The organism is Streptomyces sp. NPDC048659 (genome assembly GCF_040650575.1).
In the GTDB taxonomy this organism is placed as follows: domain Bacteria; phylum Actinomycetota; class Actinomycetes; order Streptomycetales; family Streptomycetaceae; genus Streptomyces.
Genome location: NZ_JBEZHM010000014.1, coordinates 1 through 57,671 on the forward strand (window position 1 = coordinate 1; position 57,671 = coordinate 57,671).

The 57,671-nt window shown below is 75.4% G+C and carries 33 protein-coding genes and 1 pseudogene (1 of these 34 running past the window's edge); 14 read left to right on the forward strand and 20 right to left on the reverse strand.

The window, feature by feature from the left end; translation table 11 throughout:
• From AB0C99_RS13475 to AB0C99_RS13530, 12 genes are all read right to left on the reverse strand, one after another.
• A partial coding sequence (locus AB0C99_RS13475; protein WP_362473970.1) for a glutamate synthase-related protein occupies positions 1-1,371 on the reverse strand: 1,371 nt, incomplete at its 3' end.
• The gene (locus AB0C99_RS13480) at positions 1,368-2,378 is read right to left on the reverse strand and encodes an asparagine synthetase A (RefSeq protein WP_362473973.1); all 1,011 of its coding nucleotides are present in this window, start codon (positions 2,376-2,378) and stop codon (positions 1,368-1,370) included. The genes AB0C99_RS13475 and AB0C99_RS13480, both read right to left, overlap by 4 nt.
• A gap of 185 nt (positions 2,379-2,563) precedes the next feature.
• On the reverse strand, positions 2,564-3,910 hold the full coding sequence (locus AB0C99_RS13485) for a methylaspartate mutase (protein ID WP_362473976.1): 1,347 nt from the start codon (positions 3,908-3,910) through the stop codon (positions 2,564-2,566).
• Positions 3,907-4,317, reverse strand: a complete 411-nt coding sequence (locus AB0C99_RS13490) for a cobalamin-dependent protein (RefSeq protein WP_362473978.1) — start codon at positions 4,315-4,317, stop codon at positions 3,907-3,909. The genes AB0C99_RS13485 and AB0C99_RS13490 overlap by 4 nt, the downstream gene beginning before the upstream one ends.
• A gap of 164 nt (positions 4,318-4,481) precedes the next feature.
• On the reverse strand, positions 4,482-4,697 hold the full coding sequence (locus AB0C99_RS13495) for an MbtH family protein (protein WP_362473981.1): 216 nt from the start codon (positions 4,695-4,697) through the stop codon (positions 4,482-4,484).
• On the reverse strand, positions 4,694-11,926 hold the full coding sequence (locus tag AB0C99_RS13500) for an amino acid adenylation domain-containing protein (RefSeq protein WP_362473984.1): 7,233 nt from the start codon (positions 11,924-11,926) through the stop codon (positions 4,694-4,696). Before AB0C99_RS13500 ends, AB0C99_RS13495 begins: the two co-directional genes overlap by 4 nt.
• Positions 11,927-12,121: 195 nt before the next feature.
• Positions 12,122-17,734 (reverse strand): condensation domain-containing protein, encoded by a 5,613-nt coding sequence (locus AB0C99_RS13505; protein ID WP_362473987.1) that lies wholly within the window; start codon positions 17,732-17,734, stop codon positions 12,122-12,124.
• A gap of 55 nt (positions 17,735-17,789) precedes the next feature.
• The gene (locus AB0C99_RS13510) at positions 17,790-19,643 is read right to left on the reverse strand and encodes an amino acid adenylation domain-containing protein (RefSeq protein WP_362473990.1); all 1,854 of its coding nucleotides are present in this window, start codon (positions 19,641-19,643) and stop codon (positions 17,790-17,792) included.
• 8 nt (positions 19,644-19,651) lie between these two features.
• Positions 19,652-20,707: a TauD/TfdA family dioxygenase gene (locus AB0C99_RS13515; protein WP_362473993.1), complete on the reverse strand. Its 1,056-nt coding sequence runs from the start codon at positions 20,705-20,707 to the stop codon at positions 19,652-19,654.
• A 130-nt stretch (positions 20,708-20,837) separates the two neighbouring features.
• Positions 20,838-21,635: an alpha/beta fold hydrolase gene (locus AB0C99_RS13520; protein ID WP_362473996.1), complete on the reverse strand. Its 798-nt coding sequence runs from the start codon at positions 21,633-21,635 to the stop codon at positions 20,838-20,840.
• Entirely contained in the window at positions 21,632-31,228 is a 9,597-nt protein-coding gene (locus AB0C99_RS13525) for an amino acid adenylation domain-containing protein (RefSeq protein ID WP_362473998.1), read from the reverse strand. The genes AB0C99_RS13520 and AB0C99_RS13525 overlap by 4 nt, the downstream gene beginning before the upstream one ends.
• A 214-nt stretch (positions 31,229-31,442) precedes the next feature.
• Positions 31,443-33,026 (reverse strand): helix-turn-helix transcriptional regulator, encoded by a 1,584-nt coding sequence (locus AB0C99_RS13530; RefSeq protein WP_362474001.1) that lies wholly within the window; start codon positions 33,024-33,026, stop codon positions 31,443-31,445.
• A gap of 336 nt (positions 33,027-33,362) precedes the next feature.
• Here AB0C99_RS13530 and AB0C99_RS13535 point away from each other — a divergent pair, with 336 nt between their 5' ends.
• On the forward strand, positions 33,363-33,605 hold the full coding sequence (locus tag AB0C99_RS13535) for a hypothetical protein (RefSeq protein WP_362474003.1): 243 nt from the start codon (positions 33,363-33,365) through the stop codon (positions 33,603-33,605).
• 61 nt (positions 33,606-33,666) lie between these two features.
• On the opposite strand, the gene AB0C99_RS13540 is transcribed toward AB0C99_RS13535, so the two are convergent.
• The gene (locus tag AB0C99_RS13540) at positions 33,667-36,729 is read right to left on the reverse strand and encodes a BTAD domain-containing putative transcriptional regulator (protein ID WP_362474274.1); all 3,063 of its coding nucleotides are present in this window, start codon (positions 36,727-36,729) and stop codon (positions 33,667-33,669) included.
• Positions 36,730-37,090: 361 nt separating this feature from the next.
• Between AB0C99_RS13540 and AB0C99_RS13545 the strand changes: the two genes are divergently transcribed.
• From AB0C99_RS13545 to AB0C99_RS13575, 7 genes are all read left to right on the forward strand, one after another.
• Positions 37,091-37,510, forward strand: coding sequence for a nuclear transport factor 2 family protein (locus AB0C99_RS13545; protein WP_362474006.1), 420 nt, complete (start codon positions 37,091-37,093; stop codon positions 37,508-37,510).
• Positions 37,511-37,793: 283 nt separating this feature from the next.
• The gene (locus AB0C99_RS13550) at positions 37,794-39,422 is read left to right on the forward strand and encodes an ATP-binding protein (protein ID WP_362474008.1); all 1,629 of its coding nucleotides are present in this window, start codon (positions 37,794-37,796) and stop codon (positions 39,420-39,422) included.
• Positions 39,419-39,820, forward strand: coding sequence for a roadblock/LC7 domain-containing protein (locus AB0C99_RS13555; RefSeq protein WP_362474011.1), 402 nt, complete (start codon positions 39,419-39,421; stop codon positions 39,818-39,820). Before AB0C99_RS13550 ends, AB0C99_RS13555 begins: the two co-directional genes overlap by 4 nt.
• On the forward strand, positions 39,817-40,173 hold the full coding sequence (locus AB0C99_RS13560; protein WP_362474014.1) for a DUF742 domain-containing protein: 357 nt from the start codon (positions 39,817-39,819) through the stop codon (positions 40,171-40,173). The genes AB0C99_RS13555 and AB0C99_RS13560 overlap by 4 nt, the downstream gene beginning before the upstream one ends.
• Entirely contained in the window at positions 40,154-40,822 is a 669-nt protein-coding gene (locus AB0C99_RS13565) for an ATP/GTP-binding protein (protein WP_362474017.1), read from the forward strand. The genes AB0C99_RS13560 and AB0C99_RS13565 overlap by 20 nt, the downstream gene beginning before the upstream one ends.
• A complete protein-coding gene (locus AB0C99_RS13570; RefSeq protein WP_362474020.1) occupies positions 40,819-42,051 on the forward strand; it encodes a cytochrome P450 in 1,233 nt (410 codons plus the stop codon). Before AB0C99_RS13565 ends, AB0C99_RS13570 begins: the two co-directional genes overlap by 4 nt.
• Positions 42,048-43,292, forward strand: coding sequence for a cytochrome P450 (locus AB0C99_RS13575; RefSeq protein ID WP_362474023.1), 1,245 nt, complete (start codon positions 42,048-42,050; stop codon positions 43,290-43,292). Before AB0C99_RS13570 ends, AB0C99_RS13575 begins: the two co-directional genes overlap by 4 nt.
• Positions 43,293-43,407: 115 nt before the next feature.
• On the opposite strand, the gene gap is transcribed toward AB0C99_RS13575, so the two are convergent.
• From gap to AB0C99_RS13590, 3 genes and pseudogenes are all read right to left on the reverse strand, one after another.
• Positions 43,408-44,406 carry a type I glyceraldehyde-3-phosphate dehydrogenase gene (gene gap, locus AB0C99_RS13580; protein ID WP_362474026.1) on the reverse strand — a complete coding sequence of 333 codons (999 nt, stop codon included), beginning with the start codon at positions 44,404-44,406 and terminating at the stop codon, positions 43,408-43,410.
• A 119-nt stretch (positions 44,407-44,525) separates the two neighbouring features.
• Positions 44,526-45,482 (reverse strand): helix-turn-helix domain-containing protein, encoded by a 957-nt coding sequence (locus AB0C99_RS13585; RefSeq protein ID WP_362474028.1) that lies wholly within the window; start codon positions 45,480-45,482, stop codon positions 44,526-44,528.
• Positions 45,483-45,518: 36 nt separating this feature from the next.
• Positions 45,519-46,483, reverse strand: a pseudogene (locus AB0C99_RS13590) (pirin family protein).
• Between the two features lie 143 nt (positions 46,484-46,626).
• Here AB0C99_RS13590 and AB0C99_RS13595 point away from each other — a divergent pair.
• Complete coding sequence (locus AB0C99_RS13595) at positions 46,627-46,974, forward strand: tetratricopeptide repeat protein (RefSeq protein ID WP_362474031.1); 348 nt, start codon at positions 46,627-46,629, stop codon at positions 46,972-46,974.
• 24 nt (positions 46,975-46,998) lie between these two features.
• Here AB0C99_RS13595 and AB0C99_RS13600 read toward each other — a convergent pair whose 3' ends face one another.
• Both AB0C99_RS13600 and AB0C99_RS13605 read right to left on the reverse strand, forming a co-directional pair.
• Positions 46,999-49,065 carry a hypothetical protein gene (locus tag AB0C99_RS13600; RefSeq protein WP_362474034.1) on the reverse strand — a complete coding sequence of 689 codons (2,067 nt, stop codon included), beginning with the start codon at positions 49,063-49,065 and terminating at the stop codon, positions 46,999-47,001.
• 13 nt (positions 49,066-49,078) lie between these two features.
• Positions 49,079-51,781, reverse strand: a complete 2,703-nt coding sequence (locus tag AB0C99_RS13605) for a hypothetical protein (RefSeq protein ID WP_362474037.1) — start codon at positions 51,779-51,781, stop codon at positions 49,079-49,081.
• Positions 51,782-51,972: 191 nt separating this feature from the next.
• Here AB0C99_RS13605 and AB0C99_RS13610 point away from each other — a divergent pair, with 191 nt between their 5' ends.
• From AB0C99_RS13610 to AB0C99_RS13620, 3 genes are all read left to right on the forward strand, one after another.
• Positions 51,973-52,596: a hypothetical protein gene (locus AB0C99_RS13610; RefSeq protein WP_362474040.1), complete on the forward strand. Its 624-nt coding sequence runs from the start codon at positions 51,973-51,975 to the stop codon at positions 52,594-52,596.
• Positions 52,597-52,700: 104 nt separating this feature from the next.
• A complete protein-coding gene (locus AB0C99_RS13615) occupies positions 52,701-53,366 on the forward strand; it encodes a DUF305 domain-containing protein (RefSeq protein ID WP_362474042.1) in 666 nt (221 codons plus the stop codon).
• Between the two features lie 100 nt (positions 53,367-53,466).
• Positions 53,467-54,345 carry a F510_1955 family glycosylhydrolase gene (locus tag AB0C99_RS13620; protein WP_362474045.1) on the forward strand — a complete coding sequence of 293 codons (879 nt, stop codon included), beginning with the start codon at positions 53,467-53,469 and terminating at the stop codon, positions 54,343-54,345.
• 63 nt (positions 54,346-54,408) lie between these two features.
• On the opposite strand, the gene AB0C99_RS13625 is transcribed toward AB0C99_RS13620, so the two are convergent.
• Positions 54,409-54,966: a cupin domain-containing protein gene (locus tag AB0C99_RS13625; RefSeq protein ID WP_362474048.1), complete on the reverse strand. Its 558-nt coding sequence runs from the start codon at positions 54,964-54,966 to the stop codon at positions 54,409-54,411.
• Between the two features lie 208 nt (positions 54,967-55,174).
• Here AB0C99_RS13625 and AB0C99_RS13630 point away from each other — a divergent pair, with 208 nt between their 5' ends.
• Together AB0C99_RS13630 and AB0C99_RS13635 are read left to right on the forward strand one after the other, a co-directional pair.
• Positions 55,175-55,582, forward strand: a complete 408-nt coding sequence (locus AB0C99_RS13630) for a YciI family protein (RefSeq protein WP_362474276.1) — start codon at positions 55,175-55,177, stop codon at positions 55,580-55,582.
• 8 nt (positions 55,583-55,590) lie between these two features.
• Complete coding sequence (locus AB0C99_RS13635) at positions 55,591-56,769, forward strand: DUF6596 domain-containing protein (RefSeq protein ID WP_362474278.1); 1,179 nt, start codon at positions 55,591-55,593, stop codon at positions 56,767-56,769.
• Here AB0C99_RS13635 and AB0C99_RS13640 read toward each other — a convergent pair.
• Positions 56,766-57,671, reverse strand: the 3' portion of a protein-coding gene (locus AB0C99_RS13640) for an amidohydrolase (protein ID WP_362474051.1). The gene runs 750 nt beyond the window's last position; 906 of the gene's 1,656 nt are visible here — the last part of the coding sequence; its start codon lies off the right edge, out of view; the stop codon is at positions 56,766-56,768. The genes AB0C99_RS13635 and AB0C99_RS13640 overlap by 4 nt on opposite strands.

A 57,671-nucleotide genomic window follows, 5' to 3' on the forward strand; every position in this document is an offset into this window, starting at 1 on the left:
GTCCGGGGCCAGGGCGGCGGGCGCGTACTTGCCGAGGGCGCTGATCAGCAGCCGCAGTTCGAGGGCGAGGGCCTCGGCGAGGCGCTCCAGGCCGTGCTCGGGGTCCTCGTCGACGGCGACGAGGGCGGCGCGGCCGAGCCCGACGGCGCCGGCCCCGAGGGCGAGGGCGCGGACGGCCCGGCCGCCCTCCCAGACGCCGCCGCTGGCGAGCAGGCAGCCCTCGGGGCGCCCGATCCTGCGCAGGCACTCGGCGAGCGGCAGCCCGACCTGGTCCATGAAGACCCCGGGCGCCCAGCCGGTGCCGCCCTCGGCGCCGTCGACGGTGACGGCGTCGGCGCCGGCCGCCCAGGCGGTGCGGGCGGCGTGCGCGACGTCCCGGCCGGGGTGGAACTTCACCCAGGTGCGGGCCTTGGGGAAGTTGTTGCGCATGAAGCGGAGCTGCTGGCGGAGGATCTCCTCGGTGAAGGTGCCGGGGGTCGCGCAGCGGAGCACCTTCGGCGCGTCGGCGCCGAAGACCTCGCGGACGGTGAAGCGGCGGGCGAGCTGCTCGCCCTCGGCGCGGCCGACGACGGTCATGCCGCCGAGGCCGGGCTTGGCGCCCTGACCGGTCTTCAGTTCGAAGGCGAGCCGCCCGGTCTCCAGGAGGGGGCGGAACGCGGGGTCGCTGTAGAGGAGGTTCCACACCTCGGAGTCGGCGTCCTCGGTGGACTGCTGGACGACGATGCCGCCGACGCCGTCGGGCGCGGCCTCCAGGTACGCCTCGACGCGGGCGCGCAGCGCGGACCGGGTGGCCTCGCCGGCCTTGCGGTAGCCGTGGACCGGGACCATGTTCTCGCCGATGACCATGGGGATGCCGAGGCGGGCGGCCTGGCGGCTGGCGTGCACGGCGAGGTCGCCGCTGCCGGCCCGGGTGGAGCCGAAGGCGGAGAGGTAGAGCGGCAGCCGGGCGGTGAAGCCGCCGACCCGGGAGGTGAGGTCGACGTCGCCGAACTCGGGCTCGCGGGCCAGGTCGATCAGCTTTTCGAGCCGCTCGGGCATGAAGACGGGCGGGACGATCCGGGTGCGGTCCAGGGCGTCCCCGCCGGGGGCGGCGGGCGCCGGGCCGAAGAGCCGGGCGCCGTAGGCGGCGGGGTCCGGGAAGACGGCGGCGGTGCCGGTCCTGGCCCGGGCCCGTACCTGCTCCTCGGGGAAGCCGGGGGCGGCGAGGGCGCCGGATCCGACGGGTCCGGCGGCTCCGGCGGGGCCCGCGGGCGCCGCCGGGGCGGTCGCGGGGGCCGGGACCGGGAGCTGCGGGGTGCGCGGGGCGGGGGCCGGGGCGAAGGGGTCGGCCGGCGCCACGGCGGCGAGCACGTCGGGGATCATCGTGGTCACGGGGTCACCACCCCGGGGAGCTTCGGGTAGGCGCTGACCTGCCACAGGGCGTCGAAGCCGGTGAGGAAGCGGACCAGCCGCTGGAGGCCCATGCCGAAGCCGGCGCTGGCCGGGATGCCCTCGCGGGCCTCCTTCAGGTACCAGGCGTACTTGGCGGGGTTCTCGCCGCTCTCGCGCATCCGGGTGACGAGGGTGGCGTAGTCGGCCTCGCGCTCGCTGCCAGAGACCAGCTCGCCGTAGCCGTGCGGGGCGATCAGGTCGAAGTTGCGGAGCACGCCGGGGCGTTCGGGGTCCTCGCGGTCGTAGAAGCCGCGCGAGCCCTTGGGGTAGTCGTCGACGAAGAAGGGGCGGTCGCTCTCCAGGGAGAGGATGCGCTCGCCGGTCCAGTCGATCTCGCCGTCGGGGTTCTGCGGGTGCCCGAGGGACAGCAGCCGGGAGACGGCCTCGTCGTGGGTGCGCACGTCGTACTTCCCGGCGCGGATGTCGGCGAAGTCGGCCTCCATGCGGCCGAGTCCGGTGAGGACGTCGGGGATCGTGGTCCAGACGTGCTCGGTGACGTGGCTGAGCAGCCCGGCGGCGATCTCCTGCGCCTGCTCGCGGCTCGCGTCGGCGATCTCGACGTCGATCTGGTGGAACTCGACCAGGTGCCGGCCGGTGGTGGCGGTCTCCTCGGGCTCCACGCGGACGTTGGGAGCGATGTAGAAGAGCCGGGGGAAGCCGCGCAGGGACGCCTGCTTGTAGAGGATGGCGCTGGTCATCAGCTTGTACGGGTGCCCGTAGTAGTCGACGTCGAGCGCCTTGGCGCCCCGGCCGCCCGGGTCGGTGACGGGGCCGACGAGCGGCGGCAGCAGCTCGGTGAAGCCCTGGCCGCGCAGGTAGTCGCGGGCGCCCTGGAGGGCCTCCTGCTGGACGGTCATGGCGGCCCGCAGCCCGGACGAGCGCAGGTGCTCGCCGAGCGGGGGCGGGGTGGCCGGGGCGGCGGCGGTGGAGGGTGCGGGCAGATCCATGGCGGGGCTCCTGGTCTCGTGACGACGGCAGAGTGCGGGTGGGCGGGCTGAGCGGGCTGAGCGGGGCTTCGTGACGTACGGGGAGTTCGAGGTCGGCGGGGCGTACGGGTGGATCGGGGTGTACGGGGAGGTCGGGGCGTACGGGGAGGTCGGGGCGTACGGGACGGGGTGCGGGCTTCGGGGCGTCAGACCGGCAGCGGGCGGGCCTCCTCCCGGCCGGGTCCGGCCGTGTCGGTGCCCGTGTCGGTGCCGGCTTCGGCGCCGAGGGCGTCGCCCGGGGGCCGGTCGTAGCGGTCGGCGACGTACCGGAGGGCGGTCAGCAGGCCCGCCGAGGTGAGCGGGCTCGCGTCGGCGGCGCGGTCGGGGCGCAGCGGCATGGCGCCGGTGTGCGACCAGCCGAGGCGTCCGGAGGGGTCGATGAAGCCGCGCGAGCCGCCCGCGTTGTCGGGGTGGAGGCAGAAGGGGACGTCGAGCAGTCCGCGGGCGAAGGCGGCGGGCAGGGCGCGGGCGAGGTCGGTGTCGAGGTCGAGGACGGTCTCGATCAGGGTGCGGGCCTCCCGGTAGACCTCGCCGTCCCCGGGGGCCGCGTCGGGGTCGGGGGCGCCCGCGAGCGCGGCGGCGGCCGCGGCGGTCTCCAGGGCGCGCACGTTCTCGTCGACGGTGGGGATCCGGTGGGCCTCGGCGGCGGTCTTGACGATGAGGCGGCCTGCGCCGGAGCGGACGGCGAGGCGGGCGGAGGCTTCCAGGAGCCGCAGGGCGCCGCTCTCGGTGCGGGGGTAGACGCCCATGTACGTGTAGAGGACGACGTGGCGTTCGACGTCGGCGGGCAGGAGTTCGGCGGCGAGCCGGCGCAGGGCGCGCAGGGCCTCCTCGTCCTGGGCGGGGTCGGTCTGCTGGGCGTAGCTGAGCGAGACGCTGCGCAGGCCGTGCTGGGCGAAGAAGAGGCATTCGAGGACGCTCATCGCGACGAGCAGCGAGGGCGGGCAGAGCTGCCCGAGCAGGCAGCCGCCGAAGCTCTCCAGGTGGGTGGCCGGGCCGTTCTCGGCGAGGAGTTCGCAGGCGCGGACCCAGGCGTCGACGGAGTCGCGCAGCGGGGTGCGTCCGTAGGGCAGGCAGTAGGAGACGGGGCCGCCCTCGGTGGCGTCGAGTCCGGCGGCGGTGAGGGCGCGGATGATGGCCTCGGGGCGGGCGGAGCCGTGCCGGACCTGGACGGGGAAGCCGGGGCCGCGCAGCCCGGCGAGGACGGCGCGGGTGGTGCCCGCGGAGTGGGCGGCGATCGGGTAGCCGTTGAGGCGGGCGCCGCCGTCGGCGACGGCCGCGCGGGCGGCGGCGAGGGCGCCGACCCGGGTGTAGCTGTCGACGGTGAGGGTGCCGGCGGTGTGGGCGGTGGCGGCGTGGACGCGGGAGAGTCCGGAGCGCATCAGCGCCGGGTCGCCGAAGCCCATGCGGGGCTGGACGACGAGCCGTCCGGCGGCGGAGGCGGCGGCGACGAAGGCCCCGAATCCGGCCGCGGCGGGGGCGGGGGCGGTCACGCCGCGACCTCCTTGCGGGCGTCGGCGGTGAGGAAGACCCGCAGGGCGTCGAGGTCGTCGCCGAGGACGGCGTCGCAGCCGGCGTCCAGCAGGCGGCGGACCTCCTCGTCCTGGCGGCGGCCGACCACGCCCAGCTTGCCGCCGAGTGCCACCGGCAGGGCGGCGAGGGCGGGTTCGGCGCGGAGCGCGCGGACGGCGTCCAGGCCGTCGCGGTAGCCGTGCCCGTTGACGCTGCTGAGCACGACCGCGTCGGGGGTGTGCCGCAGACAGGCGTCGGCGAGCAGCTCGGGGTCGACGCAGGGGCCGAGTCCGACGACCTCGTGGCCGTGCTCCTCCAGGAAGAGCCGGAGGTACACGAGATTCCAGGTGTGGGAATCCGAGGCGGTTCCGCTCAGGAGAATCTTCATGTCTGAAGAATAGATTTTCGGGGGTTCCGGAAGGGGAAGTCCGAGCGGCAGCAACGACCGGCACTTTCCTTTGCGGAGGGGTTGTGGAAAAGGGCGCGGAAAAGGCGCCGCGCCCCGCTGTGGATGCGGGGCGCGGCGCCTTCGGAGGGCGGGCGGTCTCAGGGTCAGGCGTACTGCGCGACGAGGCTGCGCGGGCGGATGTCGGTCCAGTTCACCGTGATGAACTCCAGGGCTTCGCCCCGCTCGCCGGGGCCCCACTGGCTGGTCCAGCCGGCCGGGACGGCGGCGAAGGACGGCCACAGGGAGTGCTGGCCCTCGTCGTTGACGACGACGTGGAAGGTGCCCTCGGCGTTGTCGAACGGGTTGACGGAATCGCTCATGACTGGGTCCTCAATTCCTTCTTCTGAAGTGCGGAGAGCTTCTCCGCGAGAATGTTTCCGATGTGTGCGAGAGGTTCCGGTTCGGCCATCTGGAGATGTCCGCATTCGATGGTGTGGTTTTCGATGATTCCCTCGGTGAAGGGAATCCAGGTGGCGGCGAGGGCGCCTTCCGGCTCGCCGTCCCTGCGGGCGGTGAAGAACAGCAGGTCGGTGTCGGCGACGCCGGGGACGTGCCGGGACATGAGCCCGGCGTGGGTCTCCGAGGCGCGGAGCACGGCCCGCAGTTCGGTGGCGGTGAAGCCGGCGAGGACGGGGTCCTCGCGGCGGACGCGCTCCATCGCCTCGGCGAGGTCGGCGGGCGGTTGCTCGGCGGCGAGCTCCTCGGGCGGCAGCACGGAGACGCTGCCGGGCCCGGTCTGGTGGACGTCCATGAGGGCGAGGAGCTCGACCCGCTCCCCCGCCTCCCGCAGGCGTACGGCGACGGTGTGGGCGACGATGCCGCCGAAGGACCAGCCGAGCAGCCGGTAGGGGCCCCAGGGCTGGATCTCGCGGATCCGCTCCAGGTAGGCGTCGGCCATCTCCCCGACGTCGGCGGGCCGGTGGCCGGGGTCGCTGAGCGAGCGGGCCTGGAGGGCGTAGAGCGGCTGGTCGTCGCCGAGGTGCCGGGCGAGGCCCGCGTAGGCCCAGCCGACGCCGGTGCCGGGGTGGACGCAGAACAGCGGGCGGCGGGTGCCGCGGGTGGAGAGCGGGAGCAGCACCCCGAGCGCGGAGGCGTCGCCGCCGCCCTCGCCGTCCTCGGCCGAGCCGAGGAGCCCGGCGGGGGTGGGCGTGCGGAACAGGTCGCGGACGGTGCGTTCGACGCCGAGGACGCCGCGCATCCGGTTGACCAGGCGGACGCCGAGCAGGGAGTGGCCGCCGAGGGTGAAGAAGTTGTCGTCGATGCCGACCTCGGCGACGCCGAGGATCTCGGCGAACAGGGCGCACAGGACCTGCTCGCGGGCGTTGCGCGGGGCGCGGCCCGCGGGGTCGGCGACCGGCCGGTGCGGGGCGGGCAGGGCGGCCCGGTCGGGCTTGCCGTTCACGGTGAGCGGCAGGGCGTCGAGGACGAGGACCGCCGAGGGCACCAGGTGCTCGGGGAGCTGGGCGCGGGCCTCGGCGAGGAGTTCGGCGCCGGTGACCGTGTCGCCGGCGCGGGGGACGACGTAGCCGACGAGGGTCTTGTCGCCGGGCCGGTCCTCGCGGACGACGGCGAGGGCCTGGCCGACCGCCGGGTGGGCGGCGAGCACCCGCTCGACCTCGCCGGGCTCGATGCGCACGCCCCGGAGCTTGAGCTGCCCGTCGGCCCGGCCGAGGAAGCGGAGTTCCCCGGCGGGGGTCCACAGCACGCGGTCGCCGGTGCGGTACATGCGGCTGCCGTCGCCCTCGAAGGGGTCGGGGACGAAGCGCTCGGCGGTCAGGCCGGGGCGGCCCACGTAGCCGCGGGCGACGTGGCCGCCGGCGATGTACAGCTCGCCGGGGACGCCGGGCGGGACGGGCCGCAGCCGCTCGTCGAGGACGTGGCTGCGGGTGTTGTCCATGGGGCGCCCGAGGTGGAGTCCGCCGCCGCCGAGGGCGCGCGGCCGGCCGGGCGTGGTGGTGAACCACTGGTTGTGGGAGGCGAAGGTGGTCTCGGTGGGGCCGTAGGAGTGCACGAGGACGGTGTCGGGGCAGTGCGCGAGGACCCGCTGGACGGCGGCCGGGGAGGCCACGTCGCCGCCGGTCCACACCTCGCGCAGCAGGCGCAGCGTGTCGAGTCCCTCGTCGGCCATGACGTGGAAGAGGCCGACGGTGAAGTAGGCGGTGGTGACCGCGTGGCGACGGACGGCGCGGGCGGTCTCCTCCAGGTCGGTGCCGTCCCCGGCGAGCAGGACGAGGCTGCCGCCGCCGAGGAGCGGGGCCCAGATCTCGAAGACGGAGGCGTCGAAGCCGGTCGCGGAGTGGACGAGCATCCGCCGGTCGGCGCCGAGGGAGAGGTCGCGGTCGGCGGCGAGTTCGACGACGTTGCGGTGGGTGACGCCGACGCCCTTCGGGCGGCCGGTGGAGCCCGAGGTGAACATCACGTACATCAGGTCGCTGTCGGTGGCCCCGGACTCCGGGGCGTCGGCGGCGCCCGCGCGGCCCTCCGTGTCCGCCGTGTCCGGCACGTCGACGCGCAGGACGGGCGTGCCCTCCGGCGGGGTGTGGGTGCCGTCGGTGGCGACGAGGCGGGCCCCGGAGTCCTCCAGCATGAGCCGGAGGCGGGCCTCGGGGAGCCGGGGGTCGAGCGGCAGGTAGGCGGCGCCTGCCTTGAGGGCGGCGAGGGCGGTCACGATCAGCGGGACGCCCCGGCCGAGGAGCACGCCGACCGTGTCGCCGCGGCGGACCCCGGCGGCGCGCAGCCGGGCGGCGAGCGCGTCGGCGCGGGTGTCGAGTTCCCCGTACGTGACGGTCCCGGCGTCGGTGAGCAGGGCGGGCGCGTCGGGGGTGCGGGCGGCGCGGCGGGCGATCAGGCCGTGGACGGTGCCGCGTTCGGGCAGGACGGTGGCGGTGTCGTTGTAGTCGGCGACGAGCCGGAACCGGTCGGCGTCGGTGAGCAGGGGCAGTTCCCCGATCCGTACGCCGGGGTCGGCGGCCGCCGCGCGCAGGGTGCGCTCCAGGTGGGCGGCGAGGAGGGCGGCGGTGGCGGGGTCGAACAGGTCGGTGGCGTACTCCAGGCCGCCGGAGAGCCCGGCGGGACGACCGGCGCCGTCGCGCCGCTCGTCGAGGGCGAAGGTGAGGTCGAACTTGGTGCTGACGGTGGCGAGCAGCCCGGCCCCGGGCCCGGTCTCGCGGAAGAGGCGGGCGGCCGCGTCGGCGCCGGGGACGCCGCGGGTGTAGTCGTGGTGGAGCTGGACGACGATCTGGGCGAGCGGGTGGTGGGCGGTGGTGCGGACCGGGTTGAGGTCCTCGACGACCCGGTCGAAGGGGAGTTCCTGGTGGGCGTAGGCGGCGAGGTCGGTGCGCCGGACGCGGTCGAGGAGCTCGGTGAAGGCGGGGTCGCCGGAGGTGTCGGTGCGCAGCACGAGGGTGTTGACGAAGAACCCGACGAGTCCGCCGAGGAGTTCGTCGTCGCGGCCGGCGGTCATGGTGGCCAGCGGCAGGTCGGTGCCCGCGCCGTGCCGGGTGAGGACGGCGGCGAGGGCGGCCTGGAGGACCATGAAGAGGGTGGCGCCGTTGTCGCGGGCCAGCTTCTCCAGGGCCTCGTGGGTGGCGCTGTCGACGGTGACGGGGGCGCGGTCGCCCCGGTGGCTCGCCTCGGCGGGCCGGGGGCGGGCGGCGGCCAGTTCGAGGGCGGCGGGCGCTCCGGCGAGGGCGGTGCGCCAGTGGGCGCGGTGGGCCTCGGCGTCGGGGCCGTCCAGGAGTTCGTGCTGCCAGAGGGTGTAGTCGGCGTACTGGACGGGCAGCGGCTGCCAGCCGGGGGCGCGGCCCTCGGCGCGGGCCGCGTAGGCGGCGGCGAGGTCGGCGAGCAGCGGCCCGGTCGACCAGCCGTCGGCGGCGATGTGGTGGACGAGGAGGACGAGCACCTGCCCGGGCCCGTCGGCCGTGCCGGCCGCCGGGGTCTCGGCCGGGGCCTCGGCGGGCGTGATCAGGGCGGCCCGCAGCGGGGTCTCCTCGGCGAGGTCGAAGACGTGCCCGGCGGCCTCGGCGACTGTGTCGGCGAGCCGGTCGGCGGGGACGGTGCGCAGGTCGAGCGGGGGCCGGACGCCGGTGCGGATGTCCTGGTGCGGTTCGCCGTCGACGGCCCGGTAGCGGGTGCGGAGCACCTCGTGCCGGTCGGACACGTCGGCGAGGGCGTCGGCGAGGATCGCGGGGTCCAGGGGCGCGGCGGGGTGCAGGACGAGCGGGATGTTGTAGGAGGCGCTGGGGCCTTCGAGGGTGTCGATGAACCAGAGCCTGCGCTGCGCGTACGAGAGGGGGACGCGCTCGGGCCGGTCGGCGCGCGGGGCGGGCCGGGGCCGGGCGGGGGCGGCCGGGGTGCCGGGGTCGGCCCCGTCGCCACCGGCGGCCGTCTCGCCGGCCGCGGCGACGCGGCGGGCCAGGGCGTCGGGGGTGGGGGCGAGCAGCAGGTCGCGGACCTGGATGTCGACGCCGAGGCGGGCGCGGATCCGGTTGGCGAGGCGGACGCCGCTCATCGAGTGCCCGCCGATGGTGAAGAAGCCCTCGGCGGGGCCGACCTGGTCGAGCCCGAGGACCTCGGCGAACATCGCGCACAGGGTGGCGACGAGCTCCGCGTCGGCGTCCGGGCCGGTCTCGCCCCCGGTGCCCGCGCCGGTCTCCTCGGGCGCCTCGGCGGCGGCCAGGCGGGTGCGCCGCTCGTCGAGGGCGCGGCGGGCGTCGGCGGGGACGAGGTCCTCGTCCCGTACCGGGGCCGTGGGGTCGGCGGCGGCGGCGCGCAGGGCGGTTTCGAGGGCGGCGAGCAGGAGTTGGGGCACCCGCTCGTCGGCGAAGACGTCCCGGGCGTACTCCAGGCCGAGGCGGAGTCCGGCGGGCGCCCCGTCGGCGTCGCGGGTGTCGACGCAGGCGGCGGTGAGGTCGAACTTGGTGGTGGCGGGCCCGTCCTGGTCGGCGAAGCGGCCGGTGAGCGGGCCGAACGGGAAGGCGCCCTGGCCGGGTCCGGCGGCGTTGAGGGTGAGCATCACCTGGAACAGCGGGTGGACGCCGGGGTGCCGGGGCGGGTTGAGGTGCTCGACGAGCAGGTCGAAGGGGATCCGCTGGTGGGCGAAGGCGCCCAGGTCGGTGTCGCGGACGCGGTCGAGGAGGGTGCCGAAGCCGGGGTCGCCGGAGGTGTCGGTAGGGAGCACGAGGGTGTTCACGAAGAAGCCGACGAGCTCGTCGAGGGCCTCGTCGTCGCGGCCGGCGACGGGGGTGCCGAGGGCGGTGGCCGCTCCGGCGCCCGAGGCGCGCAGGGCGAGCCCGAGGGCGGCCTGGACGACCATGAGGAGGCTGGCGTCGTGCGCCTCGGCGAGCCGGACCAGACGGGTGTGGACGTCCGCGTCGAGGGCGGTCTCCAGGAGCGCCCCGGCGTGGTCGCGGGCGGCGGGCCGGGGCCGGTCGAGCGGCAGGTCGGTGACGGCGGGCAGCCCGTCGAGGGCGGCGCTCCAGTGGGCGAGGCCCCGGGCGAGGACGGAGTCCGGGTCGGCGGTGTCGCCGAGGACGTCGTGCTGCCAGAGGGTGTAGTCGGCGTACTGGACGGGCAGCGGCTCCCAGTCGGGCGCGCGGCCGGCCGCGCGGGCCGCGTAGGCGCGGGCCAGGTCGGTCATCAGAGGCGTGAGGGACCAGCCGTCACCGGCGACGTGGTGGAGGAGGACGCCGAGGGTGACCCCGGCGGAACCGTCGTCCGGGGCGAACAGGGCCACCCGGAGCGGCAGTTCGCGGGAGAGGTCGAAGGTCTCGGCGGTGAACCGGGCGGTCAGCGCGGGCAGTTCGGCGGCCGGGGCCTCGACGGTGCGCAGGCGGACGGCGGAGGGGGCCAGGACGTGCTGGTAGGGCTCGTCGTCGGGGGCGAGGAAGACGGTGCGCAGGACCTCGTGGCGTTCGGCGAGGTCGGCGACGGCGGCGGCGAGCGCGGCCCGGTCGGGGGCGGTGTCCAGGTGCAGGACGATCGGCATGTTGTACGCGGCGGACGGCCCGTCGAGCTGGTCGAGCAGCCACAGGCGCCGCTGGGCGTGCGAGAGCGCGATCCGGTCCTCGGCGGGCAGCGGGTCCTCGTGGACGACGGGCAGCCGGGGGTCGGTGGTCCGCAGCACCTTGCGGTTGATCTTGCCGGAGCTGGTGCGGGGCAGGGCGACGACCACGGAGACGGTGGGGACGGCGGCGGCGGGCATCCGGTCCCGTACGTGGGCGCGGAGCTCCTCGGCGCCGGTGCCGCCGTCGGTGACGACGAAGGCGACGAGCCGCTTGACTCCGTCGGCGTCCTGCTGGGCGACGACGGCGGCCTCGCGGACGGCGGGGTGCCCGGCGAGCACGGAGTCGACGGCGGCGGGGTCGATGCGCTGGCCGCCGATCTTCACCTCGTCGTCGAGGCGCCCGTGGTAGAGGATCTGCCGGTCCTCGGAGAGGGTGACGAGGTCGCCGGTGCGGTAGGCGCGTTCGCCGTCGAGGTCGGTGAAGCGGCGTGTGTTCAGCTCGGGCCGGTGCAGATAGCCGCGGGTGAGGCCGCCGCCGAGCAGCCACAGCTCGCCGCCCACGATCGCGGCGCGCACGCCGGGCAGCGGGCGCCCGATGGGGACCGGTCCCGCGTCGTGGCGGCTGAGGTCGGCGACGGTGGCGACGACGGTCGTCTCGGTCGGGCCGTACGCGTTGAGGAGGCGGACCGTGTCGCCGACGAGGCCGCGCCACTGGGCGATCCGCTCGGGCAGGGCGGCCTCGCCGTAGATGATGACGGTGCGCAGGCAGGCGGGGAGCCGGACGGAGCCGGTGGTGAGGACGTAGACCAGCTCGTGCCAGTAGGCGGCGGGCAGGTCGAGCAGGGTGACGCCGTGCCGGGCGCAGCCGGCGAGGAGTTCGGCGACGTCCAGCATGTCGTCGGTGCGCAGCACCAGGGTGCCGCCCGCGCCGAGGGTCGCGAAGACCTCCTGGACGCTGGCGTCGAAGTGCAGCGGGCTGAACTGCAGGACGACGGAGTCCGTGTCGATGCCGTACGCGGGGATGGCTCCGGCGATGAAGTGGGCGAGCGAGTCGTGGGCGACGACCACGCCGTTCGGGACGCCGGTGGAGCCGGAGGTGTAGATGACGTAGGCGGCGCCCGCGTCGGTGCCGGGCCCGCCGAGGACGAGCTCGCCGTGCCGGGCGACCTCGGCCGGGGCGGGCGCGGCCGCGCCGCAGGCGTCGCCGAGGATGGCCTCGTTGCGGGCGTCGGGCGCCTGGATGTCGAGCGGCAGGTAGGCGGCGCCGGTGGCGAGCACGGCCAGCAGGCCGACGATCGCGTCGATGCCGCGCGGCCGGTGCAGGGCGACGAGCCGGCCGGGACCGGCGCCGTCGGCGGCGAGCCGGGCGGCCCGCTCGCGGACCGCCTCGCCGAGCTCCGCGTACGTCAGGCCCGCGTCGGCGTGGACGAGGGCGACCGCGTCGGGGCGGGTGCGCTCCTGCCGGGCGATCAGGTCGAGCACGGGCGGGGCGTGGGCGGGAGAGGGTCCGCCGTCGAGCAGGTCTTCCGTTCTGCTGGGGGCCATGCTGGCTTCCTCCGGTGACTGGGGCCGAGAGACCGGGGCGAACGGTTCCTCTCGCCTCCGTGCCGTCCACGCTAGGTGCGCGCGAAGGGCTCCCGGGGCAGTAGACGCGGCAGCTCCGGGCGGCAGAAGTGCCGCCCGGAGCTGCCGGTGCGTGGAGGTGATACGTGAGGGGGGCGGGGGCGGCGGGCGCGGGGGTCAGCCGCCCTGGCGGGTGCCCGCGCGGGTGCGGCGCTTGAGCGTCGGGGTGGGCGGGACGGGCGGGACGGGGGCGCCGGGGGCCGGCGGCCGGTGGCCGGGGCGGGACGGGGCGGCGCCGGGTGCGGCGCCGGGGGCGTCGGCGAGGCGGCGGGCCAGGGAGGCGGCCGTCGGGTTGCGGAAGACGTCCCGGAGGGTGAGGTCGCGCCCGAACTCGGCGCGGATCCGGTTGAGGAGGCGGACGGCGAGGAGCGAGTGGCCGCCGTTCTTGAAGAAGTTGTCGTGGGCGGTGAGCGGGCGCCCGCCGAGGACGTCCCGGAACAGCCCGAGCAGCTTCTCCTCCGCGGCGGAGGCGGCGGACGCGCCGGGCGTGCCCGCCTCGGCGGGCCTGGCGGGCGCGGGCCCGGCCGGTGCCGGACCGCCCTCGACGGCGACCCCGGCGGGCGCGAGGTACTCGGGCAGCCGCTCCGCGGCCCAGTCGCGCAGCTCCTCCCCGGTGGCGCGGGCCCCGGCGGCCGGGGTGACGGTGGCGTACAGGCGCTCGTCGCGCACCTCCACGGCGGCGCCGGTCACGTCGGGGTGGCCGCGCAGGACGCCCTCGACCCGGCCGGGTTCGACGGGGTAGCCGGCGACGGTGAGGGTGGCGACCGGGCGCAGGGCGCCGTCGGCGGTGGCGTACGCCCGGCGTCCGGTGGCGCGCGGCGCGCCGCCCGGCGCCGTCTCGTACACCTCGCCGGGGACCCGTACCGGCGCCGGGCGGCCGAGCTCGTCGAGGACGGTGCCGGAGTCGGTCGCGGGGTCGGCGTACTCCGGCGCGGAGAGGGCGAGTCCGGGGTCGGCTGCGAAGGCGTCGAGGGTCTCGGCCAGGCGCCGGGCCAGCAGCCGGGCGGTGTCGGCGTCGTAGAGGGCGGTGGCGTATTCGAGGGCGCCGACGAGTCCGGCGGGGGTGCCGTCGGGCTCGGCGCGCTCGGTCAGCGCGAAGGTGAGGTCGCTCTTGGCGCCGGTCCCCCGGAAGCCGACCGGCTCGCCGTCCAGGGCCGAGGGCCGGGCGCCCTTCGCGGCACCGGCGGCGGCGTGGACCTGGAGCATGACCTGGACCAGCGGCGCGTGCGCGGCGGACCGCTGCGGGCTGAGGTCCTCGACGAGCCGGTCGAAGGGCAGGTCCTGGTTGCCGTAGGCGGCGAGCCCGGACTCGCGGACGCGGCGGACGAGTTCGGCGAAGGCGGGGTCGCCGGAGGTGTCGGTGCGCAGCACGAGGGTGTTGACGAAGAAGCCGACGAGGGGGTGGAGGGCGTCGTCGGCGCGTCCGGCGACGGTGGTGCCGAGCGCCACGTCGGTCCCGGCGCCGTGGCGGGCGAGGAGGGCGGCGAGCGCGGCCTGGACCACCATGAAGAGGGTGGCGCCCTGGGCGCGGGCGACGCGGAGCAGGGCCCGGTGGGTGGCGGCGGAGACCTCGAAGCCGGTGAGGGAGCCCGCGCCGTCGCTCTCCAGCGGGCGGGGCCGGTCGGTGGGCAGGGCGATGAGCGGCGGGAGTCCGGCGAGGGCAGTGCGCCAGTGGGCGAGCTGCGCCTCGGCGAGGCCGTCGGGGCCGTCGAGGAGGTCGCGCTGCCAGAGGGTGTAGTCGGTGTACTGGACGGGCAGCGGCTCCCACTCCGGCGCCCGGCCGGCCGCGCGGGCCGAGTAGGCCGTGTCGAGGTCGGCGAGGAGGTGGGGGGTGGACCAGCCGTCGCCGGCGATGTGGTGGGTCAGCAGCACCAGGGTCTGCCGCCCGCCGGAGCCGGAGCCGTTACCGGCATCGGCATCGGCACCGGCATCCGCATCCGCGTCGGTGATGAGCGTGGCGCGGAAGGGGAGTTCGGCGGCGAGGTCGAAGACGTACCCGACGGCCGTGTCCACGGCGGACCGTACCTCCGCGTCCCCGGCGGCGCCGATCCGGTCGAGGGCGGGGCGGGCGTCGGCGAGCACCAGCTGGTACGGCTCGCCGTCGGCGACGCGGTAGACGGTGCGGAGCACCTCGTGGCGGGCGGCCACGTCGGCGAGGGCGGCGGCGAGGTGCGCGGGGTCGACGGGGCGGGCGAGGCGGGTGACGACGGGGATGTTGTAGGTGGCGGAGGGGCCTTCGAGCCGGTTGACGAACCAGAGGCGGCGCTGGGCGTACGAGAGCGGGATCCGGGCCGGGCGCAGGGCCGCCGGTACGGGCCGGAGCGCGGGCCTGGCCGGTCCCCCGCCGTGCTCGTCGAGGCGCCGCAGGAGCTGCCCGGGGCTGGGGGCGAGGAACACGTCCTTGATCGCGGCCTGGAGGCCGAGGGCGGCGCGGATCCGGTTGGTGAGCTTGCCCGCGAGCAGCGAATGCCCGCCCAGCTTGAAGAAGTTGTCCCCTTCCAGGACCTCGTCCCGCCCCAGGACCTCGGCGAACAGGCCGCGCAGGATCTCCTCGCGGGGGTCGGCGGTCCTGGGGCCCTTCGCCCGCTCGCCGGCCGGGGGCGCGGCCTCGGCGGCGGCGCGGGCGAGCTCCTCGTGGCGGGTGTCGAGGGCGCGGCGCTCCTCGTCGGTGGCCCAGGCGACGGCGCTGAGCGGGGTGGCGCCGTCCTCGGCGGCGAGGGCGGCGAGGGCGCGGCGGAAGAGGCCGAGGAGGAGCCGGGCGGTGGGCTCGTCGTAGAGGTCGGTGGCGTAGCGGACGCCGATGAGCAGGGGTCCGGCCTCGCCGTCGGCGTCCTGGGTGCCGCCGCAGTGGAAGGCGAGGTCGAACTTGGCGCTGCCGAGGTCGGCGCCGTCGAGCGTGCCGGGGATGTCGCCGAGGGCGACGGCGGTGTCGTCCTCGCCGGTCTGGGCGCTGACCATCACCTGGAAGAAGGGGTGGCGGCCGAGGGACCGTTCCGGGTTGAGGTCCTCGACGAGCAGGTCGAAGGGCAGGTCGTCGTGGGCGAAGGCGGCGAGGTCGGCGTCCCTGACCCGGCGCACCAGCTCGGCGAGGGTGGGGTCGCCGGACAGGTCGGTGCGCAGGGCGAGGGTGTTGACGAAGAAGCCGACGAGGTCGTGCAGGGCCTCCTCGGCGCGTCCGGCGACGGGGGTGCCGAGGACGAGGTCGGTGCCGGCTCCGGCGGCGCGCAGGGCGAGCGCCAGGGCGGCCCGTACGACCATGAAGAACGTGGCGCGCTGCTCCTTGGCGACTCCGGCGAGCGCCCGGTGGGCCGCCGCGTCGAGCTCGTCGGTGACGACGGCGCCCCGGCCGCTCGGCTCGGTGGGCCGGGGCCGGTCGGCGGGCAGCCGGGTCTCGCCGGGGATCCCGTCGAGCGCGGCGCGCCAGTGGGTCAGCTGGTCTTCCCGTACGCCCTGTTCGCCGTCGAGGAGGTCGCGCTGCCAGAGGGTGTAGTCGGTGTACTGGACGGGCAGCGGCTCCCATTCCGGCGCCCGGTCCTCGGCGCGGGCCGTGTAGGCGGTGTCGAGGTCGGCGAGGAGGGCGGCGACGGACCAGCCGTCGGTGGCGACGTGGTGGACGGAGAGCACCAGGACGGAGCCCTCGTCCCCGGCGGGCTCGAAGAGGCGCGCCCGCAAGGGCAGTTCGCGGGTGATGTCGATCGGGATCCGGGCGAAGGCGGTCACCGACTCGTCGACCTCCCCGGCCGCCACCGCCACGACCTCCACCGGCACCGGGGCGGCGGCCCGCACGTCCTGGTACGGCTCGCCCTCCACCGCCGGGTACACCGTCCGCAGCACCTCGTGCCGCTCCGTCACGTCCCGCAGCGCCGCCTCCAGCACCGCCGCCGCCGGGCGCCCGGCCAGCCGCAGCACAACCGGCGCGTTGTACGCCGCCGAGGAGCCCTCCAGGCGGTTCAGGAACCACAGCCGGCGCTGGGCGTAGGAGAGCGGGATCCGGGCCGGGCGCAGGGCCGCCGGTACGGGCCGGAGCGCGGGCCTGGCCGGTCCCCCGCCCTGCTCGTCGAGGCGCCGCAGGAGCTGCCCGGGGCTCGGCGCGAGGAACACGTCCTTGATCGCGGCCTGGAGGCCGAGCGCGCCGCGGATCCGGTTGGTGAGCTTGCCCGCGAGCAGCGAGTGCCCGCCCAGCTTGAAGAAGTTGTCCCCTTCCAGGACCTCGTCCCGCCCCAGGATCTCCGCGAACAGGCCGCGCAGGATCTCCTCGCGCGGGTTCGCGGTCCGGGGGCCCTTCGCCCGGCCGCCGTCGCCCCGGCGGCGGGCCTCGTCGGCCGCCCTGGCCTCGGCCGCGGTGGCGGCGTCGGCCAGGGCGCGGTGGCGCCGGTCGAGTCCGGCGCGCTCCTCGTCCGTCGGCAGGGTGATGCCGCTGAGACGGGTGTGTCCGGGCCGTTCGGCGAGCGCGGTGAGCGCGCGCCCGAACAGGCCGAGGAGCAGGCGAGCGGTGCTCTCGTCGTACCGCTCGGTGGCGTACTGGAGCAGGAGCGTGAGGCCGCCGGGGTCTCCGGTGGCGTCGCCGCGCTCCATGCAGTGGAAGCCGAGGTCGAACTTGGCGGTGGCCAGGTCCGTCTCCGCGAGGGTGGCGGGGATGCCGCCGAGTGCGAGGTCGCGCTCCTGCCGGTTCTGGGCGCTGACCATGACCTGGAAGAAGGGGTGGCGGCCGAGGGACCGCTCGGGGTTGAGGTCCTCGACGAGCAGGTCGAAGGGGAGGTCCTCGTGGGCGAAGGCGGCGAGGTCGGTGTCCCGGACGCGGCCGACGAGCTCGCCGAGCGTCGGGTCGCCGGACAGGTCGGCGCGCAGGGCCAGGGTGTTGACGAAGAAGCCGACCAGGTCGTGCAGGTCCTCCTCCGGGCGGCCGGCGACGGGGGTGCCGACGACGAGGTCGGTGCCGGCTCCGGCGGCGCGCAGGGCGAGCGCCAGGGCGGCCCGTACGACCATGAAGAAGCTGGCCCGGTGCTCCTTCGCCACCGCGGTCAGGGCCCGGTGGACCCTGGTGTCGAGCTCGGCCGTCAACGCGGCGCCGGAGTGGGTGGGTTCGGCGCTGCGGGGGCGGTCGGCGGGCAGCCGGGTCTCGTCGGGGATGCCGGCGAGCGCGGTGCGCCAGTGGGCGAGCTGCTCGTGGGCGGTGCTCTCGGGGTCGGCGGGGTCGCCGAGCATGTCGTGCTGCCACAGGGCGTAGTCGGCGTACTGGACGGGCAGCGGCTCCCACTCCGGCGCCCGGCCCCCGGCGCGGGCCGTGTAGGCGGTGTCGAGGTCGCGGAGCAGGCAGCCGACGGACCAGCCGTCGGTGGCGATGTGGTGGACGGACAGGACCAGGGTCGCGCCCTCCCCCTCGGTGTCCTCGAAGAGGCGTACGCGCAGCGGCGGTTCGGCGGCGATGTCGATCGGCAGCCGGGCGAAGGCGGTGACCAGCTCGTCGGTCTCCCCCGCGCCCGCCGCCACGACCTCCACCGGCACCGGGGCGACGGCCCGCACGTCCTGGTACGGCTCGCCCTCCACCGCCGGGTACACCGTCCGCAGAACCTCGTGCCGCTCCACCACGTCCCGCAGCGCCGCCTCCAGCACCGCCGCCGCCGGACGCCCGGCCAGCCGCAGCACCACCGGCGCGTTGTACGCCGCCGAGGAACCCTCCAGGCGGTTCAGGAACCACAGCCGACGCTGCGCATAGGACAGGGGGATCACGGTGCTGCTCCTCGTGGGTGGCGGAACGGGTGGGGATGGGCGGGGTGGGCGGCGGTCAGGCGTCCCGCGCGGCCGTCAGTTCCTCGATGCGGGCGGCCAGGTCCCGCAGCCGCGGGTTGGCGTAGACGGCCTTGACGGGCAGGGCGACGGAGAGTTCGGCGCGGACCCGGGAGACCAGCTTGATGGCGAGCAGGGAGTGGCCGCCCAGCTTGAAGAAGTTGTCCTCGGGGCCGATCGAGGCGGCGCCGAGCACCTCCTTCCACACCCGGCCGATGAGCTCCTCGGCGCGCCCTTCCAGGCCGCTGTCGGCGGTGTCCCCGGCCGGGGCGGCGGCCGTCTCGACGCGGGTCGGGAGGGCGGCGCGGTCGAGCTTGCCGCTGGGGGTGGTGGCGAAGCGCTCGACCGGCACGAAGGCGGCCGGGAGCATGTACGCGGGGAGGGTGGCCGCGAGGCCGGCGCGGAGGGCCTCGGGGTCGCCGCCGCGGTGGTAGGCGAGCAGGGCGGGGCTGCCGGAGGCGTCCTCGCCGAGGATGACGGCGGCTTCGGCGACGCCGTCCTGGCGCCCGAGGGCGGCCTCGATCTCGGGGAGTTCGATGCGGTGGCCGCGCAGCTTGACCTGGCCGTCGACGCGGCCGAGGTAGACGAGGCGGCCGTCGGCGAGGAGGCGGCAGCGGTCGCCGGTGCGGTACATGCGGTCGCCGTGGGCGGCGTCGGCGGAGGGGTCGGCGAGGAAGCGTTCGGCGGTGAGGCCGGGCCGGTTGCGGTAGCCGCGGGCGACGCGCGGTCCGGCGAGGTACAGCTCGCCGGTCCCGCCGGGGGCGACCGGGGCCAGGTGCTCGTCGAGGAGGCGCATCCGCAGGCCGGGCAGGACGCTGCCGATGTGCGGCTCGCCGGGGCGGTCGATCCAGCCGGCGGTGGCGTCGACGGTGGTCTCGGTCGGGCCGTACACGTTGAGGGCGCGCAGCAGTCCGGCGGTGTGGGCGGCGGCCAGCCGGTCCCAGAGCGCGGGGCTGATGGCCTCGCCGCCGACGAGCAGGGTCAGCGGGCGGGGGCCGCCGTCGGGGGTGAGCAGGTCGAGCAGCGGGTCGGCGTGGGAGGGGGTGATGTCGAGGTCGGTGAGGCCCTGGGCGTCGATGAAGGCGGCGAGGAGGGCGGGGTCGCGGCGGGTCTCCTCGTCGATCATGACGAGGGTGTCGCCGCGGCAGAGCCGTACCCACTGCTGGACGGAGGCGTCGAAGGACGGGGAGGCGTTCCAGCCGACGCGGCGGGCCTCGCCGCCGGCGGCGCCGACGCCCTCCAGCTCGGCGAGGAGCAGCGAGGCGGCGGCGCGGCCGATCTCGACGCCCTTGGGGCGGCCGGTGGAGCCGGAGGTGTAGATGACGTAGGCGAGGCTGTCGGCGGTGACGGGAGCGGGGGTGTACGGGGCGGCGGTGCCCGCGTCGGGCGCGGCGGTCAGTTCGGCGACGGTGACGGAGCGGGCGCCCGGGGCGGGCGACTCGCCCGGCGCGTCGAGGACGACGAGGTCGGCGCCGGAGTCCTCCAGGAGGTAGCGGCGGCGGTCGGCCGGGAGCGCGGGGTCGACGGGCAGGTAGGCGGCGCCCGCGGTGAGGGTGCCGATGATGGCGGTGACGAGCGCGGCGCCGCGCGGCAGGCAGAGGGCGACGACGCTCTCGGGGCCGGTGCCGAGGGCGGTGAGGCGGGCGGCGAAGGCGGCGGCGTCGGCGCGCAGTTCGTCGAAGGTGAGGCCGCGGTCGGCGGCGACGACGGCGGTACGGGCGCCGGGGGCGGTCGCGAGGCGGGCCAGCAGGTCGGCGTGGCCGGTGCCGGCGGCGCAGTCGGCGCAGGTGTCGGCGTGGGCCCCCGCGGCGGTGGTGTCGAGGACGGCGGGCTCGGGGAGGACGGCGGTCATGGCGGGGCTCACATTCCGTACGGGGTGGCGGAGGGGGCGACGGTCGGGGCGCAGTCGGCCAGCGGGACGGGCTCGCCCATGGCGACGAGGATCTTGCGGGCGCCGGTGTACGCCTCGCGGCCGTGCGCGCAGAGGATGTTGTCGACGAGCATCAGGTCGCCGTCCTGCCAGGTCTCGCGGACGGTGACGGCCTGGTAGGCGTCGATGATGGTGTCGACCTCGGCGTCGGTGAGGGCGGTGCCGTCGCCGAGGCGGGTGTCGAAGGGCAGGCCGTCGGCGCCGAAGGTCTCGGTGAGGACCTCGCGGACGTCCTCGTCGAGGCCGCGGGCGTTCCAGAAGGCGAAGTGGTTGAACCAGGCGCGCTCGCCGGTGACCGGGTGGGTGATGATCGCGGAGCGGAGCTGGCGGGTGCGCAGGGTGTCCTCGTCGAGCCATTCGTAGCCGATGGCGTGCTCGTCGCAGTACTCCTCGGCGCCGGCCGGGTCCTCCGAGGAGAACGCCTTGCGCCAGGGCATCCCGGCGAGGTCGGAGTAGTTGCGGACGAGGAGCCAGCCGGCCTCGGCGAAGCGGGCGACGAGCTCGTCCGGGAGGAGGGCGAGGGCGCGCCGCATGTCGCCGACGGTGGTGGCGCCGCCGGTCTCGGGGGCGGTGACGCAGCCGAAGAGGAGGACGCCCGGGAAGTCCAGGGTGTAGCTGTTCTCGTTGTGGAGGCGGATCGGCTGGATCGCCGGGAGGTCGGTGGAGGAGAAGACGCCCTCGCCGAAGTCGGTGCGCGGGGTGGCCTTCTCCTTGTAGCCGGCGCGGGTGGCGATGAGCGCGTCGCGAGCCTCGGCGAAGGCGGCGGCGTCGGTGACGGGCAGGCCGCGGAGCATGACGGCGCCGGAGCGGTGCAGTTCGGCCTGGATGTCGGCGCGGCGGGCGGTGAGCCAGGCGGCGGCCTCGGCCATGGTCGCGTGGCGGGGCACCCGCACGAGGGCGGGCTTGCCGGGCTCGCGGACGACGGTGATGCCGTCGGCGGAGACGCCGTCCTCGGTGGTGGCCGGGTTCGGGGCGAAGGTGGTCATGGCGGGTTCCTCTGCGGGTGCGGGGTACGGGCGGGGGCGCGCGGGTCCGCCTCGGGGCGGGGCGCGGGGGGGGGCGGGTCTGCCGCCGGGCGTGGGGCCCGCCGCTCGGTGCGGCGGGTGTCCCTCGGGGTCAGGCGGCGGTGACGGGCGCGCCCTGGAGGGCGGTCAGGACCGGGTTGAGGCGGGCGAAGAAGCCGGGCAGGTCCTGCTGGAAGTAGAAGTGGTCGCCGGGCAGCACCACGGGGGCGAGCTCCTCGCCGGCGACGAGTCCCCAGCCGTCCAGCAGGCCGACGGGCACGATCGGGTCGGCGTCGCCGCCGAAGACGGCCACCGGGCAGTCGAGCCGCACGTCGGGGGCGGTGCACTGGTACGTGTCGTCGATGGCGAAGTCGGCGCGGATGGACGGCAGGACGATCTCGCGGAGCTCCGGGTCGTCGAGGATGCCGTCGTCGGTGCCGCCGCGCTCCTTGATGGAGGCGACCAGCTCGTCGTCGTCGAGCCGCTCGGGGTGGACGGGCGCCTGGTTGGGCAGGACGGGCGCCCGGCAGGCGGAGGCGACGAGGCCGAGCGGGGTGCGGCCGGCGGCCTGGAGGGCCCGGACCACCTCGAAGGCGACGAGGGAGCCCATGCTGTGGCCGAGGACGACCAGCGGTCCGGCGTCGGCGGGCAGGGCGTCCACGACGGGCAGGGCCAGGTCGTCGACGGAGCCGGGCAGGTCCTCGCAGTAGCGGGCGCCGCGGCCCGGGTACTGGCCGATGAGCAGCCGCACGTCGGCCGGGAGGTGCTCGCGCCAGACGCTGTAGGCGTGGGCGTTGCCGCCGGCGTGCGGCAGGACCAGCAGGGAGAGCCGGTGCGGGGCGGCGCCGGGCAGGTCCCAGACGACGTCCTCGGGCGCGGGGGTGAAGGCGGGGGCGGTGTGGGTGCTCATGAGCTGATCCGTTCCGTTGCGGTACGGCGGCGGAGGGCGGGGCGCGCCTTCCGGGCCGGAGCGGTCTTGAGGGAGTCGATGTGCGCGGCGAGCCGCGCGGGGGTGGGGTGCTGGAAGACGTCGCGGACGGTGAGCCGTACGTCGAGGGCTCCGGCGATGTGGTTGGTGAGGCGGGCTCCGAGGAGGGAGTGGCCGCCGTGGTGGAAGAAGTCGTCGTCGATGGTGAGGTCGGCGGTGGTGTCGAGGGTCCGGGCGAAGAGGTCGAGGACGGTCGCTTCGAGCTCGGTGCGGGGGGCGCGTCCGCCGCTGGAGAGGGCGGCGGGGGCGGGCAGGGCCCGCTTGTCGATCTTCCCGTTCGGGGTCAGCGGCAGCCGGTCCAGGACGGTGACGTGGCTCGGGACCAGGTGCTCGGGCAGCCGCTCGGCGGCGTACCGGCGCAGGTCCTCGGGGGCGATGCCGCCCGCTCCCTCGGTCACCAGGTAGGCGGCGAGCCGCTCCTGATGGACCGTCACGACGGCCTGGGTGACGTGCGGGTGGGTCAGGAGGGCGGCTTCGGTCTCGCCGGGTTCGACCCGGAAGCCGCGGATCTTGATCTGGTCGTCGGCGCGGCCCTCGTAGACGAGCCGGCCGTCCCGGTCGAAGCGGACGAGGTCGCCGGTGCGGTAGAGCCGCGCTCCGGGCGGCCCGTAGGGGTCGGGGACGAAGCGGGTGGAGGTGAGGTCGGGGCGGCCCAGGTAGCCGTGGGCCAGGCCGTCGCCGGTCAGGTACAGCTCGCCGGTGACGCCGGGCGGGCAGAGGCGGAGGTGGCGGTCGAGGACGAGGGCGCCCTTGTTGAGGAGCGGGACGCCGATCGGGACGAGCGCGTGGGGCAGGTCGGCGGGCGGGACGAGGTGGGTCGTGGTGAAGCCCATGGACTCGGCCGGACCGTAGCCGTTGACGACCTCGATGCCGGGCCGCAGCAGGTGCAGCTTGTGGACGTGCGCCGGGGAGGCCGCCTCGCCGCCGGTGAAGGCGACGGTGACGGTGTCGAAGGCCCGGGGGTGCTCGTCGACGAGGAAGTTGAAGAGGCTGGCGGAGAGCTGGAGCATCGTCACCCCGTGCTTCCGCGACAGCTCCTCGATGAGGACCGGCTCGGGCCGCTGCCCCGGCTGGAGGACGCACGTCCCGCCATGCAGCAGCGCACCCCAGAACTCCAGGCTGAACGCGTCCCACGACACCGGCGAGCACTGAAGGAAGACCTCCCCCTCACCGAACCGGCCGTACGACTGCCCGCTCACCGTCGACACCAGATTCCGGTGCGAGGACAGGATCCCCTTCGGCCGCCCCGTCGAGCCCGAGGTGAACATGAGGCAGGCGGGGTCGTCGGGGCCGAGCGGGACGCCCAGGTTCTCGCCGGGGGCGTCCGCCGGGCTGTCCCCGGTGTGGGTGACGGCCCAGGGGCCCTCGGCGCGGGCGGCCAGCGCCGGGGAGGTCACGAGGTGCGAGATGCCCGCGTCGGCGGCGGCCGAGCGCAGCCGCTCGTCGGGGAACTCCGGGTCGAGCAGCGTGTAGGCCGCTCCGGTCTTGGTGACGGCGAGGACCGCGGTGGCGAAGTCGGCGCCCCGGTCGAGCAGCACACCGGCCATGTCGCCGCGCCCCAGGCCCAGTCCGGCCAGGTGCCGGGCGAGACGGTTGGCGGCGGCGTTGAGCTCGGCGTACGAGAGCGTCCGCTCACCGTCCACCAGAGCGGTCGACTCCGGCACCCGGGCCGCCTGCTCCTCGAACCGCCCGACCAGCGAACCCTCCCCCACACCCAACTCCTTGGCCCCGGACCAGGCGCCGGTCAGCAGCTCCCGCTCCTCGTCCGACAGGACCTCCAGGGCCGAGAGCCGGCGGGCCGGGTCGGCGAGAACCTGGTCGAGCACGCGGCCCAGGACGTCGCCCATCCGGCGGACGGAGTCCGCGTCGAAGAGGTCGGCGGCGTAGAGCACCACGCCCCGCAGCCCCCGCCGGTCCTCGGAGCGGAGCAGGAACTCCAGGTCGAACTTGGCGGAGCCGTTGACCGCGCCGGAGACGGCGGCGGTGACGCCGGGAAGCTCCAGACCGGGGACGGCACCGAGGTCGAGCCCGAGGCAGATCTGGAAGAGCGGGTGCCGGGACAGCGTCCGGGTCGGGTTCAGCGCCTCCAGGACCAGGTCGAACGGCGCCTCCTGGTGCGCGAAGGCATCCAGATCGGCCGCACGCACCCGGGCCAGGAGCTCCCGGAACGTCGGGTCGCCCGAGCTGTCGGTCCGCAGCACCAGCGTGTTCACGAAGAACCCGACCAGGTCCGACAGCGCCTCGTCGTTGCGGCCGGCGACCGGCGAGCCGATCGCCAGATCGGAGCCGGCACCGAGCCGGGACAGGGCCGCGACCAGCGCCGCGTGCACCACCATGAACGGCGTGCACCCCTCCGCCCGCGCCAGGGCGGTGACCGCCTCGAAGGCGTGGGAGCCGAGGTCGAGCGTGACCTCCCCGCCCCGGTGCGAGGCGGCGGCCGGGCGCGGGTGGTCGAGCGTGAGCCCGTGGTCCTCCGGCAGGCCGTCCAAGCGCGAGCGCCAGAAGGCGAGTTCGGTGCCGAGCAGGCTGTCGGGCCGGTCGGCCGGGCCGAGGACCCGCCGCTGCCAGGCCGCGTAGTCCGCGTACCGGACGGCGAGCGGCTCCAGCACGGAGGAGCCTCCGCCCGCCGCGCGGGCCGCGTAGGCGCGCTCCAGGTCCGCGAAGAACACGCCGTTCGACAGGCCGTCGGTGGCCACGTGGTGCACGATCAGGACCAGGACCGCCGACTCGGCGCCGAGCCGGAAGAGCGTGGCCCGGACGGGGATCTCCGACACCAGGTCGAAGATCCGTCCGGCCGCCTCGGCGAGCCCGGCGTCGAGCCCCGCCTCGTCCACGTCCCGCCGCTCCACGGCCAGCCGCGCCCGCTCCGGGTCCAGGACCCGCTGGAACGGCTGCCCGTTCACGTCCTCGAAGACCGTGCGCAGCGGCGCGTGCCGGGCGACGACGTCGTTGAGCGCGCCTTCCAGGGCGTCGGCGTCGAGACCCGGGCCGTCGAAGCGTATGACCGTCGGCACGTTGTACGCGGCGCTCCCGCCGTCCAACTGGGCGAGCAGCCAAAGCCGTTGCTGGGCGTACGAGGCGGGGACGAGCTCGCCGTCGCCCTCCCCCGGCACGAGCGCCGGGAGGAGGCCCGAGCCGGTCGCGTCGCCCGCCTGTTCCGCGAGCCGCTCCGTGATCAGCTCCGCGAGCCCGGCGGCCGTCGGGCGGCCGAACACGTCGCGGATCGTGAGCCGCACGCCCAGCTCGTCGGCGACACGGTTCGTCAGGCGGGCCGCGAGGAGTGAGTGGCCGCCGTGGTGGAAGAAGTCGTCGTCGACGGTGAGGTCGGCGGCGGTTTCCAGGGTCCGTGCGAAGAGCCCGAGGACGGTCGCTTCGAGCTCGGTGCGGGGGGCGCGTCCCCTGCTGGAGAGGGCGGCGGGGGCGGGCAGGGCCCGCTTGTCGATCTTGCCATTCGGGGTCAGCGGCAGCCGCTCCAGGACGGTGACGTGGCTGGGGACCAGGTGCTCAGGCAGCCGGTCGGCCACGTGCCGACGGATGTCCTCGGGCGCGAGGGACACGTCGCCGTCGAGCACGAGGTAGGCGGCTAGGCGTTCTTGATGGACCGTCACGACCGCCTGCGTGATGCGGGGGTGCGTGAGCAGCGCGGCCTCGGTCTCGCCCGGCTCGACCCGGAAGCCCCGGATCTTCACCTGGTCGTCGGCCCGCCCCTCGTACACCAGCCGGCCCTCACGGTCGAAGCGCGCCAGGTCACCGGTGCGGTACAGCCGACCGCCGGAGGCGGCGCCGAACGGGTCGGGTACGAAACGGGTCGCGGTCAGGTCGGGGCGGCCCAGGTAGCCGTGGGCGAGACCGTCGCCGCTCAGGTACAGCTCGCCGGTGACACCGGGCGGGCACAGCCCGAGGTACGGGTCCAGGACATAGGCGCCCTTGTTGACCAGCGGCGTTCCGACCGGGACGACCGTGTCCTCGCCGTCGGGCTCCGCGCCGAACGGGTGGGTCGTGGTGAAGCCCATGGACTCGGCCGGACCATAGCCGTTGACGACCTCGATACCGGGCTTGAGCCCCTGGAGCTTGCGTACGTGCGCCGGGGAAGCGGCCTCGCCGCCGGTGAAGGCGACGGTGACGGTGTCGAAGGCGCCGGGGTGCTCGTCGACGAGGAAGTTGAAGAGGCTGGCGGAGAGCTGGAGCATGGTGACGCCGTGCTTCCGCGACAGCTCCTCGATCAGCACCGGCTCGGGTCGCTGCCCCGGCTGGAGGACCGCGGTCCCGCCGTGCAGCAGCGCGCCCCAGAACTCCAGGCTGAACGCGTCCCAGGAGACGGGCGAGCACTGGAGGAAGACTTCCCCGTCCCCGAACCGCCCGTACGACTGCCCGCTCACCGTCGACACCAGGTTCCGGTGCGAGGAGAGAATCCCCTTCGGCCGGCCGGTGGAGCCGGACGTGAACATCACGCAGGCGACGTCGTCGCCGGTCGGGGCCGTGCCCAGGTTCTCGCCCGAGAGGCCGGCGAGCTCGCCGGAGGCGCGGACGACGGTCCTCCAGGGCCCGTCGATCCGCCCGGCGGCGGCGCGGTCGGCGTCGGTGAGGAGGAGGCCGATCCCCGCGTCGAGGGCGGCGGCGCGCAGCCGCTCGTCGGGGAACTCGGGGTCGAGCAGCGTGTATCCGGCGCCCGTCTTGGTGACGGCGAGGACGGCGATGGCGAAGTCGGCGCCCCGGTCGAGCAGCACACCCGCCATGTCGCCGCGCCCCAGGCCCAGTTCGGCCAGATGCCGGGCGAGACGGTTGGCGGCGGCGTTGAGCTCGGCGTACGAGAGCGTCCGCTCACCGTCCACCAGAGCGGTCCGCTCCGGCACCCGGGCCGCCTGCTCCTCGAACCGACCGACCAGCGAGCCTTCTCCCACGCCCGGCTCCCTGGCCCCGGACCAGGCGCCGGTCAGCAGCTCCCGCTCCTCGTCCGACAGGGCCTCCAGGGCGGAGAGGGGAAGCGCGGGGTCGGTGAGGGCGTGGTGCAGGACCTGGCCGAGGACCGAGGTGATGCGCAGGACGGTCGCCTCGTCGAAGAGGTCGGCGGCGAAGAGGACGGTGGCGCGCAGGCCGTGGGCGTCCTCGGAGCGCAGGAAGAACTCCAGGTCGAACTTGGCGGAGCCGTTGCCGACCTTCTCCATGGGCGCCGGGGCGAGTCCGGGGAGCGCGAGCGGGGCGGCAGCCCCTGCGCCGTCCTCCAGGGTCAGGCAGATTTGGAAGAGGGGGTGCCGGGACAGCGTCCGGGTCGGGTTGAGCGCCTCCAGGACCAGGTCGAACGGCGCCTCCTGGTGCGCGAAGGCGTCCAGATCGGCCGTACGCACCCGGGCGAGCAGCTCGCGGAACGTCGGGTCGCCCGAGCTGTCGGTCCGCAGCACCAGCGTGTTCACGAAGAACCCGACCAGGTCCGACAGCGCCTCGTCGTTACGGCCGGCGACCGGCGAGCCGACCGCCAGATCGGAGCCGGCACCGAGCCGGGACAGGGCCGCGACCAGCGCCGCGTGCACCACCATGAACGGCGTGCACCCCTCCGCCCGAGCGAGTTGCCGCACCCGCTGGAAGAGGTCGGCGCCGAGGTCGAACGTGACCTCGCCGCCCCGGTGCGAGGCGCGGACGGGCCGGGGGCGGTCGAGCGTGAGCCCGTGCCCCTCGGGGAGGCCGGCCAGGCTGTCGCGCCAGAACTCCAGCTCCCGCCCGAGGAGGCTGTCGGGCCCGTCGGCCGGGCCGAGGACCCGGCGCTGCCAGGCCGCGTAGTCCGCGTACCGGACGGCGAGCGGCTCCAGCACGGAGGAGCTTCCGCCCGCCGCGCGGGCCGCGTAGGCGCGCTCCAGGTCCGCGAAGAAGATCCCGTTCGAGACCCCGTCGGTCGCGATGTGGTGCTGGACCAGGGCCAGCACCGTGCTGCCGTCGTCGAGCACGAAGGCCGTGGCGCGGAGCGGGAGTTCGGCGGCGAGGTCGAAGACGTGTCCGGCCGCCTCGGCGAGCCCCGCGTCCAGACCGGCCGCGTCCACGCGCCGCCGCTCGACCGCGAGCCGCGCCCGCTCCGGGTCCAGGACCCGCTGGAACGGCTCGCCGTCCACCGCCTCGAACACGGTCCGCAGCGGCGCGTGCCGGGCGACGACGTCGTTGAGCGCGTCCTCCAGCACGTCCACGTCCGGGCCGGGCCCGTCGAAACGCACGACCGTCGGCACGTTGTACGCGGAGCTCCCGCCGCCCAACTGGCCCAGCAGCCACAGCCGCTTCTGCGCGTACGAGGCGGGGACCAGCTCGCCGTCCCCCTCCCCCGGCACCGGCGCCGGGAGTACGCCCGGACCGGTCGTCCCGTCGCCGCGCTCCGCGAGCAGCTCCGTGATCAGTTCGGCGAGCCCGGCGGCCGTCGGGCGGCCGAACACGTCCCGGATCGTGAGGCGCACGCCGAGGGCGTCCGCCACCCGGTTGGTGAGCCGGGCGGCGAGCAGCGAGTGCCCGCCCAGGGAGAAGAAGCTGTCGTCGATGGTGGGGGTGGTGGCGGTGTCGAGGGTCTGGACGAAGAGGTCGACGACGGTCGCTTCGAGCTCGGTGCGGGGGGCGCGTCCGCCGCTGGAGAGGGCGGCGGGGGCGGGCAGGGCCCGCTTGTCGATCTTCCCGTTCGGGGTCAGCGGCAGCCGGTCGAGGACGATGACGTGGCTGGGGACCAGGTGCTCGGGCAGCCGCTCGGCGGCGTACCGGCGCAGGTCCTCCGGCTCAAGGAGCTCCGACCCCTCAGCCACTAGGTAAGCAGCCAGGCGGTCTTGATGGACCGTCACGACCGCCTGCGTGATGCGGGGGTGCGTGAGCAGCGCGGCCTCGGTCTCGCCCGGCTCGACCCGGAACCCCCGGATCTTCACCTGGTCGTCGGCCCGCCCCTCGTACACCAGCCGGCCCTCGCGGTCGAAGCGCGCCAGGTCACCGGTGCGGTACAACCGGCCGCCGGAGGCGGCGCCGATGGGGTCCGGGATGAAACGGGTCGCGGTCAGGTCGGGGCGGCCCAGGTAGCCGTGGGCCAGGCCGTCGCCGCTCAGGTACAGCTCGCCCGTGACACCGGGCGGGCACAGCCCGAGGTACGGGTCCAGGACGTACGCGCCCTTGTTGACCAGCGGCGTCCCCACCGGGACCACCGCGTCCTCGCCCTCGGCCTCGGGGCCGAAGGGGTGGGTCGTCGTGAAGCCCATGGACTCGGCCGGACCATAGCCGTTGACGACCTCGATGCCCGGCCGCAGCCCCTGGAGCTTCCGCACGTGCGCCGGGGAAGCGGCCTCGCCGCCCGTGAAAGCGACGGTGACCGTGTCGAAGGCACCCGGGTGCTCGTCCACCAGGAAGTTGAAGAGACTCGCCGAGAGCTGGAGCATCGTGACGCCGTGCTTCCGCGACAGCTCCTCGATGAGGACCGGCTCCGGACGCTGCCCCGGCTGGAGAATCGCGGTCCCGCCGTGCAGCAGCGCACCCCAGAACTCCAGGCTGAACGCGTCCCACGACACCGGCGAGCACTGGAGGAACACCTCCCCCTCGCCGAACCGCCCGTACGACTGCCCGCTCACCGTCGACACCAGATTCCGGTGCGAGGACAGGATCCCCTTCGGCCGGCCCGTCGAGCCGGACGTGAACATCACGCAGGCGACGTCGTCGGGGCCGATCGGCACGTCCAGGTCGGCTGCGGCGGTGCCGGGCCCGTCGCGGTGTCCCGCGTGGACGACGGTCCAGGGGCCTTCCGCGCGGGCGGCCAGGTCCGGGGTGGTGACGAGGTGGCCGATGCCCGCGTCGGCGGCGGCCGAGCGGAGCCGCTCGTCGGGGAAGTCGGGGTCGAGCAGGACGTGTCCGGCACCGGTCTTGAGGACGGCGATCAGGGCGGTGGCGAAGGGGACACCGCGCTCCAGGAGCACCCCGGCGAGGGCGCCCCGGCCGAGCCCCCGGTCGCGGAGCGCGTGGGCGAGGCGGTTGGCGGCGGCGTTCAGTTCGGCGTACGTGACCGGGCCGTCCGTGTCGACGAGGGCGGGGCGGTCGGGGTGGAGCCGTACCCGCTCCTCGAAGCGGGCGACGAGCGTGGTCTCCACCGGCGCCCCGACGGGTCCGGACCAGGCGCCGGTGAGCAGGGCGCGCTCGTCGGCGTCGAGGAGGGCGAGCCCGGCCACGGTGACGGTCCCCCGGGTGTCCTCGTCGGTCGCGAGATAGCGGGTGAGGAAGGCGGTGAAGCGGTCCTGGTGGCCCGCGATCAGCTCGGGGTCCACGTCCAGGACCGGGGTGTCGAAGTCGATGCGGAGGCCGTGCGCGGGGCCGAGGTCGAAGACGGCGACGCTGAGGTCGTCGACGGGGCCGTTGCTGATGTTGTGGTTGACGGTGGGGTGCCCGCCGACGGTGAGCTCCGTCTGGAAGCCCATGATGTTGAGGACGGGGGTGGCGAGCCGGCGGCTGCCGTCGATGACACCGGCCTCGCGGCCGAGGTCCTCGTAGCGGGTGCGCTGGTGGCGCAGTCCGTGCTTGACCTCGGCGGACACCGCCCGCACCAGGTCGGCGACGCGGTCCTCGGGGCGGACCCGCAGGCGCAGCGGCACGATGTTCGACATCATGGCGGGGGTGCTGCGGGCGGCGCGGGTGGTGCGGCCGGTGACGGGCAGCGCGATCATCAGTTCCTGGCGGCCGGTGACGCGCTGGACGTACGCGGCGAAGACCGCGACGAGCAGCACGGACCAGGAGACCCGGGCGGTACGGGCGGCGGCGCGGAGCCGGTCGGCGTCGTCGGGGGCGACGGGGACGCTGCGCCGGGCGAAGGGCAGTCCGCCGTGGGCGCCCTGGGCCCGGCCCCGGCCGCGTACGAGTCCGGCGGGCGCGTCGGGGGCGTCGGCGAGGTGGGCGCGCCAGGCGGCCAGGTCGGCGGCGGCCTCCTCGGACTCGCGGTAGGCGGCGTCCTCGGCGAGGAGTTCGGGGAGCGTGCCGAAGGGGTTCTCGCCCCAGGGTTCGCCCGCGACGGCCCGCTCGTACAGCTCGACGAGCCGGGCGAGCGCCATGCCGGCGCCCGCGCCGTCGACGACCACGTGGTGGAAGCCGTAGAAGTAGAAGAAGCGGTCCTCCGCCAGCTTGACGAGGGCGAAGCGGACCGGGGACTCGCCGGTGAGGTCGAAGGGCGTGCTGATCAGGCCGTCGAGCAGTTCCCAGGCGGCGCTCCACGGGTCCTGGGCGCCGCTGAGGTCGGTGTAGGCGAGCGTGCGGGTCCCGGCGTCGGCGTCGAGGAGCTGCCAGACCTGCTCGCCGTCGTCCTCGAAGCCTCGGATGCGCAGGAAGTCGGCCTCGTCGACCAGGCGGCGCCAGGCGGCGCCCATCAGCTCGGGGTCGACCGGGCCCTGGATTTCGCGGCACTCCCCGACGTTGTACGTGATGCCGGTGGGGTCGAGGAGGTGGGCCGTCCAGATGTCCCGCTGGGCGACCGAGAGCGGCAACCGGACGGCGGCCGGTGCGGTGGCGACGGGCTTGTCGAACGGCATGGGGGCTCCTGGTGGTGACCGGGGTCGGTGGCCGGTGCGACGGCCGGGGCGAGCGGGCTGAACGGCGGGGACCGTGCTGCGGTGCAGCGGTGGTGCGGTGCTGCGGCCGGCCGCCGCGTTCGGCGGCCGGGCAGTGGCCATACAACCCGTGTGCGGGCCCGGTGAGCGGCAGTTGATCCGGCGGTACGGCAGCGGATCGGCGGCGCTGCGGCAGTCAGGCGGCAGGGGCGGGGGCAGCGGCGGCGGCAGGCGCGGCGGCAGCGGCGACGGGGGGCTCCGCCGCCGGGGGCAGGGCGGCGCGGACGGCGCACAGGACCCGGAAGCCGGAGCGGCCGTGGTCGGTGCTGGAGCGGATGAAGCCGCCGATGAGCAGGGCGCGGACCATGCGGCCCGCGTCGGTGAGGGGCCTGCCGGTGGTCCTGACGACGTCGTCGAGCCCGAAGTCGGGTGCGGTGGCGGTGTCCTGGGCGGCGCAGAGGGCGGCGAGGAGGTGCCGCTGCTCGGGCGGGAGGGCGGCGAGGGTGCGGGCGACGCGGTCGGTGAGGCCGGTGCCGCCGTGCCCGTCGGCGAGGTGGTCGAGGACGGCGGCGGGGTCGGTCTCGACGATGCCGCGCAGAGTGGGCAGGTCGCAGACGCCGAGCCAGGACGCGGCGGCGGCCATCGCGAGGGGGTGTCCGTCGAGGCGGTGGGCGATCCAGGCGGTGTGGGCCAGGGTCTGCTCGTCGGGGAGGAGTTCGGGGCGCATCCGGCGGAGCCGGCCGAGGAGGAACCGCACGGCGGGCGCGTCGGCGCCCGCGCCGGGGGCGGCGGGGCCGGCCGGGAGGGGGGCCTCCAGGGGGGCGAGGAGGAACAGGCGCTCGCCGGGGACGGACCAGGGGGTGTCGGCGGTCAGGAGGAGGCGCAGGCCCGGGAGTTCGCGGCGGAGCCGGGTGAGGCGGGCGAAGTCGAGGCGGGAGGTGTCGACGCCGTCGAGCACGAGCAGCGCCTCCCGGTCGCCGAGCGCGGCGGCGAGCGCGGCGGGCGGCTGGTCGCCGGGGAGGGCGGGCGAGGCGGAGGCCGGGGCGAAGACGGGAGGGAAGGCGGGGGCGGGGACGGCGCCCCCGGGTCTGTGCCCGTCGTGGGGGCCGTATCCGGGGCCGTGGCCGTACGGGCTGTCTGCGGCACCCGTCCCGTACGCGCCGGTCGCGGCCCCCGTCCCGTACGGCACGGGCCTTCCCGCCCCCTGGAGATAGGCGGCGCAGTCGGCGACGAGGGCGGCGAAGGGGTCCTCGTCCGCGGCGGGCAGGCAGTCGGCGACGGAGCCGGGGGCCGTGTGCCACAGGACGGGGAGGCCGTCGGCGTGCAGCCGGGCGGCGGTCTCCAGGGCGAGGCGGGTCTTGCCGACGCCGCTGAGGCCCACGACGGTGATGAGCCGCTCGGTGCCGGAGCGCAGCTCCTCGGCGAGGATCGCGGCCTCGGCCTCGCGCCCGATCAGCGGGTGCAGCGGGACGGGCGGGGCGCAGTGCTCCGCGAGGAGGTGCCGGCCGCCGCCGTGGTGGTGGCCCCGGGTGACGGAGTCCTCCAGGGCGGTGCGGGCCCGCGGGCCGAGCCGGAGGGCGTCCGCTATCAGCCGGACGGTGTCGGCGCGGGGCCGCAGGGCCTTCCCCTTCTCCAGGTCGCGGATGGCGCGGACGCTGATGGTGGAGAGGTCGGCGAGTTCGCGCTGGGTCAGGCCGATGCGGAGGCGGTGTCCGCGGATGAGGGTGCCCAGAGCGGCGGTGGCCGTGGGCGCACCCTCGGGGGAGTGACCGGTCGTCATGGAGAGCTCCCGCTGGTCAGGTCGGGGCGAGGACCGGAAAGCCGCCTGGTCGGGGCGGCTTCCGGGGGTCTCGCCGGCTGCTGGGAACCATCCTCCGAATCCGCTTATCCGGGAGGCATCCCGCCGCTAACCGGCGTCGGGGGCGGGTCGGGCGCCGGGGCGGTCCGCGTGATAGCGGGGCGGGGTCCGCGATAGCGGCCCGGGGGCCGTGATAGGCGGGGTGGTGCGGTGATAGCGGGGTGATAAGGCTGCGGGCGGTGCGGTGAATCCGCTCGTTCCTAAGTTGGTGGTCAGAAGGAAACGCCAGCCGGAAACACCAACGAGACGGAGAATCCGATGTCGAAGACCACCGCCGCCCGTACCGCCCTCCGCGCCGCCGTCACCTCCGCGCTGATCGTCCTGGTGACGGGCGCCGGCCTCGGGGTCAGCTGGGCCGACGAGCCGGTCCCGGCCACGGGCACCCCGGGCACCGCCGCCACCGCGAACGCCGTTCCCCCCACCTGCGTCCCGGCCGGCACCCCGGTCTCCGCCAACCCGGGCAACCTCCCCACCTGCACGGACAACAACCCCTGGGACTGACGAGTCCCCCGAGTCCCCCGAGTCCCCCGAGTCCCCCGACTCGGCGCGGCCGGCGCGGCCGTCAGCAGGCGCCGAGGAGACGTTCCGCCTCGGTGAGTTCCCGGGCCATCCGACGGTCCCGGAAGACCTCGACGGCCGGAGTGAGCAGTTCCCGCGAGCGCCCCGGCTCCTCCGTCAGGAGCCGTGCGAGGTCCAGGCGTGCGAGTGCGCCCCCGCTAAAATCCATGATCTGCTCCCGCGCCGAGACGGCGCGGTCGAAGAAGTCCCGGGCCCGGTCCGGCCGCCCCATGACCGTGAAGGCGTGGCCGAGGTCCCGCAGCAGGTGCCCTTCCCCGATGGCGTCGCCGGAGTCCCGGCAGAGTTCGAGCACCTCGGTGAAGGTGAGCACCGCGAGGTCGCTCCGGCCCTGTTCGAGGAGGAGCTGGCCGACCCGCCGCAGGGTGCGCGCCCGGCCGCCGGTGTAGCCGATGCCCTCGTAGATGTCGAGCGCCTCGTCGAGCTGCCGCTGGGCGGTGTCGGTCTCGCCCTGCCGCATCCGGATGTGGGCGCTCTGGGTGAGGACGATCGCGCGGCCGACGACGTCGCCCGCGCGGTCGAAGTCGGCGAGGGAACGCCCGTACAGTTCGAGCGCCGTGGTGTCGTCGCCGCCGGTGCGCGCGATGAGCGCCATGTCGCGGCGGCACAGCGCCTCGCCCATCGGTTCGTCGAGGGCCTGGAAGACGTCGAGCGCCGAGGTGAGGGTCTGGCGGGCGGTGTCGTACTGGTTGCGGCTCATGTAGAGCGAGCCGAGGGAGGCGCGGATCGCGGCGGTGCCGCGCAGGTTTCCGGCCTTGCGTACGGCGGCGAGCGCGATGGTGTGGGTCCGCTCCCAGAGGTCGTAGTGGCCGCGCACCTCGAACAGGGTGACCAGCGAGGTGGCCAGGTCCCAGCTGAGGTCGTGCAGTCCCTCTTCGGCGGCGTGCTCGACCATGCCGCACAGCGCGCCCTGTTCGGCGTCGAGCCAGGCGAGCGGGTCGGCGAGGGCCTCGTCGGTGTAGGCGGCGGGGGGTTCCCAGCGGGGCGCGTCGCCGTGCAGGACGGTGAAGTCGCCCCCGTACACCTTCTGGTGGGCCTTCTGGGCGAGGTGCATCCAGCCGCCGGCCATGCGGGCGAAGGCGGCCTTGCGTTCCTCGGGCGGGTGCCGGTCGGCGAGCTGCTCGCGGGCGTAGACGCGGATGATCTCGTGGAAGCGGTAGCGGAAGCCGCCGGTCTCCATGCCCGCGACGTCGAGCATCTGGACGTCGACGAGGGGTTCGAGCAGGTCCGAGGGGAAGGGGCGGCGGTCGTCGAGGAGGGCGCCGGCCAGCCAGCTCGGGAGGGTCGGCGCCTGGGCCATGCTGAGCAGCCGGAGCAGGCTCCGGTCGCCGGGCGCCAGCCCCTCGTAGGTGAGCGAGAGGCTCGCGCGCATGGTCATCTCGCCGTGTGCGAGTTCGTCAAGTCGGTGCCGTTCGTTGGCCAGCCGGTGGACCATGGAGGCGAGGGTCCAGTGCGGGCGGGCGGCGAGCCGGGCGGCGACGATGCGCAGCGCGAGCGGCAGGCGGCCGACGGTGCGGACGAGCGCCTCGGCGGCGACGGCCTCCCCGGCGACGCGTTCCTGGCCGATGATCCGGGCGAGGAGTTCGAGGGCGCGGTCCTCGTCGAGGACGTCGAGTTCGACGCGGTGGGCGCCGGGCAGCGCGGTGAGGCGGGCGCGGCTGGTGACGAGGACGGCGCAGCCGCGGCTGCCGGGGAGCAGCGGGAGGACCTGGCCCTCTCCGGCGGCGTCGTCGAGGACGACGAGGACGCGGCGGGAGGCGAGCCGGGTGCGGTACATCTCGGCGCGCTCGTCGAGCGACTCGGGGATGAGCTGGCCGGGGATGCCGAGGGCGCGCAGGAAGCGGCCGAGGACCTCGACGGGGGTGGCGGGGGCGCCGGTGGTGCCGCGCAGGTCGCAGTAGAGCTGCCCGTCGGGGAAGCCGGTCTCGGCGAGGGCGTGGGCGACGTGGACGGCGAGGGTGGACTTGCCGGTGCCGGGCTTGCCGGTGATGGCGGCGAGCGGGACGGTGCCGCGCCCGTCGCCGCCCGCGAGGGCCTTCGCGAGGGCGTCGAGGCGCTGTCCGTCGGCGACGAAGTCGGCGATGTCGGCGGGGAGCTGGTGCGGGACGGTCTCCTGGCGAACCGTTTCAGCAGCCGGTGCCACGGGCGCCCCGGAGGACGTCGCGGGCTGCTCGGAGGGGCCGGCGGGCGCCTGGCCCTCGGGTCTCCGCCCGGTTCTCTCCCCCGGTCTCTCCGAGGGGCTTCCCGCGCCGCCCGTACGTGCGGTGCCTCCCGTGCTTCCCGGGTGCGCCTGCGCGGGCCCGTTCGGCGGCGGGAGTTCGCCCGCGAGGATGGCGGCTTCGAGGTCGCGCAGCTCGCGGCTCGGTTCGAGGCCGAGTTCCTCGGCGAGATAGCGGCGCGCGGTGCGGAAGGCTTCGAGGGCCTCCGCCTGGCGGCCGGACCAGTACAGGGCCTGGATGAGCTGCCCGTGCAGCTTCTCCCGGAGCGGGTGCTCGTGGGTGAGGCGCTGGAGCTCGCCGACGAGCCGGTCGTGGCGGCCGAGTTCGAGCTCGATGCGGATGCGCAGCTCGACGGCGGCCAGGCGCTCCTCGTTGAGCTGGCGGGCCTTGTTGGCGAGCGGGCCGCTGTCGAGCCCGGTGAGGCAGTCGCCCTGCCAGAGGGTGACGGCGGACCGGAGCAGGCCGACGGCACGCTCGGCGTCCCCGCCCTCACGGCCCTCGCGCAGCGCGCGGGCGCGCTGGACCAGGCTGGTGAAGAGCGCGGCGTCGACGTTCCCCTCGCCGGTGTGCAGCACATAGCCGGGGGGCCGGGTCACCAGGGTGACCTCGCCCTGGGCCCCGGCGAGCAGCTTGCGCAGCCGGGACACGCAGATCTGCACCTGGGTGCGGGCGGTCTCCGGGGGGTTGTCCTCCCAGATGAGGTCCACGAGCTGGCTCGTGCTGACCACCCGGTTGCTCTCCAGGAGCAGCGCGGCCAGGATCACCTCCTGCCGGCCCGGCGGAACGCGCAACGGTCCCGCGGCCCCCTGGACCTGGAGCGGTCCGAGCACCCGGAAGGTCAGGTGCAGCCCGCCCTCGACGTCGTCTTCCGTTAACCCGCCGGCGGCAGCAGCCACTGATCCCCCCACCCCACCCACCAAGCAACGAAGAGTCGACACGCCGGGACCAGACCGGGCCACGCCGGGATGTCAGGCTCAAGTGAGGACAGTCTCCACATCTCTTCGCGTCGTGTCCATGCCGTGAAGATCCCGGTCGGGATCCCTGTGGACATCCTGTCGGGATCCTTGGACATCCCTGGGCATCCCCGCCGTCATCCCCGTCGGCGTCCCTGTCGGGGATAGGGCGGCGATAACGCGGAGTTGGGGAGGGCCCGCAGAATCCTGGAGCGAGATGCGAAGGGGGTTGGCACCGTTGAACAGCCATGACGACACGGGGACCGTGTGGGCCGACGGGACGGGCGCGGTGGATCTGGTGACCGCGGCGGGGATCGACCATGTGCGCCTGGTCTACGACTACCTGGACGCGGGCGACCTGGACGGCTGCGCGTCCCTGCTGGACGACGCCGTGGTGTTCGAGCTGCCGGGACTGCCGCCGGCCCGGGGCCGCAGCGCGGCGGTGCGGGCGCACGTGGGGCACGTGCGGGCGACGGCCCGGCACGAGGTGGAGCGGCTGGTGGCGCGCGACCGCACGGTGATCGCGACGGGCCGCCGGGTGCCTGCGCCGGCCGCCGCCGGGCCGGGCGGGGCGGACCACCGGTTCGTCGACGTGTTCACGATCGCGCCGGACGGGATGGTCCGCGCCTGCGTGCGCTACTACCACGCGGTTCCCTGACCGCCCGGGCGGGCGCGGCGGGGGCGGCGGGCACGGCGGAGGGGGCGGCGGGCGCGGTGCGCGGGGGCCCGGCCGGAACCCGGGATTTCCCTTCCGGTTGACGACCGTTCACATGCGACGAGCGGTCAGTACAGGCAAATTCAGGGCTCGATGGCAACGTTTCGATCACTCCGGATACCGATCTACGTACCAATCCGATCACCCTGGTTCCTAAACGATCAAGGACGCCTCTATAGTGCGGACGTTCCCGCACCTCCCCCGCCTGCCTCCGAGAGTCCGGTTGATGACGGCGTCACCCACCCCGTTCCGCCCTGCCCTGATCGCCTCGCTGCTGACCGCGGCAGCGGGCGGCGCGCTCACCGTCGCCGCGGTCACCGCGGCACCGGCCGACGTGCGTTCCCCCATCGCCTGGTTCGCCGCCTGCGGCGTCCTGCTGCTCTCCGCCGCCGCGTGTGCCGTCACCTGGTACGCGCGCGCCCTGCGGATCCAGACCAAGCGCGCCGAACGGCTGGCCGCCCAGGTCTCCTCCCAGGACGCCTACGCCTCCCACCGCCAGGCCGCCGCCGAGCGCGAGGCCGAGGCGCTGAAGGAGCGTCACGAAGCCGGCGCCGCGGCCGAGGCCGCCGCGCACACCGCCCGCGCCGAGGCCCTCGTGGCCCGGCACCGCGCCGAGGCCGAGGAGCTCGCGCGGGGCCACCGCGCCGAGGCCGAGCGGCTCGCCGCCGAGCACGCCGCCGGTGCGGCGCGCCTGGCCGAGCGGGTCCGGCGCGCCGAGTCGGCCCGCTCCGCCGCCCTGGCCGCCGCCGCCAACGCGGCCGGCCGGATGCAGGCCCTGGCCACGAGCATGATGGCCGACCTGCGCGAGATGGAGCACCGGCACGCCGACGAGGACGTCCTCGCCGACCTGCTGCACCTCGACCACCGCACCGCCCAGGCGGGCCGGCTCGCCGACTCGGTCGCCGTCCTCACCGGCGCCCGCTCCGGCCGCCGCTGGGCCCGCCCGATCGTCATGGAGTCGATCCTGCGCGGCGCCATGGGCCGCATCGCCGGCTACCAGCGGGTCAGGCTGCACTCCAAGAGCGGGGCCGCCGTCGCCGGGCACGCCGCCGAGGGCGTCATGCACGCGCTCGCCGAGATCCTCGACAACGCCGCCAACTTCTCGCCGCCCAGCGCCGAGGTCCACGTGTACGTGGAGGAGGTCCCCGCCGGTGTCGTGATCACCGTCGAGGACAGCGGCCTGACCATGGGCGACGTCCAGCTCCGGCGCGCCGAGGCCGCCGTGGACGCCACCTCGCGGGACCTCGCCGGGCTCTCCGGCACCCGGCTCGGCCTGCACGTCGTCGGCCGGCTGGCCCGCAAGCACAACCTGTCGGTCTCCTTCCGGCCCTCCGCGCGCGGCGGCACCGGCGTCGTCCTGATGCTGCCCCAGGAGATCATCAGCCAGGGCCCCGAGGCCCCCGTCGCCCCCGCCCGGATGCCCGGCGTCCCGGCCCCGCGCACCGGCGGCACCACCGGCGCCAAGGCCGCGGCGGCCACCGTGAGCGCGCCCGCCGCCGAGCCCGAGGCCGACCACGCCTCCCCGGCCGACGGCGCCGCCGGCCCGGACGGCCCCGAGGGGCCCGACGGCCTCGTCCTGCCCCGGCGCAGCCGCGGCAAGACCCTCGCCGCGCACCAGGAGGCGACCCGCCCCGCCCGGCCCGCGCCCCGCGCCGCCGACGCGGCCACCGCCTCGACCCGCTTCGGCGGCTTCCACCGGGCCGTGCGCGGCGCGGAGGCCCCCCGCGACGAGGCCGCGGCCCCCGAGGGCGCCGCCCCCGCACCCGTAACCGACGGCTCCGCGCCCGACGAGGCGGTCGCCCCCGCCGCGCCGCCGTCCTCGAACCACCCCCTTCCGGAAGGCGATCCGCGATGACCGGCACCACCACCGACGAGAAGCTGAGCTGGCTCCTGGAGGGGCTCCTCGAACGGACCCCGGGCACCCGGCACGCCCTCGTGCTCTCCCGCGACGGCCTCAAGCTCTGCCGCACCACCGGGCTCACCGTCGACCAGGCCGACCAGCTCGCCGCGATCTCCGCGGGCATCCAGAGCCTGTCCCACGGCGCCTCCGTCGAGTTCGGCGACGGCACCGGCGGGGTGCGCTCCGCGATGGCCGAGTTCTACGGCGGCATCCTCTTCATCGTCGAGGCCGGCGAGGGCGCCCACCTCGCGCTCGTCGCCGACGAGGAGGCCGACGCCGGGCTCGTCGGGCACAACATGACCGAACTCGTCGAGCAGCTCGGCGAGCACCTCGTCGCGAGGCCCCGGGGATGAGCCGCGTCAGGCCGGGTCGGGACGACTCCCCCGACCGGCTCTACACCCTCACCGGCGGACGCAGCAGCTCCGGGTCCACCGCCTTCGACGTGGTCACCCTCATCGTCGCCGAGTGCGACCCGGTGCCCGGCATGCAGTCGGAGCACGCGGCGATCCTGCGCCTGTGCCGCTTCCCCACCGCCGTCGTGGAGGTCGCGGCCGGGCTCGGGCTGCCCGTGTCGATCACCCGGATCCTGCTGGCGGACCTGCACGACACCGGCCGGATCAGCGCGCGGCACCCCCGCACCTCCACGTACCGCCTTCCCGATCACGACATCCTGGAGCAGGTGCTCGTTGGACTCCGTAACCTCTGAACCGCAGTCGGCCGCTCCCGCCCGCCAGGCCCTCGACAGCACCGCCGACAACGGCCTGAAGATCGTCGTCGTCGGCGGCTTCGGGGTCGGCAAGACCACCCTGGTCCGCTCGGTCAGCGAGATCCGTCCGCTGAACACCGAGGAGACGATGTCGCAGGCGGGCGAGGAGATCGACGACACCGACGGGGTGGCGGCGAAGACCGCCACCACGGTGGCCTTCGACTTCGGCCGGATCAGCCTCGACACGCGCAACGTGCTCTACCTGTTCGGCGCCCCTGGCCAGGAGCGGTTCTGGTTCCTGTGGGACCGGCTGTTCTCCGGGACGCTCGGCGCGGTCGTCCTCGTCGACACCCGGCGGATCGCCGACTCCTGGTACGCGGTGGACCGGCTGGAGCACCACGGCACGCCGTTCGTCGTGGCCTGCAACGACTTCGGCGGCACCCCGCACTCCCCCGCCGACATCCGGGCCGCCCTGGACCTGGCCGACGACGTGCCGCTGGTCTTCTGCGACGCCCGCTCGCGCGAGTCGAGCAAGCAGGTCCTGATCGCCCTCGTCGAGCACCTGAAGGCGATCACCGAGCCCAGCGGGCGCCCGAACGCCGCGCACCCGCAGCCCCACCCCGAACCGATACCGGAGCCAGCCCCGTGACCCCCACCGAGCCCGCGCCCGTCCCGCTGAGCGGACCGCGGTTCCACACCGACCCGACCGAGCTGTACCGCCGGATCCGCCGCGAGCACGGCGCGGTCGCCCCGGTCCTGCTCGACGGCGACGTGCCCGCCTGGCTGGTGCTCGGCTACCGCGAACTCCACCAGGTCACCAGCGACCCGGCGCTGTTCTCCCGCGACTCCGACCTGTGGAACCAGTGGGACGCGATCCCCGCCGACTGGCCGCTGCTGCCGATGATCGGGCGCAAGCAGCCGTCGATCCTCTACACCGTCGGCGAGCGGCACCGCGAGCGGGCCGGGGTCATCTCGGCCGCCCTGGAGGCCGTGGACCCCTTCGAACTGAAGCGGCGGGCCGAGCACTTCGCCGACGAGCTCATCGACGGGCTCTGCGGCAAGGGCGCCTGCGACATCATCGCCGAGTACGCGACGCTGCTGCCGGTCCGCGTCCTCGCCAGCATCTACGGCTTCGCCGACGAGCAGGGCCCCGGGCTCGTCACCGCCATGAACGACATGATCAACGGGCGGGAGAACGCGCTGGCCGGGCAGCAGCACCTGGCCGAGTCGATGGGCGCGCTGCTGGCGGCCAAGCTGGCCGAGCCCGACGACGACGTGGCCTCCCGGATGCTCGGCAACACCCTCGGCTTCACCGTCGAGGAGGTCGCCCAGGACCTCATGGTGATGCTCGCCGCGGGCCACCAGCCGACCGCCGACTGGATCGGCAACTCGCTGCGCCTGATGCTCACCGACGACCGCTTCGCCGCCTCGCTCTCCGGCGGCCGGCACAGCGTCGGCGAGGCCATGAACGAGGTGCTGTGGGAGGACACCCCGACCCAGAACGTGGCCGGGCGCTGGGCCTCCCGCGACACCCACCTCGGCGGCCGCATGATCGGCCGGGGCGACCTGGTGCTCCTCGGGCTCGCCGCCGCCAACGCCGACCCGCACGTACGGGCCGACGCCGGGTCCGCCCTCACCGGCGGCAACAACGCCCACCTCTCCTTCGGCCACGGCGAGCACCGCTGCCCCTTCCCCGCGCAGGAGGTCGCCGAGACCATCGCGCGGACCGGCATCGAGGTGCTCCTCGACCGGCTCCCGGACGTGGACCTGGCGGTGGCCGAGGACAGTCTCACCCGCCGTCCCTCCCCGTGGCTGCGGGGACTGACCGCGCTCCCCGTCACGTACACCCCGACCCCCGCCCTTGGAGGCCACGCATGAGCTGCCCCTTCGACCACACCGCCGGTTCGGGTGCCGAGCCGATCGTCCTCGACCCCTTCGTGGGCGACCTCGACGGCGAGGGCGCCCGGCTGCGCGCCGCCGGGCCGCTGGCCCGGGTCGTGCTGCCCGGCGGCGTCCCCGTCTACGCGGTGACCCGGCACGCCGAGGCCCGCGCGCTGCTCACCGACGCGCGCCTGGTCAAGGACATCGGCGTCTGGGGCGCCTGGCAGCGGGGCGAGATCCCGCTGGACTGGCCGCTGATCGGCCTGGCCAACCCCGGCAAGTCGATGCTGACCGTGGACGGCGAGGAGCACCGGCGGCTGCGCACCCTGGTCGCGCAGGCGCTCACCGCCCGCCGGGTGGAGCGGCTGCGGGCCGGGATCGAGACCCTGACGACGGGCCTGCTCGACCGGCTCGCGGAGCTGCCGGAGGGTGAGCCGGTCGACCTGAAGGCCGCGTTCGCCTACCCGCTGCCGATGAACGTGATCAGTGAGCTCATGGGCGTGGATCCGGCGGACCACCCGCGGATGAAGGCGCTGTTCGACAAGTTCTTCTCGACGCAGACGCCGCCGGAGGAGGTCCCGCAGATGATGGCGGACCTCGGCGCGCTGTTCGCCGGGATCGTGGCGGCGAAGAAGGAGACGCCGGGCGACGACCTGACGAGCGCGCTGATCGAGGCGTCCGAGGACGGCGACCGGCTGACCACCGAGGAGATCACCAACACCCTCCAGCTGATGGTGGCGGCCGGTCACGAGACGACGATCAGCCTGATCGTGAACGCCGTGGTGGCGCTGGAGACCCACCCCGAGCAGCGGGAGCTCGTCCTCAAGGGCGAGGTGCCGTGGGAGAACGTGATCGAGGAGACGCTGCGCTGGTCGACGCCGACCTCGCACGTGCTGATCCGGTTCGCCGCCGAGGACATCGAGGTCGGCGGGCAGACGCTGCCGCAGGGCGAGGGGCTCGTGGTGTCGTTCGGCGCGATCGGCCGCGACGAGGCCCAGCACGGCGAGAACGCGGGCGCGTTCGACGTGACCCGCACGCCGAACCGGCACATCTCGTTCGGGCACGGCCCGCACGTCTGCCCGGGGGCGGCGCTGTCGCGCCTGGAGGCCGGGGTGGCGCTGCCGGCGCTGTACGCGCGCTTCCCGGGGCTGCGCCTCGCGGTGCCGGCGACGGAGCTGCGCAACAAGCCGGTCGTGACCCAGAACGACCTGTACGACCTGCCGGTCCACCTGGCCTGACGGTCCGGTACGGACACGGCGTCCGGACACGGCGTCCGGACACGGCGGTACGAAGACGGCCCGCGCCCCGGGGAGGGGGCGCGGGCCGTCCGCGTGTGGGTGCTTCGACTCCGGCTCAGCCGGCGGCGAGCAGGTTCAGCGTGTCGATCACGCGGTTGGAGAAGCCCCACTCGTTGTCGTACCAGGCGACGACCTTGACGTGCCGTCCGTCGACGCGGGTGAGGGCCGAGTCGAAGATCGAGGAGGCGGGGTTGCCGGTGATGTCGGAGGAGACCAGCGGGTCGTCCGAGTACTCCAGGACGCCGGCCAGCGGGCCCTCGGCGGCGGTGCGGTAGGCCGCCAGGACGTCCTCGCGGGTCACCTCGCGGGCGACGGTCGTGTTGAGCTCGACGATCGAGCCGACCGGGACCGGGACGCGGATCGAGTCGCCGGACAGCTTGCCGTCCAGGTTCGGCAGCACCAGGCCGATCGCCTTGGCGGCGCCGGTCGTGGTGGGCACGATGTTGACGCCGGCGGCGCGGGCGCGGCGGGCGTCGCGGTGCGGCCCGTCCTGGAGGTTCTGCTCCTGGGTGTAGGCGTGCACGGTCGTCATGAAGCCGTGCTCGATGCCCGCGAGTTCGTCGAGGACTGCGGCGAGCGGGGCCAGCGCGTTGGTGGTGCAGGAGGCGTTGGAGACGATCGTGTGCACGTCCGGGTCGTAGGCGTCGTTGTTGACGCCGAAGGCCAGGGTGACGTCGGCGCCGTCCGAGGGGGCGCTGACGAGGACCTTGCGGGCGCCCGCGTCGAGGTGGGCGCGGGCCGCCTTGGCCGAGGTGAAGCGGCCGGTGGCCTCCAGGACGATGTCCACGCCGAGTTCGGCCCACGGCAGGTCGGCGGGCTCGCGCTCGGCGAGCACCTTGATCCGGCGGCCGTCCACGACGAGGACGTCGCCGTCGACGCTCACCGGGCGGCCGAGGCGGCCGGCCGTGCTGTCGAAGGCGAGCAGCCGGGCGAGCGTGGCGGGCTCGGTGAGGTCGTTGACCGCGACGACCTCCAGGGCGCTGTCGCGCTCCAGCAGGGCACGCAGCACGTTGCGTCCGATGCGGCCGAATCCGTTGATGGCGATGCGAGTCATGAGTGGTGTCCCTTCCCTCTTGCCTCCAGGCTCGCGCGCTGGAGGCGTCCATGACAGTGGCGGGATCGCCATGGTTCGCAAGGATCTCGCCAGGCCCGGTCACGGGCGGCGGAGACGGCTCACTCCCCCCGGGTGAAGGTCCGCCGGTACTCGGCCGGGGAGGTGCCGAGGATCTGCTGGAAGTGCAGCCGGAGGTTGGCGCCGGTGCCGAGGCCGACGTCGGCGGCGATCTGCTCGACACCCCGCTGGGAGCGTTCCAGGAGCTCGCGGGCCAGGTCCACGCGGGCCCGCATCACCCACTGCATCGGGGTGTAGCCGGTCTCCTCGACGAAGCGCCGGGAGAAGGTGCGCGGCGAGACCCCGGCCTGCCGGGCCAGGTCGTCCAGGGTGAGGTGCTCGCCGAGCCGGCGCAGGGCCCACTCGCGGGTGGTGGCGAAGCGCTCGCCCAGCGGTTCGGGGACGCTGCGGGGGACGTACTGGGCCTGGCCGCCGCTGCGGTAGGGCGCGGCGACCAGCCGCCGGGCCGCGTGGTTGGAGGCGGCGACGCCGAGGTCGCCGCGCAGGATGTGCAGGCACAGGTCGATGCCGGAGGCGGCGCCGGCCGAGGTGAGCAGGGTGCCCTCGTCGACGAAGAGGACGTTCTCGTCGACGAGGACGAGCGGGTGGCGTTCCTTGAGGGCCCGCGCGTAGTGCCAGTGCGTGGTGGCCCGGCGCCCGTCGAGCAGCCCGGTGGCGGCGAGCGCGAAGGCGCCGGTCGAGATGGCGGCGAGCCGCGCGCCCCGCTCGTGGGCGGCGACCAGCGCCGCGACGACGGCGGGCGGCGGGTCGTCGCGGTCGGGGAAGCGGTAGCCGGGGACGAAGACGATGTCGGCCCAGGCGAGCGCGTCGAGCCCGTGGGCGACGTGGTAGGCGAGCCCGTCGCCCCCGGTCACGAGCCCCGGCGCGGCCCCGCAGACCCGCACCTCGTACGGCATGCTCGCCCGGGTCGTGAACACCTGCGCGGGGATGCCGACATCGAGCGGCTTCGCCCCGTCGAGCACGAGGACGGCGACACGGTACAGACGCGAGGAGACCACGCCCCGGAGCCTACGCGGACCGGCCCGACGCGGTGGTCAGCGCACCCGCCCCCGTGCCTTCAGCTGCGTCGCCGGACCTCGGGCGCATCGAGGCGGGTGCCGTCGTAGCCCTTGACCTCGCCGAAGCGGTCGGTCTTCATCCAGTCCTCGCGGGCCTCGCGGATCTCCTCGTCGGTGCGGCCGACGAAGTTCCACCACATCACGATCTCCTCCTCGAACGGCTCGCCGCCCAAGAGCATCAGCCCCGCGTCGGAGGCGGCCCGCAGCGGGAGTTCGCTGCGGCCGCAGCCGAGGTAGAGCATCGAGCCGGGGAGGACGGGGACGCCGTCGACGTGGGCCTCGCCGGACATGGCGAGGACCGCGTACTCGAAGTCCGGCTCCAGCGGCAGGCGGACCTCGGCGCCGGCGGTCAGGGTGAGGTCGGCGCCGGTGATCGGGGTGTACGCGGTGCCCGGGGAGACCGCCCCGGCGAGCTCGCCCAGGATCACCGTGGCGGTCAGGCCCGGGGCGGTGACGTGCGGGAGTTCGGCGTGGTGCTGGAAGTGCGGCTCGACGTGGCGGTGGGCGTCGGGGAGGGCGACCCAGAGCTGCGCGCCGTGCAGGTGGCGGGCGTGCGGGCGGGGGCTCTCCTCGGAGTGGGAGATCGCCCGGCCGGAGGTCATCAGGCCCAGCTCGCGCGGGCCGATGGCCTGGAGGCTGCCGGTGGAGTCGCGGTGCAGCACCTCGCCCTCGTGGAGCCAGCTGACGGTCTGGAGGCCCATGTGCGGATGGGGCGGGACCTGCATCCCGGGTTCGTCGGCGATGTCGTCGGGGCCGTAGTGGTCGACGAAGGCCCAGGCGCCGACCATGCGGCGGCCGAGGTTGGGGAGCAGGCGGCGCACCTCGGTCGATTCGCCGAGCTGGACGTGGCGGGGGCTGAGGAGTTCCCGTACCGGTTCGGCGACGACGAAGCCGCGTCCGCCGCAGACCTGGACGGCGGCCTGGCGATCAAGATTGCTCATGGCGTTCAACCTATTCCTGTCGGGGGTCCGGAGGTCCCCGGTAGGGCACGGACCCGCGCCGCGAATATCCGTGGAATGTTCAACCACAGGGCGGTGTTGGACGGGCATCAGCATTTCCGCCCACGGGAGAGAGAGCCAGAGCAGTGAGCGAGGAGACGTACTTCGAGTTCGGGACCGCCGGCGAGCGGTGGGACCGTGCCCAGCTGTTCTTCGAGGCGAAGGAGTACCTGACGGCCGTCCGCATCCTGCGCGGTCTGGTCGCCGAGCACCCGGACCAGACGGCCCAGCGGCTGCTCCTCGCCCGCGCCTACTACCACTCCGCCCAGCTGTCCCGCGCCGAGGAGGAGCTGCGGGCGGTCCTGGAGCGCGACCCGGTCGAGCACTACGCCCGGCTGATGCTGGGCCGCACCCTGGAGCGGCAGGGCAAGGTGGCGGAGGCCACCCCGCACCTGCGGCTGGCCGCCGCGATGGCGGGTGAGCTGCCGGAGTGACCCGGGGCCCGGCGGGCGCCGGGCTCACGGCCGGAAGCGGAGGTCGGCGGCGCCCCCCAGCAGGGGGGCGTCGTTGGCCTCCGTCCATTCCCGGTGGTTGACGAGGTCCTGGAGGCAGGTGTCGTTCGCCGTGGCGATGGTGGTGCCCGGCTGCACCGCCGAGGGGTAGCCCCGGGTGAGCGCCGTGTTGCCGTGCACGGTGCGGCGCACGGCGGCCAGCGCCACCTCCACCCGGGGCGCGTCGGGGAAGGTCGCCTGGAGGACGAAGACGCCGCCGCCCTTGGCGAAGCGCGGCCGGGCGAGCGGGACGCGGTGCTCGTCGTAGCCGCAGCCGTTGCCGCTGATCTCGCTGGCCGCGTCGGCGCGGACGGCCACCTCGGTGACGCCGAAGACCTCCCGCAGGATCGCCGTCCACATGTCCGGGACGCCGCCCATGTTCCCCTCGGTGTCGGCGTAGTGGACGATCCCGCCGCCCGGCCGGTCGGAGGTGAGGTTGCCGGTGACCCGGGTGCCGGTGAGGATCAGGTCGGCGTTGCGGGCGGAGATCCCGCCGCCGCCCGGCCTGGCCCGGCGCGGCTCGCCGGGCCGGGGCGGCGCTTCGAGGCCCCGGGAGACGTTGTCCTTGATCAGGCAGCGCTCGAAGGCGCCGGCCGAGCCCATGGTGATCCGGACGCCGCCGCCCATGCTGCCCGCCCGGTTGCCGCTGACCTCGGTGGACAGCAGCCGGACCGGGGAGAGCACCGAGGCGTAGAGCCCGCCGCCGTCGTCGGCCGCCGTGTTCCCCGTGACGCGGCACTCGCGCAGGGTCACGGCCTTGCGCCGGGCGTCCGTGATCTCCTGCTCGTGCCACGCCGACCAGCGGTCCAGCCGCAGCGCGGAGGCGGCGATCGCGTAGAAGGCGAGCTGTACGGCCTCGTCGAGCCGGCCGCTGATCAGGTCGGCGAGGATGCGCGGGGTCTTGGCGATGACGGGGTTCGGTTCGAAGGGGTTCAGGAGCCAGCGGAGGTAGCGGTAGAGCTCGCCGGGGGTGAGGCCGACGATGGTGCCGGGGCTGAGCACGGCGGTGCGGGCGGCGGTGGCCCGGTCGGCGAGGAACTTGATGAGGTCGAGCTCGCTGAGGTCGCGGGTGAGACGGCCCGGGACGGACACCTCGCAGCCGACGCCGCCGCCGTCGAGCCTGCCCCGGCGGCCGGAGGCGTTGCGGTCGATCCAGCAGCCCTCCAGGGTGGGCCAGCCGTAGCCGACGACGGCGAGTCCGCCGCCGCGTCCCTCGGCCGTGTTGCCCCGGATCAGGCAGTGCCGCAGGGTGGGGCTCGCCCAGACGGCGGCGACCCCGCCGCCGAAGGACTGCCCGGCCAGCCACATGGCGACGGTGCCGGGCGGCACCAGCGCGTCGAAGCGCCGGGACGCCTCGGCGAGCAGCTTGGCCCGGTCGATCCGGGGCAGCGGGGGGATCCCGCCGACCAGCCTCAGCATCCCGTTGACCAGGTCGACCGTGTGGTTGACGGCGCCGACCGCCCCGGCGGGCAGGATGTCGCCGAGCAGGTCGAGCACGGCCGCGCGCAGCGCCGTCCGGTCGCTCTCCGGCCACGCCCGGAAGGGCGCCGTCTCGGTGCGGTTGCCGCTGATGGCGCAGCGCTCGACGAGGACGTCGTCGGCGTCGATGACGGCGATCCCGCCGCCCGCGCCGAGCCCCGGGTCACCGGGGGTGTGCGTGGCGTGGCCGCCGGTGATCCGCAGCCCGCGCACGGTGACCGGGCCGAAGCCGCGCCGCCCGGCGGGCGTGGGCGGCCCGATCCGCAGCACCCGGTGCCGGTCGCCGCCGTGCAGGGCGGGCAGCACGCGCGGGTCGAAGCCGGGGGCGGCGGGGTCGGCATCGGGGTGCTTGAGGAGGTGGGCGCTGGTGAGGGTGACGGGCCGGTCGAGGACGAGTTCGGCCTCGCGGTAGACGGCGGTGTCGAGGATGACGACGGTGTCGCCGGGGGCGGCGGCGCGCAGCGCGTCGGCGACGGTCCCGGCCGGCTTCGCCTCGCTGTCGAAGCGGCCGGACCGGACGCCCTTGGTGGCGTGCACATAGCGGGTGGTGGGCATGGCGGGGCCGGGCCTACAGCTGCTGTCCGGTCTTGGGGTCGTACGTGACCTCCACGGCGACGACCTGGTCGGTGGGCAGGACCTCGATCCACTGGTCGAAGACCTGGTAGGGCTCGGCGGGCCGGAAGCCGCCCGCGAGCGGGTCGAAGCCGGTCTCGAAGACCTGCTCGCCCGCGAGGGTGCGGGCGACGCTGGTGTTGGCCTCGGCGAGCTCGGCGGCGAGGAGGTCGAGCACCTCGCCGATGGTCTTGCCCCGGTACGCGTCGGGGTCGCCGTCCTGCCAGGCGTAGGGGCGCCCGAGCGCCGCCTCGCCCTCGACACCCGCCTTGGCGAGCCAGCCGAGCGCCTCCGGCTCGTGGCCGGGGCGGATGGGCAGGACGGCCTTGACCCAGGCGGAGTTGAGGAACTCGTTGCGCCGCTCGTCGCCGTCGGTCTGGACGAGCCAGCCGAGCGAGCTGCCCATGGGCGCGGGCTGCGAGTCGGCGGTGATCAGGTAGTCGACCCGCCACTCCTGCTCGGGTGTGGGGCCCTTGGCGTCCGGGGCGTTGTGGGAGCTGGTGCGGGAGTAGGCGGTGGGGACGGTCTCCCCGGCGAGCGGGTCGCCGTCGGCGCCCTCCCAGCGGGCGGGCGGCACGGGGTAGCGGCCGAGGGAGTCGGGCCCGGCGGGGGCGGCGGTGTCGCCGGGGCGCCAGAACTCGGGCGAGACGAAGTAGAGCATCTCGTCGACGTCGAAGATCTGCCGGATGAGCTCGGCCTCCAGGTGCGCGTCCCTCGGGTCGAACAGGCGGAGCTGTGCGAGGAGATGGGCGAAGACGGAGTGCCGTTCCTCCTTGCGCAGGTCCTCGGCGGGGCGCGGCCGGACCTTGCTGAGCAGGCCGGTCCGGTCCCGTACGGCGGCGGCGTACGCCTTGCGCTGGAGGGCGGCGACGTCCTTCTCGTACTGGGCGAGCGCCGCCTCGTAGGCGACCTGGGCCGGGTTCACCGGCGGCGGCTCCCAGCGCAGCTGGAGGGTGAAGGTGATGCTGGCGGTGCCGCCGAAGTGCACGTGGTCCGCGCGGACCTGGAAGCGGCCGGTGTCGGGGCGCTGGATGACGTACTGGACGAGGAACTTGGCGTCGGTGCCGTGCCCGTTCTTCGCGGAGACGAACTGCACGTAGTCCGGGTTGGTGCTGAGGGTGTAGCCGGGGGCGGGCGGGATGGCGCCGTAGTCGAAGTCGGCGACGATGTACTCGTCCTCCTCGCCGCGCCACAGGCGGTCGAAGCCGTCCTGGCGGCTCCAGTCGGCGTCCTGGTGCGGGGCGTTGGTGCTGTCCGGGTGCTCCTGGATGGGGAAGGTGCCGGTGAAGGTGGTGAGGAGGGGGGCGAGCGGCTCGGGCGGCTCGGGCTTGCGCAGCGAGGTGAGGTCGGGGGCGGGGACGACGTCGACGAACTCGCCGAGGCCGAGCACCCGGCCCGGCGCGTTCACGAAGACCTGCCAGCTCATGCGGGTGCCGATGTGCTGCACCTGGACGCCCACCTTGCGCATCTTGCGGCGCAGTTCGTAGTTGGCGAGCCGGTCGGTGGTGTTCTGCACCACGTAGCGGCGGCTGGACGTGTCGGTGGTCTCCGTCACCGTCTTGAAGGTGGTGGTGAAGTTGCGCCGGATCTCGCTGCTGACCTTGGAGCTCTGGGTCCGGGTGTGCTTGTGGGTGAGCTCGGAGGACTTCTGGGTGGTCGCCTTGCTGGCGTAGCTGGCGCTGGCGTCGGCGTGGTAGACCCCGGCGAAGGAGCCGCCGGCGGAGACGGTCGCGCCGAGGGAGGTGTCGTTGGCGTTGGACTCCTTGACGGCGTCGGCCACGTCGCTCTGGTCGGTGAGGCTCTCCTCGGACTTGCGGGTGGTCTCCTCCGACTGGCTCGCGGTCCGCTCGACGAGGGTGCGGCGGGTGGTGGTCTCGACGAGCTCGACCATGCCGCCGGGGCTGAGCCACAGGTGCCCGGCGGGCGCGCCGAGGAAGGTGTCGAACTCGAAGAAGTACTGCCGGAAGAGGTTGACGAGGCCGACCGGCGAGAGGATGCCCTCGGTCGGCGGGTCCTGGCCGACGAGGGCGGCGAGCGCGGCCAGCTCGGGGCCCTCCAGGGCGCGGGCGGCGGGCCCGGCGAAGGCCGCGGGCCCGGGACGCGGGCCGCGCCGCGCGGTGAGCCGCCCGGCGCCGGAGTAGCCGAGCCAGCCGGGCAGCGGCTGGTAGACACCGAAGAGCTCGCTGGCGTACGGGAGGGTGCCCGCGAACTCCATGACGGGCCGCCCGACCCGCACCGGCCCCGGCACGGGCGCGGTCAGCACCCGGACCGGTCCGGCGGGGCCGCCCGCGGTGGTGGCGAAGGGGGTCACGGTCCACGGCTGGCCGGTGCTCCGGGTGACGAGCAGCAGGTCCCGGTCGGACTCGGTGGGCGGGGCGACGAAGGAGAGCACCAGGGGGCCGGTGGCCGGCACCGTGCGGCCCGCGTACTGCCGCCCGGAGCCGGGGTCCGGCTCGATGAAGGCGCCGTCGAGGGCGGGCACCCCGGGGAAGAGCGCCGGGTCGCGCAGGTCCACGTCGGCCGGGAGGGCGAGCGCGATCCGCTGCCCGGGGCGCAGGTCGGCGGGTCCGGAGGACTGCACCCGGTAGGACCAGATCTGGTACCAGGAGCCCGCGGTGGGGAGCGGGGTCCGGCCGGCGAAGGTGACGACGATCGACATGCGGGTGCCTCCCGTGTGCGCACGGCGTCCCGGCGGGATGCGGGGGTGCCGCGTGATCAGGGTGGGACGGCGGGCCGGGCGCTGTCACCGGCGTGGCGCCGATACGCCAGGGGGCGCGCGGAAGCACGAGGGGGTACCCATGCGGGGTATGGGCGCCGGATTCGGTATCGTCGGGGCCGGAGGTGGAAGACGTGCACGTGGGACGGGCGGTTCGCGGCGCCACACGAGCGGGAGGCGCCCTGGCGCACCTGCTGCTCGTCGTCGTGCTCGCGCTCGGCGTCTTCGTGATGCACGCCGTCGGCCACCCCGAGGGTGCTTCCGGCCAGGCCGCCCAGGCCGAGGGCCACGGCGCCGGGGCAGCCGCTCCGCCGGACACGGCGGCCCTGCCGGGCGTCACGCGGGTGACCGGCCCCTCGGACCCGGCCGGCGCGTCGACCGTCAGCCCTGTGACGGGCGCGACGGATACGGCGGGCACGCCGGGCACGCCGGGTATGGCGGGCATGACCGGTGCGACCGGATCCACCGGCGCGACGGACGTCGCTCCGGCCCACGGCGGGCTCACCGCCGTCCCGGCGGGCGGCGCGGCGCACGACGGCACCCACGGCTCCACCCACGACTCGGGCGCCGGGATGGACATGACCACGCTCTGCGTGGCCGTCCTCGGCGCCTGGCTGCTCGCCGCCCTGCTGCGGGCCGCCCTCGGCCGCCGCCCGGGCGGGGCCGTCCCGCTCCCCGCGCGGCTGCTCCCCTCCCTCGGGCCGAACGCGCCGCCGCGGCCCCCGGACCTCGCCCAGCTGTCGGTCCTGCGGACCTAGGCCGTACCGCCCCCGCCGCCGCGGGCGCCTCGCCGCGCCCGTACCCGGCCACGCGCGTACGTCCTTTTCCCCGCACGAACGACAGCAACCGAGGTGTGTTCACCATGCGTGCCTTCACGACCCGTACCACCACCCGCTCCACCGCCCGCACCACCGCCCGCAAGCTCGCCCTGACCGGCGCCGTCGCCGCGACCGGGCTCCTGCTCGCCGCCTGCTCGGGCTCCGGCGACTCCATGAACGGCATGGACCACGGCGCGAAGAGCTCCGCCTCCGCGTCCGCCTCCGCCACCGGCTCCGCGGCGCCCGGCACGCCCGGCGCCTTCAACGACGCGGACGTGATGTTCGCGCAGATGATGATCCCCCACCACGAGCAGGCCCTGGAGATGGCGAGGCTCGCCGACGGGCGGGCCGAGGACGCCGAGGTCAAGAAGCTCGTCGGCGAGATCGAGAAGGCCCAGGACCCGGAGATCCGGAAGATGCGGGCCTGGCTCAGGACCTGGGGCAAGCCCGAGTCCATGGGCGGCGGCGGCCACGGCATGGCCGGGATGATGTCCGCCAAGGACATGGCCGACCTCACCGCCCTGAAGGGCAAGGCGTTCGACCGCAAGTTCGCCGAGCTGATGATCGCCCACCACGAGGGCGCGGTCGAGATGGCGAAGACCGAGCAGCGGGACGGCGCCGACGCGGGGGCCAAGCAGGTGGCCGACGACGTGGTCCGGACCCAGGCCGCCGAGATCGCCCAGCTGAAGAAGATCCTCGAACGCCTCTGACCGGCCGCGGCCGGTCCCGCCGGCCCCCGCCCCGCCCCGGGCGGCCCCGCACCCGCGTGCGGGGCCGCCCCCTCCCCCGTACCCCAGGGACCACAGACACATGAAGAAGCACCGCGCCGCCCTCGCCGCCGCGCTCACCGCGGCCCTCGCCCTCGCCCTGACCGCCTGCGGCTCCGACGACGCGTCCGGACCGGCCGGGGGCTCCGGCGCCCCGACGGCGCTCAGCCACATCCACGGCGTCGGCTCCTCGGCCGGGAAGCTGTACGTCGCCACCCACGAGGGCGTCTACACCCCCGCCGCCGACGGCTCCCCCGCCCTGGTCGGCGAGCGCAAGGACGATTTCATGGGGTTCACCGTGACCCCCCAGGGCGCCTTCCTCGCCAGCGGCCACCCGGCCCCCGGCACCGGCGGCCCCTCGAACCTGGGCCTGATCGCCTCCGCCGACAAGGGCGCCTCCTGGACCACCAGGTCGCTCGGCGGGGAGGTGGACTTCCACTCGCTGGACACCGCGCCCGACGGGACCGTCTACGGCTACGACAGCACCAACGGGCGGCTGCGGGTCAGCCGCGACGGGGTGGCCTGGCAGGACCGGGCGGAGCTGAAGGCGCTCGACATCGCCGTCGCGCCCGGCACCCCCGGCACGGTGCTGGCCACTACCGAGGAGGGCGTGGTCCGCAGCACCGACGACGGGCGCACCTTCGCCGAGCCGCTGTCGAAGCAGCTCGTCGCGTACGTGTCCTGGGGCGCCCCGGACGCCCTCTTCGGCATCGACCCGTCCGGGGTGCTGCTGCGCAGCGCCGACGCGGGCGCGACCTGGAGCCGGGTCTCCGTGCTGCCCGGCGGCGCCCCGCAGGCGCTGACCGCGCTGGACGCGCGCCGGGTCCTCGCCGCGACCCAGGACGGGGTGTACGAGTCGGCGGACGGCGGGCGGACCTTCACCCGGCGGATGGCCGTCACCTCGGGCGGCGACGGCCACTGAGGAGCGCCGCCGCCCGGGATCCGGCCGCTCGCCGGGCCTCGGGCGGGCTCGCCCGCCGCGGGCTCACCCCTCCAGGGCGGCGCGCCAGACCGGGCTGTCGCAGTAGTGGTTGTCGTACTGCTCGGCGGACGCGGCGATCTCCTTGGGGTCGGCCTCGCCCCGGGTGACCCGGCCCAGCAGGCGCAGGTAGTCGAAGCGGCCCATGCCCGGGGTGAAGACGAACAGGACGTCCGCCTCGCAGCCGGGCGCGGCGGCGAAGGCGTGCGGGGTGTGCGGCGGGACGGCGAGGAAGTCGCCCGCGCCGAGGACGGTGATCTCCTCGCCGACCAGGACCCGCAGCGAGCCGCTGAGGACGAAGAAGATCTCGGTCGCCTTGGTGTGGAAGTGCGCGGGGGCGCCCACGGCGCCCTCGGCGAAGGTGGAGCGGTAGCTGGTGAAGCCGTCGGCCGTCTGGTGCGAGTCGGCGAGCAGGGTCATGACACTGCTGGGGTCGGCGCAGGTCTCGGCCTCGGCGTGGCGGGTGAGCAGCGGCGGGAAGGGGGCGGCGGCGGGCGTGCCGGGCTCGGGGCTGGTCTCGGGGCTGGTCTCGGGGCTGGTCTGGGGGCTCGTCTGGGCGGTCATGCCGTCGACCTTACGATCATGAAATCCGAGCGCACCAGTCCGTTTACGCCCCCGGTCGCTCCCCGCTTGCCCCCGCTCGCGCCCAGCGCCTCGCGCCCCGCGAAAAAATCCGGAAGATTTCCGCCGACGGTGTCGAGAACGCGCGTCCGGCTCCGTCCCCGGGGTGAGAGCGGCCAGGATGGGCCGCACGAGCACCGAGGAGAACATCATGGCCAAGTACCTGCTGCTGAAGCACTACCGAGGCGCCCCGGCCCCCGTCAACGACGTGGCGATGGACCGGTGGACGCCGGAGGAGGTCTCGGCGCACATCCAGTACATGCGGGACTTCGCGGAGCGGCTGGAGAAGACGGGCGAGTTCGTCGACGGCCAGGCGCTCGCCCCGGAGGGGGCCTGGGTCCGTTACGACGGCGAGGGCCGGCCGCCGGTCACCGACGGGCCGTTCGCGGAGACGAAGGACCTGATCGCCGGCTGGATGATCATCGACGTGGACGGCTACGAGCGGGCCGTGGAGCTGGCCGGGGAGCTCTCGGCCGCGCCCGGCGCGGGCGGCGAGCCGATCCACGAGTGGCTGGAGGTGCGCCCGTTCCTGGCCGAGCCGCCCACCGTCACGGAGTGAGCCGGGCCATGGACGAGGCGCTGCTCAGGAGCCTCACTCCCGGGGTGATCGGTGTCCTCGTCCGTCGCGGGGCCGACTTCGCGGCGGCCGAGGACGCCGTGCAGGAGGCCCTGGTCGAGGCGTTCGAGGCGTTCGGGACGGGGGCGGGGGCGCAGGCGCCGCCGCGGGACCCGAAGGGCTGGCTGGTCACGGTGGCCTGGCGCAGGTTCCTCGACGCGGCGCGCGCGGACACCGCGCGCCGCCGCCGGGAGGACCGGGTGGCGGAGGAGCCGCCGCCCGGCCCGGCGCCGGAGGCCGACGACACGCTGCGCCTGTACTTCCTGTGCGCGCACCCGTCGCTGAGCCCGGCGGCGGCGGTGGCGCTGACGCTGCGGGCGGTGGGCGGGCTGACCACCCGGCAGATCGCGGCGGCGTACCTGGTGCCGGAGGCGACGATGGCGCAGCGGATCAGCCGGGCCAAGCGCACGGTGTCCGGGGTGCGCCTGGACCGGCCCGGCGACGTGGGCACGGTGCTGCGGGTGCTGTACCTGGTCTTCAACGAGGGCTATTCGGGCGAGGTGGACCTGGCCGCCGAGGCGATCCGGCTCACCCGCGAGCTCGCGGCCCGGGTCGAGCATCCCGAGGTGGCGGGGCTGCTGGCGCTGATGCTGCTGCACCACGCGCGGCGGGCGGCCCGGACGGCGCCGGACGGCGGCCTGGTGCCGCTGGCCGAGCAGGACCGGGGCCGCTGGGACACGGCGCTGATCGCCGAGGGGGTGGCGGTGCTCCAGGCGGCGCTGGCCCGGGACCGGCTGGGCGAGTTCCAGGCGCAGGCGGCGATCGCCGCGCTGCACGCGGACGCGCCGACGGCCGGGGAGACCGACTGGGTGCAGATCGTCGAGTGGTACGACGAGCTGGCGCGGCTGAACGACAGCCCGGTGGTGCTGCTGAACCGGGCGGTCGCGGTGGGCGAGGCGGACGGCCCGCGCGCCGGCCTGGCCGCCCTGGCGCCGCTGGACCCCGCGCTCCCCCGGTACGCGGCGGTGGCCGCGTACCTTCGCGAGCGCGACGACGACCCGGCCGAGGCCGCGCGCCTGTACGCGGAGGCGGCCCTGAGGGCGCCGAACCTGGCGGAGCGCGCCCACCTGACCCGGCAGGCGGCCCGCCTGAACACCCTGCTGCGGGGGGCCGCCCCGGACGGACCCTAGTCCCGCGCCGTGTGCACCACCTCGCCGCCCACGACGACCGTCTCCGCCACCGTGCCGGGGATGGCGTCGGGGGCCACGCGGAGGATGTCGCGGGACAGGACGACGAAGTCGGCGAGCTTGCCCACGGTGAGGGAACCCCGCTCGTGCTCCAGGAAGTTGGCGCGGGCCGAGCCCATGGTGTAGCCCGCCACGGCGGTGGCCACGTCGAGGGTCTCGCCCTCGGTCCAGGCGGGGCCGCCGCCGGGCGCGCGGCGGGTGACGGCGGCGTGGATGCCGATCATGGGGTCCATCTCGGCCACGTTCCAGTCGCTGGAGAGGGCGAGGAGGGCGCCCGCGCGGTGCAGGCTGCGGAGCGGCCACGCCTTGTGCCAGCGCTCGGGGCCGATGTTCTCGGCCCAGTCCTGGCCCGGGCCCGCGATGTCGGGGGCGGCGTGCCGGGGCTGCATGCAGGCGGTGACGCCGAGGGCGGCGAAGCGCGGGGTGTCGGCGGGGTCGAGGCACTCGACGTGGACGATCTGGTGGCGGGCGTCGCGCGGGCCGTTGACGGCGCGGGCCCGCTCGACGGCGTCGAGGACGGTGCGGATGCCCCGGTCGCCGGTGGCGTGCACGAAGCACTGGAAGCCGCGCGCGTCGAGCCGGGTGAGGAGCCCGGCGAACTCCTCGGGCGGGTAGAAGGTGTCGCCCCGGTGGTGGCCGCAGCCCGCGTACGGCTCCAGGAGGGCGGCGGTGCGGGGCTCGACGACGTCGTCGATGTACAGCTTCAGCGGCCCGACGCGGAGCCGGTCGTCGGCGAACTCCTGTGCTGCGGCGGCGAATTCGTCGAGCTCGGCCTCGGTGGTGCCGCGCGGGTGGAAGAGCGCGGCGACGATCCGGGAGCGCAGCCGGCCCTCGGCGCGGGCGCG

Excerpts from the sequence above, each read along its gene's own strand:
- AB0C99_RS13480 (WP_362473973.1), bottom strand. The coding sequence starts at position 2,378 with ATGGATCTGCCCGCACCCTCCACCGCCGCCGCCCCGGCCACCCCGCCC.
- AB0C99_RS13490 (WP_362473978.1), bottom strand. The coding sequence starts at position 4,317 with ATGAAGATTCTCCTGAGCGGAACCGCCTCGGATTCCCACACCTGGAAT.
- AB0C99_RS13495 (WP_362473981.1), bottom strand. The coding sequence starts at position 4,697 with ATGAGCGATTCCGTCAACCCGTTCGACAACGCCGAGGGCACCTTCCAC.
- AB0C99_RS13500 (WP_362473984.1), bottom strand. The coding sequence starts at position 11,926 with ATGGCCCCCAGCAGAACGGAAGACCTGCTCGACGGCGGACCCTCTCCC.
- AB0C99_RS13510 (WP_362473990.1), bottom strand. The coding sequence starts at position 19,643 with ATGACCGCCGTCCTCCCCGAGCCCGCCGTCCTCGACACCACCGCCGCG.
- AB0C99_RS13515 (WP_362473993.1), bottom strand. The coding sequence starts at position 20,707 with ATGACCACCTTCGCCCCGAACCCGGCCACCACCGAGGACGGCGTCTCC.
- AB0C99_RS13520 (WP_362473996.1), bottom strand. The coding sequence starts at position 21,635 with ATGAGCACCCACACCGCCCCCGCCTTCACCCCCGCGCCCGAGGACGTC.
- AB0C99_RS13525 (WP_362473998.1), bottom strand. The coding sequence starts at position 31,228 with ATGCCGTTCGACAAGCCCGTCGCCACCGCACCGGCCGCCGTCCGGTTG.
- AB0C99_RS13530 (WP_362474001.1), bottom strand. The coding sequence starts at position 33,026 with ATGACGACCGGTCACTCCCCCGAGGGTGCGCCCACGGCCACCGCCGCT.
- AB0C99_RS13535 (WP_362474003.1), top strand. The coding sequence starts at position 33,363 with ATGTCGAAGACCACCGCCGCCCGTACCGCCCTCCGCGCCGCCGTCACC.
- AB0C99_RS13550 (WP_362474008.1), top strand. The coding sequence starts at position 37,794 with ATGACGGCGTCACCCACCCCGTTCCGCCCTGCCCTGATCGCCTCGCTG.
- AB0C99_RS13555 (WP_362474011.1), top strand. The coding sequence starts at position 39,419 with ATGACCGGCACCACCACCGACGAGAAGCTGAGCTGGCTCCTGGAGGGG.
- AB0C99_RS13560 (WP_362474014.1), top strand. The coding sequence starts at position 39,817 with ATGAGCCGCGTCAGGCCGGGTCGGGACGACTCCCCCGACCGGCTCTAC.
- AB0C99_RS13575 (WP_362474023.1), top strand. The coding sequence starts at position 42,048 with ATGAGCTGCCCCTTCGACCACACCGCCGGTTCGGGTGCCGAGCCGATC.
- gap (WP_362474026.1), bottom strand. The coding sequence starts at position 44,406 with ATGACTCGCATCGCCATCAACGGATTCGGCCGCATCGGACGCAACGTG.
- AB0C99_RS13600 (WP_362474034.1), bottom strand. The coding sequence starts at position 49,065 with ATGCCCACCACCCGCTATGTGCACGCCACCAAGGGCGTCCGGTCCGGC.
- AB0C99_RS13605 (WP_362474037.1), bottom strand. The coding sequence starts at position 51,781 with ATGTCGATCGTCGTCACCTTCGCCGGCCGGACCCCGCTCCCCACCGCG.
- AB0C99_RS13615 (WP_362474042.1), top strand. The coding sequence starts at position 52,701 with ATGCGTGCCTTCACGACCCGTACCACCACCCGCTCCACCGCCCGCACC.
- AB0C99_RS13620 (WP_362474045.1), top strand. The coding sequence starts at position 53,467 with ATGAAGAAGCACCGCGCCGCCCTCGCCGCCGCGCTCACCGCGGCCCTC.
- AB0C99_RS13625 (WP_362474048.1), bottom strand. The coding sequence starts at position 54,966 with ATGACCGCCCAGACGAGCCCCCAGACCAGCCCCGAGACCAGCCCCGAG.
- AB0C99_RS13630 (WP_362474276.1), top strand. The coding sequence starts at position 55,175 with ATGGCCAAGTACCTGCTGCTGAAGCACTACCGAGGCGCCCCGGCCCCC.
- AB0C99_RS13635 (WP_362474278.1), top strand. The coding sequence starts at position 55,591 with ATGGACGAGGCGCTGCTCAGGAGCCTCACTCCCGGGGTGATCGGTGTC.